Source organism: Novosphingobium sp. AAP1 (genome assembly GCF_001295765.1).
In the GTDB taxonomy this organism is placed as follows: Bacteria; Pseudomonadota; Alphaproteobacteria; order Sphingomonadales; family Sphingomonadaceae; genus Novosphingobium; species Novosphingobium capsulatum.
Window position 1 is genome coordinate 114,557 of sequence record NZ_LJHO01000006.1, and the last position, 56,262, is coordinate 170,818.

Consider the following 56,262-nt stretch of genomic DNA (forward strand, 5'->3'; position numbering starts at 1 on the left):
ATGCCCAGCACCGGCACGCCGCAGTTGACGATGGCGCGATAGCGGGCCGGGCGCGACAGGTCGCGCGGGCTGCCCGACAGGCGCTCTTCCTCCACCAGTTCCACGCGGATGCCTTCGCCCGGCGGCATGACCGTGACGGCGAGCGTCGCTTCGGCCAGGCCATAGCTGGGCAGGAAGGCGCTGGCCTTGAACCCGGCATCAGCAAAGGCATTGACGAAGCCCTGCATCACGTCGGGGCGGATCATGTCGGCGCCGTTGCCGGCCACGCGCCAGCGCGACAGGTCGAACCGGTCGGCCACGCTGGTCTGGCTGGAAATGCGGCGGGCGCAGATGTCATAGCCAAAGGTCGGCGAATACGACAGCGTGGTGCCCTGGTTGCGGCTGATCAGGTCGAGCCAGGCGAGCGGGCGGCGCGCGAAATCCTCGGTCTTGAGGTAATCGACCGAAACCTGGTTGGCGATCGGCGAGAGGAAGCAGCCGACCAGGCCCATGTCGTGATACCACGGCAGCCAGCTGACGCAGCGATCGCCGTCGCCAATGTCCATGCCATGCGAATGGCCGGCCAGGTTGGCGAGCAGCGCGCGGTGCGTAACGGCCACGCCATGGGGAAAGCGGGTGGAGCCGCTGGAATATTGCAGATAGCAGATCGCGTCGGGATCGGCCGTGGGCAGTTCGCCATCGGCCAGCGCGCCTTCGTCGAACGCAGCCCAGCTCAGCCCCGGGCAACCCTGGCGCGCGGCGGCCTGTCCGCACATCTCTGCCAGTTCGCCGGGATAGACCAGCAGGCACGGGTCCGAGCTGGCCAACTGCACAGCGAGCTGGTCGATATAGTTTTCCTTGCCGCCAAAGCTGGTCGGCAGCGGCAGCGGCACCGGCCAGGCACCGGCATAGACCGCGCCGCAGAACAGCGCGGCAAATTCCGGGCCGGTTTCGGCGATCAGCGCCAGCCGGTCACCCGGCTTGACCCCGCGCGCCACCAGGCGACGGGCCGCAACCAGCGCATCGCTGCGCAGCTGGGAAAACGGATAGACCTGCGTGAGCGTGCCGCGCGGATCGTGGAAGTTGAACCCGCGCTCGCCCTGGGCGGCATAGTCCAGCGCATCACAGAACGTGGCAAAATCCGCATAACGGCGCGGCTGCGCATCGTCGTTTGGCGTTGGAACAAGAGCCATCTTCTCTGCGACGGCGGCCGTAACGGTCATGCGGTACCCCAGGTATGGAACAAGATATCGGTCTTAAAACAGTCGGTCTGTGCCGCCACTTCCGCCCAAGGCAGTGAATGGTGGCTGACTGGCTGCGGCTCCTTGCGTGGGCAGCGCCTTGGCGCAAGCCCCCATGGTCAAGAAACCGTAACCCGAGGTTCTCATTTAGTCCGGAGTGTGGCACGAATATGGCGTGAACCGCCCTGATGTACCAGATCGTCGCACACGGCGGCCTCCTCGTCCGCTCGATGCGGCGCTGCTCGATGAACTGGCACTGGGTTACGTCGCCCGCTTTGCCACCAGTACCGGCAAGCTGTCGGCCTATCTCAACCGCAAGCTGCGCGAACGCGGCTGGGATGAAGATGCGCCCAGCCCGCCCGATGTGGCCGCGATCATCGCGCGCATGGCCGACGCGGGCTATGTCAGCGATGAAGGCTATGCGCGCATGCGCGGCGCCAGCTTGCGCCGGCGCGGGCTGGGGGCGCGGCGCATTGCCCAGGATCTGGGCCAGGCCGGCATCGCGCCCGATCTGCGCGAAGAGGCGATGGGTTCGGCCCAGCAGGCCCGCGCCGCCGCGCTCGCCCTGGCGCGCAAGCGGCGGCTGGGCCCGTTCGGCCCGCGCGATGACGATGGGCGGATCGACCCGGCCGTGCGGGAAAAGCAGGTGGCCGTGTTCCTGAGGGCAGGGCACCCCCTTGCCATGGCGCGCGCGCTGGTGAATGCAGCGGGCGAACGCGAAGCGGAAGATTGGGTTTATGACGCAGACGATTAAGACCGGGATGATGGGCGCGGCACTCGCCCTGGCACTGGGCATCATGGCCTGTTCCCCGGCCACGGCCGACGCCGGCCATCACAAGTCCGATGCGATGCCCGCGCCCACCGGCGCGGTTGGCGTCCATCCGATCTCGGGCCTCAAGGTCATTCCCCTGGCGATCGCCACCAAGGGCGGCACCCACCAGTTTCGCGTGGAAGTGGCCGTGACCGGCGAGGAACAGGAAAAGGGCCTGATGTTCCGCACCGCGATGGGCGCGGACGAAGGCATGATCTTTCCGATGGACCCGCCGCGCATGGCCGCGTTCTGGATGAAGAACACGGTGATCCCGCTCGACATCATCTTCATCGGGCCCAACCACCGCGTGCTCAACGTGGCGGCCAACGCCGTGCCCTATGACCTGAGCCCGCTGCCCTCCACCGGGCCGGCGGCGGCGGTGCTCGAACTCAATGGCGGGCGCGCCGCGCAGATCGGGCTCAAGCCCGGTGACAAGATCGCCTGGTAAACGCCTCGAGGGATCGTCGGCAACGCAGGTGCAACAGCACCCTTGCCGACTCCCCCTTGCAGGGGCTAGGGGCAAGGAAACCCGCCGCGGCGGGCGGCAACTGGAACAAGAGCTTCATGAGCATTCTCGGCAAGATCTTCACCTGGTGGGACGGCGCCACCTTCGGCACCCTGCTCGACAGCGCCCGCAATGGCGAACTCGTGGGCCACGATGCCCAGGGCAACAAGTATTACCGGGCCAAGAAGCCGTATCCCAAGGGACACCCGTTCCAGGGCCGCGAGCGTCGCTGGGTGATCTATAACGGCGCCAACGATGCCAGCCGCGTGCCGGCCGAATGGCATGGCTGGCTGCATGGCACGCTCGATGGCGTGCCGGAAAGCAACCTGCCGCCGCCGCGCATCTGGGAAGTGGAATTCACCCCCAATGCCACGGGCACGGCCGCGGCCTATCGCCCGCAGGGCGCGCTGGAACGCGGTGGCCATCGCGCCGCTGCCACCGGCGATTACGAAGCCTGGTCGCCCGAAGGCTGATGCCTGCCCGCCGCGCGCTGTCGGTTGCGGTCCTGCTGGCCGGCGGCACGCTGTTGCTGGCCGGCTGCAACCACCGCGAGCCGGCCGAAACCGCCCCCCCGGGCGAGGCGACAGCCGCCGCGCCGATGCCGGCGGCCAGCGGCGCGGCCGAAAGCGATTACGGCACCCCGGTCAAGGACCGCGTCGCCACGCTGGGCTTCCTCAACAAGCGCAACAACATCACGCAGGACATCGTGCTGCGTTCGGGCGAGGCGCGGCGCATCGGCAATGCCATCGTGCGCCTGGGCACATGCGAGCGCACCGCGCCGTGGGAAGACCCGGCCGAAACTGGTGCTTTCGTCCAGCTGTTTGTCGAGGAACGCGCCACCACCGAGCAAAAGCTGACCTGGCACAAGGTCTTTTCCGGCTGGCTGTTCAAGAATTCGCCGTCGCTCAACGTCGTCGAGCATCCGGTCTATGATGTCTGGGTCAAGAACTGCGCGATGAAGTTCCCCGGCGAGGAAGACAGCCCAGCCTCGGCCGCTGCGGCCAAGAGCGCGGCAAAGCCTGCCGGCAAGCCCGCCGCCGCCCCTGCGGAAGAGCCCGATGACAACGCCCCGGCCGATGATGCCCCGGTGATGGAAGACGGCGGCACGCCTGCCGATTCGCCCACGCAGTAACGCCCCGCGTCGTCCAGCCGGGCAAGATAATCGGCCTGCGGGATTTCCACCGCCCCCAGCGAGGCCAGGTGCGGGGTGGAAAACTGGCAATCGAGCAAGACCACGCCGGCATGGCGCAGCGCCGCGACCAGCCAGGCCAGCGCCACTTTCGACGCATCGCTTTGCCGGCTGAACATGCTTTCGCCGCAGAATACGCGGGCAAAGCCCACGCCATAAAGCCCGCCCACCAAAGTGCGCCGGCCATCTGGCCCGGTTGCCCAGGTTTCGATCGAATGGGCATGGCCCAGGGTGTGGAGCGTGCGATAGCTTTCGCGGATACGCTGCGAAATCCAGCTGTCCTGCGCGCCATCGCGCGGGGCCGCGCACGAATCGATCACGGCATCGAACGCGGCGTTGCAGGTGACGGTAAAGCGCCCCCGGCGCAGCGTGCGTGCCAGCGAGTGCGAGCAATGAAAGCCATCGAGCGGCAGGATCGCGCGCAGGCGCGGCTCCACCCAATAGACATCGGGATCGTCGCGGCTATCGGCCATGGGAAAGATCCCGGCGCGATAGGCCCTGAGCAGCAGATCGGGCGGAATGATGGAATTCACAGGTTGCAACATGATCGTTGAAAATCTTCATCCGCCGGTTGCGCTGCCCGCGTCAACCCATTAAGGGGCCGTCACGAGCACAGGAGCGTAGCTCAGTTGGTAGAGCATCGGTCTCCAAAACCGAGGGCCGTGGGTTCGAGTCCCCCCGCTCCTGCCATCACCACCGCGTGATGGCCATGTGTTGAATAGAGGCCGCAACCCGTTTGGGATGCGGCCTTTTTCATTGGTTCACCGCCGTTTCACAGCCCGCCCGTGGTTCCGCTGGCAGCGCCACCCGTGGTGGTGCCCGCGTGGCCGGCCCGGCTTCCCGCGCTGCCGGTTACGCTACCGCCCAGGGTCGATCCGCCGGTGGCGCCGGTCATAGCCCGGCCCATCGGATCGACCGGGCTGCGCAGCGTGCTGCCCAGCGCGCTTTGCGCTGTGCCGGTTGCGCCGCCCTGGCCGATCGTGGTGCGGCGGCTGGTGCCAAAGCCGCCGGCCATGCCGGTGCTGTTGAGGCTGGTGGCTGCCGGATCGGCAGGCGTGCCCGGCTGGGGCCGGCCCGTGCCGTCGCCGCCGGGAGAGCGCACCGGGCCGATGGCGGGGCTCACCCCGGTCATCGGGCCGATGCCGGCGCCGATCGTGGCCCGGCTGCTGACGCCCGGCGGGGTGCCCGGCAGCGGCGTGCGCGAGGTGGTGTCGGTGGTGGCCTGCTGGCCCATGGCTGGCAGGCTGATGGCGGTGCCCAGGATCAGGGCAGCGGTTGCGGCAATGGCGCGCATGGTCGGGCACTCCTTGAGGATGCGTTTGCTCACCTTAACGGATCAATGCCCGCTCGTATCCGAGTCTTTTACGCTGGCGCGCAGCAGGCGCCTTGGGTGCTAGGCGGCGTGGACCAATTCCACAGCGCCACGGCTGGAGGCAAAAACCGCCAGTTCAAGGAGGCGAGGAGGCGGAATATCGGGAATATTGCGCGACGAGCCGACGCGGGAATGGCGGTTTTTGGTCCAGCCCCAAAGGGGTTGCCCTATAAAAGGCCCTGGCAGCGTTGCTCGGCCTTGCAAGAGGCCCACTCTTGCTTCGTCCTCACGCCTCGCCAGGGCCTTTTATAGGGCAACCGTGGCGTTGTGGAATTGGTCCACGCCGCCTAGCCAGCCTGCACCCTTGCCAAGCGGCGCGCTTGGCCCTAGATACGGCAAACTTTCCGACATCGGAGCCCTGACCTGCCCCTCCCGGACCTGTCCGGGGCGGCGATGGCCCCTAGGCGGAAGGGACGAGATTCATTCAGGCAGCGAAGGCAGCACGGCTATGGCCAAGACCAGCCCCGGCGAATTCTTCAATCAGGTGAAGGCAGAGGCGCGCAAGGTGGTGTGGCCCACGCGCCAGGAAACGACCACCACCGCGATTTTCGTGGGCATCATGATGCTGATCCTGGCGGTGTTCTTCCTGGGCATCGACAGCGTGTTCGGCATGATCGTGCAGTGGCTGCTCAAGCTGGCCTGATCCACAAACCTTCGTACAAGAGACCCACTTATGGCCCGCTGGTACATCATTCACGCCTATTCCGGCTTTGAAAGCAAGGTCCGCGAATCGATCATCTCCGAAGCCGAGCGCATCGGCCTGTCGCAGTTGGTCGAAGCGGTGGAAGTGCCCACCGAAACCGTGACCGAAGTGAAGCGCGGCAAGAAGATCTCGGTCGAGCGCAAGTTCATGCCCGGTTACGTTCTCGCTAAGCTGGCGATGAACGACGACATCTATCACCTGGTCAAGAACACGCCCAAGGTGACCGGCTTCCTCGGCCATAACGGCAAGCCGCAGCCGATTTCTGAAAAGGAAGCCGCACGCTATTTCGGCGCGCGCGAACAGGCCGCTGCCCAGCCCGCCCGCCAGGTTGCCGTCGATTACGAAATCGGCGATTCGGTCAAGGTCAACGCCGGTCCCTTCGCCACGTTCAACGGCGTGGTGGAAGAGCTCGATTTCGACAAGCACCGCGTCAAGGTCTCGGTGTCGATCTTCGGCCGCGCCACCCCGGTGGAACTCGGCTTCGACGAAGTCGAACTGGTCAAGTAAGCACCAGCTTTTGCCGGACGCGGCCGTTTCTGGTTGCGTTTCCGGCCTTGCCTGCTAAGGGCGCCCACTTCGCGGCGGGTTTCGTGCCCGCCCGATTCCGCGCGGTAGAGCAGTTTCGGCCGCTCGTTATCACCGCTTACTCTGCGGGGCACATGCCCCAACAGGATGAAAGGAGGCCATCATGGCCAAGAAGATCGAAGGCTATATCAAGCTGCAGATCAAGGCCGGCGAAGCAAAGCCTTCGCCGCCGATCGGGCCCGCGCTGGGTCAGCGCGGCGTCAACATCATGGGTTTCTGCAAGGAATTCAACGCCGCCACCCAGGAAGTGGAAAAGGGCACGCCGCTGCCGACCGTGATTACGGTCTATGCGGACCGCTCGTTCACCTTCGTGACCAAGACTCCGCCCGCCACCTTCTTCATCAAGCAGGCCGTGGGTATCAAGTCGGGTTCGAAGACCCCGGGCAAGGCTTCGGCCGGTACCATCAAGCGCTCGCAGCTGGAAGAAATCGCCCAGGCCAAGATGAAGGACCTGAACGCGAACAGCATCGAACAGGCCGCCAAGATCATCGAGGGCTCGGCCCGTTCGATGGGCCTGCAGGTTGTGGAGGGCTGATACCATGGCAAAGCAGACCAAGAAGCAGAAGGCCCTCGTCGAAAAGCTCGGCGACAACCAGAAGATCTACGGCGTGGATGAAGCCATCCAGCTGCTCAAGGATCTGAAGAGCGCCAAGTTCGACGAATCGCTCGAAGTGTCGCTGAACCTCGGCGTCGACCCGCGCCACGCCGACCAGATGGTCCGTGGCATGGTCAGCCTGCCCTCGGGCACCGGCAAGGACGTCAAGGTTGCCGTGTTCGCCCGTGGCGACAAGGCCGAAGCGGCTCTGGCCGCCGGCGCTGACCGCGTGGGCGCCGAAGACCTGCTGGAAGACATGCAGGCCGGCAACCTCGACTACGGTCGCGTGATCGCCACGCCCGACATGATGGGCCTGGTTGGCCGCCTCGGCAAGGTGCTGGGCCCCAAGGGCCTGATGCCGAACCCGAAGCTGGGCACCGTGACGCCGAACGTTGCTGACGCCGTGAAGTCGGCCAAGAGCGGCCAGATCGAATTCCGCGTCGAAAAGGCCGGGATCATCCATGGCGGCATCGGCAAGCTCTCGTTCTCGAACGAAGCGCTGCGCGCCAACTTCGACGCTTTCGTCGATGCGATCGTCAAGGCCAAGCCGTCGGGCGCCAAGGGCAAGTATGTCCGCAAGGTCGGCCTGTCCTCGTCGATGGGCCCCGGCCTGAAGATCGACGTTGCCCAGGTGCACGGCAGCTAAGCCGCACGCCGTCAAGGCAAACAGGATTTCGGGGCCGGGAGGGTTTGCCTTCCCGGCCCCTTTCCGTTGGGGCTAGAGCGCGATCGACTTTGACTGCGTCAAAGCCGGCGCTCTAGCCTTTTGATTTTCCGCATTTTCCGAGTCGGCAGGTGATTCCACCTGCCTTGAAAACGCTCTAGGCGCGCGTGCCTGGCTCGCCTAATCACAGGGCTGTGACCGTGTCTTCTGCCTCTCTCGCAGCGCCAGATCCCGATGCCGATCCTTTGGCCCCGCGCCTGGTGGACGAGGCGGAGTGCGTTGCCTCAGTGCTTCTCGCGATCTTCGTGGCGCACCATATCGGTGCCACCCATGTCTCGTGGGCGGCATTCACCGGCTACATGGTCATGCGCGGCTATCCGCTGGAAACGCTGCGCCGTGCGCTGCTGCGCATCATCGGCACGGCGCTGGGCGCGCTGGCGTGCCTCGCCGTGCTGGAAAGCCCGCTGGGCGGCAACATGGTGGTGCTGGCCATGGCGATGGCGCTGGCCGGCACGGTCAGCCTCTATGGCGCGATCACCGGGCGCCATGCCTATGCCTGGCTGTTCCTGGGGCTGACCTTTGCCATGATGCTCTACGATCGCGTGGCCATGCCGCTGGCCGATCCCCGGGCCTTTGCGGTGATGCGCATGATCGAAACCCTGGCCGGCACGGCCGCCTGCATGGCGGTGAGCCTGGCGTCGGCCTGGACGCTGCGCCGCCGCTGGCCGGCGATTCGCGCACCCAAGCCGCAGGGCGTGGGCTGGCGTCCCGATGCGTTGCTCCACGGCGCGCGCGGCGGCCTGGCCCTGGCCCTGCTGCTCGGCCTGGCCACGCTGTGGGATCTGCCCTCGCTGGTATCGGGCGCGATCACGATCATGGCGGTGATGCTGATTCCCGTGACGGCGGTGGACGGCCCCAATGGCCTGCGCCAGGTCAGCCGGCGGCTGTGGTATCGCCTGCTCGGCTGCCTGGCGGGTGGCGCCCTGGCGGCGCTGGTGCTGGGGCTGGCCGCGCTGCTGCATGGCCCGGCGCGGGCCGCGCTGATGCTGGCAGGCACCGCGATGGGCGTGGCGCTGGGCCGCCATCTGGAAAATGGCAACCACGGGCGCGGCTATGTCGGTACGCAGTTCACCCTGGCGGTGCTGGTCGTGCTGGTGCCCGATAGCTGGGAAGCGGCGCATATCGCCCCCGGCTTTGATCGCCTGGTCGGCATCCTGGTGGGTATGGCCGTGCTCGAACCGGTGCTGCTGCTGGGCGCAGCGCTTTCGCGGGTGCGCACGGCGGTCGTTCCGGCCAATCAGCGCAGCGAGGCAGGTGGGGTCTGAACGCTGGCGCGGGTATAGCATTCCACTACCAGACTGATCGCTGCGCCATCGGGGCGGCGCAGCACGGCGCGGTGTGACAGCACGGTGCCGGCCGGGCATTCGGCCATGCGGCCGCGCTGCGCGGCGAGGCGCTGGCGCGTGAAATGCAGCGGCGCCACCACGGTGCCGAACGGCGTGTCGGTGCTGGCCAGGGTCTGGTTCATCGCCGGGGTCAGCCGGGCTGGCACGAACCAGTTCTGCGCGTCAGACAGCACGACATTGCCGCACGACAGGCGCACATGGCGATAGCCCAGCGGCGCATCCGCTCCCACACCCAGCGCGGCGCGTACGGCCGCAGGTGCCGCGCGCGGTGTGCGATCGGCCGCGGCATGGATCGTGGCCGGATCAGCCAGGTGCTGCACCGCGCACCATTGCGCCAGGGCCGCCGTGGCGCTGGGCTGGGCGGCGAGCGTCGCCTCCAGCGCCGGCAGGCGCGCTGGCACGCAGCCCGCCAGCGTGGTGTCCAGTAGAGCGGCTACCGCCAGGGTGCGACCGACGATCATGGCGCAGTGCATGGCGTCTTGGCGGCCAGCCAGTCGGTATCGTCGGCAAACGGCGCGGCATCGTGGTTGGCCGGGGCCACGCCTTTCACCGCAGTCTGTTCGAACACCGACGACATGTCGTTGTCGAACTTGGGAATCTGGCGGTTGAGTTCGGCCGCTTGGGCCGCGCTGATTTCCGGCAGCAGCACGCGCCGGCTCATCACCGTGCGCATCACCGTGCCGGTGAGCCCGGCCTTGCGCCAATAGGCGACACCGCCCAGCGAACGGTCCACCGGCTTGGCGTAATAGGTCCAGTCGTGCGCGGCGGCCGGTGCGGGCAGGCGCACCGTGGTGGCCCAGCAGCGAAACGCCGGGTAATCGGTGGCATAGGGCAGCGTCTGGTCCTGGTCGGCGCGGCGGCGCAGGCGATCGGGCGGGCTGAAGCCGGCGCCCGGCAGGTAATAGCGATGCGCGCCATCGCCCATGTCTTCCCAATCCATGTCGCCCAGGCCTTGCGCGCTGAGTACCACGGCGCCATGCGCTTCGTCCGCTTCCCACGAAACCTTGTCGGCAACCAGCCAGTTTTCCTGCGCTTCCCAATACTTGCGTAGCGCCCGTTCGGCGTCCACGGCGGGCAGGCTGCTCAGATAGCTGCGGATCACCAGCGCTTCGTCACCGCGCAGGATATGGCGCGCGCGCACTTTGGCACGGGTCGCCAACCCCGCGCTGGCATCGATATCGAGCACCGCCACCATGCGCGGCAGCACCGGTGGCGGCGTGGGCAGCGACAGGATCGGCGCGCCTTCTGCCGTGATCGGCAAGCCCTGGCGCCACGGCGGTGGCAGGATCATCGCCAGCGAGCGATCGCCCAGCCGCGTGCCGTCGAGCAGCATGGGCTTGCCGGCGATGGTCGCGCGCACCACGACATGATCGAACAGCGCGGCATTGGGCAGGCGATCGGCCAGGCCATCGCCCCCCTTGGTCTGGATCAGCAGTGGCTGCGCCTCGATATCCAGTTCGCGCAGCAGCGCCAGCAGCAGGGCGGTCTTGCCCTTGCAATCGCCATAGCGGCGCTGCCACGTGGTATCGGCATCGGCCGGGGTCAGGTTGGCGCCATCCATGCCGACATAGACATAGCGCACCTGCTCTTCCACCAGGCGCAGCGCGGCCTCGGCGCGGCGGGCGGGGTCGGGCGATGCGGCCGCGATCCGCGCCACTTCGGCCTTGAGCGGGCTATTGGCGGCGAGCCGCGCCGCCTTGTCATAGAGAGGGAACAACCGGCGTGAAAAATCGGGCCAGCTGGCATAGTTGGTGAATTCCACCAGGCGGCGCCAGCCATAGCGTGCCGGCGCGCCCTGCGGCACGTCGGCCGGCGGATCAGGATCGTGCAGTTCCAGCGCGATGCCGTCCAGCTTGCCGCCGCCGGGCAGCGGGGTAGGGGCAAGATCGGGCGTTGTCTGCCAGCGCATCGCCTGGCCTTGCGGCCACGACACGCGCAGGCGGAACGTGCCCGTGGCACTGGCCTGCGGCATGATATAGAGATCGCCGCGCGCATCGCTCAGCGTCGGGTCGCGCGCGGTCAGCGTGGTGGCCAGTTCCACCTCGTCCCCCACTTCCAGTCCGGGGATCTGATAGGCGGCGGTCAGCCGCCCATCCAGCGTGGCCAGTTCCAGGTTCTGCTCGCGCTGCATCACCGAAAAGGTGGCGGTATGCGTCAGATCGCGCATCGCCCCGGCGTGGAATACGCGCAGGCGGTGCAGCACCATGCGCCCGGCATCGGGTGACCAGGTCAGGGTAAGGTTGCCGGCAGCCAGTCCTTGCGGCTTGACGATGCGATAGCGCATCGCATTGTAGACCTGCAGGCCATCGGGGCCAGCCATGTATTGCGTGTCGCTATAGATCGCGGCGAGCGCGGCATCCGTGGCAGGCGGCGTGGCGGTGGCCGGCTGTGGCGGGGGCAAGACCCAGGGCGCCGGATCGGCCACGATCACCTCGCGCGTGGTGCTGCGCGCGGCCGCGCAGGCGGGGCTTGCTGCCAAGACCATGGCAGACGCCGTTGACAGCCCGGCCGCGATAGCCAAGCCCCTGGATATATTCACGCCGTTCCCCCCATGCGGCGCGCCATGCGCCGCCCATCGGCGGGAATAATGCCCCAAGTGCCAGCCAAGTCTAGAGAGATTTCCGTCGCTTGCGGTCAGATCCCGCCGGTCACGCCCTGCCGGCCCAGTGCGGCAAGGCCGGCCATGAGATCGGCCATGCAGGCATCGATAATGCCTTGGTCGGTGGCGCGGATGACGAAATTGGCGCCCACCTTGCCTTCGCGGAAAAACGGGTAGGAACCGATCTGGCAGCCTTGGTGGGCCTGCTCGGTTTCGCGCAGCAGATCGGCCACTTCGCTTTCGGTCACCCAGCAGCCGATCGTGCCAGACAGCACCGGCAGCCCGCCTTGCAGCGTGCCGGTCAGTGCCGCCAGCATCTCTGCCGCAATGTGCGGCACGCCAGCCAGCAGGTGGATATTGGCCACGGCAATGCCCGGCGCGCCCGACAGCGCGTTTTCGATCAGCGTGGCGCCCGCTGGCACGCGCGCCATGCGCAGCCGCGCCTCGTTCACGCCGCCGCGCGGGCCGTAATAGTCTTCCAGCATCGCGCGGGCGGCCGGGTGGATCACCACCTCCACACCCAGCGCGGCGGCCACCGCGTCCACCGTGATGTCATCATGGGTGGGGCCGATGCCGCCGGTGGTGAATAGGTAGTCGTTGCGCGCGCGCAGCGCGTTCACCGCCTCGACGATCGCGGCCATGTCATCGGCCACCACGCGTACCTCTTTGAGGCGGATGCCCTGGACGTTGAGCCAAGTGGCAACCTGGGCGATGTTCTTGTCGTGGGTCCGGCCCGAAAGAATTTCGTCGCCGATCACCAGCAGGGCTGCGGTCCAGATGCGGGCGGGGCTTGTGCGGGATGCGTCGCTCATCGGGGCGTATCGATAACGCAATCGGGCGCGGGCGCAAGCGGCTGGGGCGCGCGGTCAAAGCGCAGTACGCCATCCTCCAGGGGGTCTTTGGCCAGAAACGCGCGATCGGCGAGGTAATCGTGATTGAGCCGCCAGCGTCGGTCGGTGCTGCTGCGCGGCAGCATGTCTTGCCCACGCAGCAGATAGCCGGAGGAAAACGCGGGCGTATCGTCGATTTCCAGGCCGTGGTCTGCCGCCAGCACAGGGGTGGCCACGTGCGTGCCGGTGCGCGCCATGTGGGCGAGCACCCGCGTAGTGAACGCGGCCACCAGATCGGCGCGCAGCGTCCACGAGGCGTTGAGATAGCCGAACACCTGCACCAGGTTGGGCAGGTTCGACAGCATGCAATCCTTGTAGTTGACGTGATCGGCCAGGTTCACCGCCACGCCATCGCGGCTGAGCGCGATCTTGCCGGCCACGGCCAGTTTCAGGCCGGTGGCCTTGACGATCACATCGGCCGGCAGGCGCTGCCCATCGGCCAGCACCACGCCGCCGGCCTCGATCCGGGCGATGTGGCCAGTGACCACTCTGGCTTGCCCGGCGCGGATGGCGGCAAACAGGTCGCCGTCGGGCACCAGGCACAGCCGCTGCTGCCACGGGCCATAGGGCGGGGTGAACGCCGCTTCGTCCCAGGCCGGGCCGAGCGCGCGGGCTGCTCGCCGCTTGAGCCAGGCGCCCACCTTGTCGGGCGCACGGCGGGCGCGGTTGTAGAACCAGGCACCCAGGCGGATGTTGCGCGCCCGCACCAGCCGCGCGGCGAGGCGGGCCGGGAGCACGCGGTGCAGAAGCTGTGCCAGCCGGTCTTGCCGTGGGCTGGCAATGAACCAGGTGGGCGTGCGTTGCAGCATGGTGACCTGCGCCCCGCGCTGCGCCAGTGCCGGCACCAGCGTGGCCGCCGTCGCGCCAGAGCCGATCACCACCACCTGCCGGCCCGCCACGTCCAGATCCTGCGGCCAGAACTGCGGCAGCACGATCGGCCCGGCAAAGTCCTGCTCGCCAGCGAGCGGCGGATCGTGCGCGGCATCGTGATCGTAATAGCCCGAGGCCAGCACCAGGAACCGCGCCACCAGGTGCTGCTCCGCCCCCGCTGCGTCGATCAGTACCAGGCGCCAGCAGGCGGCGGCACTGTCCCAATCGGCCGCCGTCACGCGGGTGTTGCGGCGGATGTGCCGGTCCAGATCGAACAATGAAACGGTTTCGTTCAGATAATCGCGGATCGCCGCGCCATCGGCAATGGTATCGGCGCCGCGCCACGGGGCAAAGCCGAAGCTCAGGGTGTGCATGTCGCTATCCGATCGCACGCCGGGATAGCGGAACAGGTCCCAGGTGCCGCCCAGGCTGGCGCGCCGCTCCAGCAGGGCAAAGCGGTGGCCGGGGCAATCGCGGGCGATGTGGGCGGCCATGCTGATGCCACTGATGCCCGCGCCGATGATCGCCACATCCAGGTCGGGCGTGTGTATCGTCATGGCCATGGACGTAAGGCTTTGCCCGGCTTTTGCCAGCACGATTGCGCTTTTCCCGTGCCATTGCCAAATAGGCCGCCATGACGATCATTGCCGCGCGCCGCTATGTGCCCGATCCCACTGGCCGCTCGGCCGCCCGCATTCCCGGCCCGCTTGCCCTGGACGACAGGTTCTCCGCCGTGCCCGACGGGGCATTCGACTGGATTGGCCTGTGCGAGCCCTCGCACGAGGAGATGGCGCAGGTCGCCAGCCACTATGGCCTGCATCCCCTGGCGGTGGAAGACGCCCTCAACCCCCAGCAGATGCCCAAGCTGGACCAGTACCAGAAGCACCTGTTCGTGGTGGCGCGCACCGCCACGCTGGAGCCGGGTGAGACGCTGGCCTATGGCCAGACGGCATTTTTCCTGGGCGCCGATTTCATCATCTCGGTCCGGTTCGGCTCCAGCCGGGCGCATCTGGGCCTGCGGGACAAGCTCGAGGCCGATCCCGAGCGCCTGGCTGAAGGCGCCGACTATGTGCTGCATGCCGTGCTCGATTTCATCGTCGATGGCTATCTGCCGATCATGGAGCGCCTGGAAGCCGTGGCCCATGCCATGGAAGAATCGGCGATCGACGTCTTTCCCGAACAGCAGACGATCCGCCGCATCTTCCGCCTGCGCCGGCAATTGCGCCGGTTCGAGCGGATCATCGGCCCGATGGAGGAAGTGTGCCAGCGCCTGGCCGAATCCCACGTGGCGCTGATCGATCCCACCGCGCGCATCTGGTTTCGCGACGTGCTCGACCATGTGCGCCGCGCCATGGCGCGCCTGCGCGGACTGAAAGAGACGCTGGCCGCGATCGTCGAAACCGCCAGCCTGCTCGAACAGCATCGCCAGGGGGAAATGACTCGCCAACTGGCCGCATGGGCGGGCCTGCTCGCCGTGCCCACCGCCGTTGCCGGCATCTATGGGATGAACTTCGAGTACATTCCTGAACTCAAATGGCACTACGGCTATTTCTTCGTCTGGGGCGTGATCCTGACGATATGCGGCGGGCTCTATTGGCGTTTTCGCCGGATCGGCTGGCTGTGACCGGCTGATTCCGGCCGGCATCGCGCATCGCCCCCCTCTCGCATAATCCCCTATGCCGGCATCGGCGCAGGCTTAACGCGCCATGGTCCATGCACTGCGAAAGGCCGCGCCATCTGTCGCGCGGGATGATGCAAGGCAAGGGTGGCTCTCACATGTCTGTTTTCGGGTCTTTGCGAATTCGCACCATTTCCCTGCTGGGCACGCTGCTACTGGCCCTGGCGGCCGTGGGCAGTGCGGCCATGGCCATTTCGGCGACCAGCAGCCTTGGTGGGCGGTTGACCGCGATGTCAACCGACACGGTTCCCACGCTCACCGCGCTGACTCAGTTGCGTGGCATGCTGGGCGATCTGCGGCTGACCATCGCCAAGCACATCCTGTCGAACGAACTGACCGAAACCCGCCGCCTCGATGCCGAGTTCGACCAGCGCGTGGCGGATTTCGACAAGGCCCTGAACGACTATCGCGCCTTGCAAGCGCCGACCGGCGATCAGGACGAACTGAACGCCGTGGGTGAACTGCAGCAGATCTTCCACACCTGGGTCAAGGAAGCCCGCCCGGTGCGCGACTATTCGCTGCAAAACCGCAACGACGAAGCCTATAACCAGTTTCGCGACCGGATGAATCCCCTGGGATTGACCATGGGCAAGCGCATTGCTGGCCTGGCCACGCGGAATGCCACGCTGGCCAAGGCAGACACCGCAGCGGGCGTGGCCCAGGCAGACCGTCTGCGGTCCATGGCCGTGGGGGCGGGTGTGCTGGCCGTGATCGTTGCTCTGGGCGTCGCCCTGCTGTTCCGGTTGCGCCTGTCGAACCCGCTGATGCGCCTGTCCGAGGCGATGCAGGACATGGCATCGGGGCAGATCGATCGCAGCATCCCGGGGCATGAGCTGACCGACGAAGTGGGCGAGATTGCCCGTGCGCTGGAAGGGATCAAGGATTTCGTGGCGCGGCGGGCGGCGCGTGCGGGGGAAGAACGCATGGCGGTGCAGCAGCAGGTGGTGGGCGCGTTGGGCGCGGGGCTTGCCTCGCTGCGCGAAGGGCGCCTGCAGCACCGCATCACCGAAACTTTCCCCGGCGATTACGAGCAGCTGCGCGTCGATTTCAACCAGTCGATGGCGACCTTGGCCGATGCCCTTGGCCAGGTGACCCAGGCCGCGCAGGGCGTGCGCGTGGGTGCCAGCGAGATCGCATCGGCCAGCCATGACCTGTCGAGCCGCACCGAAAACCAGGCCGCCGCGCTGGAAGAATCCGCCGCTGCCGTGCGCCAACTGAGCACCACCGTGGCGCAGACCGCGCAGACCGCCAAGGACGCCAGCGACACCGCGCGGCAGACCCGCCATGAGGCGCGTGCCAGCGGCGAGACGATGACCCAGGCCGTCTCGGCCATGGAAGACATCGCCAAGTCGAGCAACCGCATGCAGGAAATCGTCGCGCTGATCGAAGGCATCGCGTTCCAGACCAACCTGCTGGCGCTCAATGCCGGGGTGGAAGCGGCCCGCGCCGGAGACGCTGGCAAGGGCTTTGCCGTGGTCGCCAGCGAAGTGCGCAGCCTGGCGCAGCGCTCGTCCGAAGCGGCCAAGGAAATCACCGCGATCATCCGCGAGAGCGATCGCGACGTGGGCAATGGTGTGCAGATGATCGGCGAAACGCAAAGCGCGCTGGGCCAGATCGTGGAGCGCACCTCGCGCCTGTCGGAAATGATCGAGGCGATCGCCCGCTCGGCCGAAGAGCAGGCCGGCGCGATCGGCCAGGTCGATACCGTGGTATCCGACATGGACCGCATCACCCAGGCCAACGCCGCGCTGGTGGAAGAAGCCACGGCCGCCTCGCGCAGCCTGTCGAATGAAGCCAATGCCCTGGGCCAGCTGGTCGGCCAGTTCGACCTGGGCACCGGCCATGCCCCCGCCGGCCATACCCGCCTGGCGGCCTGAGCGACCGGCGCAACTAATCGGGTGACATTCACCGTCCTTGCGCGTTAGCCCCGTGCTTCGTCACGACAACAGGGGACCTGACCGCGCATGGCCGGTGGATCGACACGCACCATTCTGATTGCCCTGGGGGCAAATCTCGGCATTGCCGTGGCCAAGTTCGTGGCCGCCGCGTTTACCGGCTCTTCTGCGATGCTCACCGAAGGCGTGCACAGCATGGTCGATTCGACCAACCAGCTGTTGCTGCTGCACGGCCGCTCGCGCGCGGTGAAGCCGGCCGATGCGCTGCATCCCTTCGGCTATGGCCGCGAGCTCTATTTCTGGAGCTTCATCGTCGCGATCCTGGTCTTTGCCCTGGGCGCGGGGGTTTCGGTGTTCGAAGGGGTGATGCACATCCTGCATCCCGAGCCGGCGGAAAGCCCGCTGATCGCCTTTGCCGTGCTGGGCGTGGCCTTTGGCCTGGAAGGCTGGTCGATCCTGGCGGCGCTGGGCGATTTCAACCGCGGGCGGCGCGGCACGGTCTGGGCCGCGATCCGCGATACCAAGGATGCGCCCACGCTGGTCATCCTGCTGGAGGATTCAGGCGCGCTGGTCGGCCTGGTCGTCGCCGCGCTGGGCCTTGGCCTCAGCCTGCTCACCGGCAATCCGCTGTGGGACGGGATGGCCTCGGTGGTGATCGGGCTGGTGCTGGGCGCCTTGGCGCTGATCCTGCTCTATGAAGCCAAGGGCCTGCTGATCGGCGAAAGCGCCGATCCCCAGCTGGTCGCGGCGATCCGCGCCACCGCAGCTGCCCACACCGGGGTGGTGCGCGTGCACGAAGTGCTGACCGTGCACAGCGCGCCGACGATGGTGACCGTGATCATCAGCGCCGATTTCGACGACACGATCACCGCGCGCGACGTGGAACGCATCGTGCTGGCGATCGAGACCGATGTATCGAGCCGCTTTCCCCTGGTGGCGCGCGTCTATGTTCGCCCGCGCGACAGCGCGACCGAGGCCCTCGACGGCTGAACAGCGGGGCGCTCAGGTGGTCAGGCGATCACGCCATAGAGGTCGTGGGCATCGGCCTCTTCCACCACCACGTCGACGAAATCACCGGCCTTGAGGCTGGCTGGCACGTTGCGCAGATAGACCGCGCCGTCGATTTCCGGGGCATCGGCCTGGCTGCGACCGGTGGCGCCGATATCGCCGTCTTCGTCCGGCTCGCCGACGTCATCAATGATTACGCGGATCGTGCGGCCCACCTTGGCCGCCAGGCGCGCGGCGCTGATCGCCTCGGTCTTGGCCATGATCCGGGCATAGCGCTCTTCCTTGACCGCGTCGGGCACGGCATCGGGCAAGGCATTGGCCGCCGCGCCTTCGACCGGTTCGAACCGGAAGGCGCCGACGCGATCGAGCTGGGCTTCATCGAGCCAGTCGAGCAGGTACTGGAAATCCTCTTCGGTTTCGCCGGGGAAGCCGACGACGAAGCTGGAGCGGATCGCCAGGTCGGGGCAGATTTCGCGCCAGGCCTTGATACGGTCGAGCACCTTGGCTTCGTTGGCCGGGCGCTTCATCGCGCGCAGCACCTTGGGGCTGGCGTGCTGGAACGGGATATCCAGATAAGGCGTGAGAAGCCCTTGCGCCATCAGCGGGATAACCTGGTCGACATGCGGATAGGGATAGACATAGTGCAGCCGCACCCACGGCACCTGGCCATCGGGCGTGCGCAGCTGGCCCAGCTCGCGCGCCAGGTCGGTCATGTGGGTGCGCACCTCGCGGCCTTTCCAGGTCCGTGTCTCGTGGCGCACGTCCACGCCATAGGCCGAGGTATCCTGGCTGATTACCAGCAGTTCGCGGGTGCCGGCGGCCACCAGCTTTTCCGCCTCGCGCAGCACGGCATCGATCCGCCGGCTGGCCAGCTTGCCGCGCAGGTCGGGAATGATGCAGAACGAGCAGGCGTGGTTGCAGCCCTCTGAAATCTTGAGATAGCTGTAATGGCGCGGGGTGAGCTTGACCCCGCCCATGTCATCCAGCGCCTGGGGGATCAGGTCGAAATAGGGGCCCATCGCCGGCGGCGCGGCTTCGTGCACCGCTTCCACCACGGCTTCGTACTGATGCGCGCCGGTCACGGCCAGCACATCGGGGAACCGGGCGCGGATTACCTCGGCCTCGTTGCCCATGCAGCCGGTCACGATCACGCGGCCGTTTTCGGCAATCGCCTCGCCGATCGCGGCCAGGCTTTCCTCCTTGGCCGAATCGAGGAACCCGCAGGTGTTGACCAGCACGACATCGGCCCCGGCATAGTCCGCGCTCATGGCATAGCCATCGGCGCGCAGGCGGGTGAGGATGCGTTCGGAATCGACCAGCGCCTTGGGGCAGCCCAGGCTGACCATGCCCACGCGCTTGGGCTCGGGGGCGGGGGTGGCGGAATTTTCGCGGGAATCGGGGGGGAGAGTGGCCATTGTGCGCGCGCCCATACGCGCAAAAGGCGCGCGCGTCACCTCATCATGGCTTTTCCCCGGCCTTGCTGGGCTTGGGCGGCGATCGCTGCGACGGATCGTGGAAGGAAAACGATGATTTCCTGTCGCATGTTTGCGCTTTGCGTGCGCTGGGTCTAGGCACAGGCACACACGGGGGCGTGGCACAGGAAAGAGGTGCAATGGGTCCGGTAAACTGGTTTGCAGTGATTTTGGCCGTCCTGGCGGCGCTGGCGGTGCAGGGCCTGTGGTATGGCCCGCTCTTTGGCCGGGCGCGCCTGGCCGAAGTTGGACCGGGCGGGCTGGGCCTGCGCATGGCGCCCTGGCGTACGCTGGCGATCACCGCGGGCCTGCTGCTGGTCAGTTCCACAATGATGGGCCACATGTTCGCCCGCGTCGGCGCGGCCACCCTGGCGGCAAAGCCCTGGCTCTTCTTCATGATGTCGGGCGGCCTGGCCGGTGCCTTTGTCATTCCCGGCCTGTGGATCGGCTATACCCAGCAGCGCACCTCGACGCGCCTGGCGATGATCGATGCCGGCTGCGTCATGCTGTGCTATCTGGCCATGGGCACGGTGTTCTGGCTGCTCGGCCGGTTCTGATATTCTAGAGTCGGCGTAAGGCCTCGCACCACCCCCAACCCCCTCCTCTAAAGAGGATGGGGCTTTATCTTTAGCACCTTAACTCCCCCTCCTCTTCAGAGGAGGGGGTTGGGGGGTGGTGCTGGGGCCATGAACAAACCTACAACCGCACCGGCAGATAGGGCGCCGGATCGCGCGGCACGTTGTCGCGGCGCAGTTCGAAATGCAGCGTCGGTTTCTGCGCTTCGCCGCTGCGGCCGATCCGCGCGATCGGCTGGCGGGCAGTCACGCGCTGGCCTTCCACCACGTCAACCCGGCCGAGATAGGCATAGGCGGTGACCCAGCCGCCGCCATGATCGATCACGATCAACTGGCCAAAGCGCTGCGGCTCCGTGCCCGCAAACAGCACGCGCCCGGCGGCGGCAGCGTGGACCGACATGCCAGTAAACGCGGCCAGATCGATGCCGTTGTTGGCCCGCCCCTGCGCCTGGCGCACGCCAAAGCGCGCCACGATCGTGCCTGATGTGGGCCAGGACAGGCGCGGGGCGCCAGTTTCGCGCTGGTGTGCCGGGGCCGTTTCGGGGGCCGGGCGTAGCGGCGGCGCGGGGCGTGCGACGGGCGCCGGGCGGGGTGCCGGCCGAGGCACTGGCGCCGGGCGTGAAGCATGGGTGGATGAGGGCGGCACGGCGTCACCTGCTGGCGACGGCCGGCGCAGCACTTGCCCCTGGGTAATCAGATAGGGCAGCGGCACGCGGTTTTCCGCAGCCAGCGCCGCCATCGAAACGCCCATGCGGCGGGCAATCGCGGCAAAGGTATCGCCCGGCTGGACCACGTAGGTCCAGGCGATGATCGGGCTTTCATAGGGCGGCGGCGGCGGTGCGGGCGGGGCGGGCGGCGCAGCCAGCGATGCCGACGGCAGCAGCGCGAGCAGAAAGCCCAGGCCGCGCCGTTGCATCCGCCCCATGGCGTTCAGCCCTGCGGCACCAGGCGAGTAAGCCCGCCCATGTAGGGTGCCAGCGCCGCCGGCACCTCTACCGAGCCGTCTTCCTGCTGGTAGTTTTCCAGCACGGCCACCAGCGTGCGGCCCACGGCCAGGCCCGAACCATTGAGCGTGTGGACGAATTCGGTGCCCTTGGCATTGTCCGGGCGATAGCGCGCATTCATCCGCCGCGCCTGGAAATCGCCGCAGTTGGAGCACGAGGAAATCTCGCGATAGGCATCCTGCCCCGGCAGCCACACTTCCAGGTCATAGGTGATGCGGGCAGTCGCGCCCATGTCGCCGGCGCACAGCAGCATCTTGCGATAGGGCAGGTCCAGCGCCTGGAGCACCGATTCCGCCGCCGCCGTCATCCGTTCGTGCTCGGCGGCCGAATCCTCGGGCTTGCAGATCGTGACCAGTTCCACCTTGTCGAACTGGTGCTGGCGGATATAGCCGCGCGTGTCGCGCCCGGCGGCACCGGCCTCGCTGCGGAAGCACGGGGTCAGCGCGGTCATGCGCAGGGGCAGCGCGCTTTCGGCCAGGATCTGTTCGCGCACGGCATTGGTCAGCGAGACTTCGGCCGTGGGGATCAGCCAGCGCCCGTCGGTGGTGCGGAACAGGTCGTCGGCAAACTTGGGCAGCTGGCCCGTGCCGAACACCGCCTCGTCCTTGACCAGCAGCGGCGGGGCGCATTCGACATGACCGTTCACGCCAGTCTGGTGATCGAGCATGAATTGCGCCAGCGCGCGTTGCAGGCGGGCCATCTGGCCGCGCAGGAAGGTAAAACGCGCGCCCGAAATCAGCGCGCCGGTTTCAAAGTCCAGGCCGAGCGCCGGCCCCAGATCGGCGTGTTCCTTGGGCGCAAAGGCAAAGCTGCGCGGGGTGCCCCAGCGGGCCACTTCCACGTTGCCGGCTTCGTCTTCCCCCTCGGGCACGGCATCGGCGGGCAGGTTGGGCAGGGCGGCCAGCGCGGCCAGGCTTTGCGCGGAAAGCTGGCGTTCTTCCTCTTCCAGCGCGGGCAGCGTGGTCTTCAGCGTGGCGACTTCGGCCTTGAGCGCTTCGGCGGTGTCCTTGTCACCCTTGGCCATGGCCGCGCCGATCAGCTTCGAGGCTTCGTTGCGGCGGCCCTGCGCCTCCTGCATCCGCGTGGCCATCTCGCGGCGGCGGGCGTCGAGCGCCAGGATGTCGGCAGAGACGGGGGCCACGCCACGGCGGGCGAGGGCGGCGTCGAAGGCTTGCGGGTTTTCGCGGATCAGGCGGATATCATGCATGGTTGCCGGGCTATGCCCGCAAGGCTGCGCGGATGCAATCGGCCCGATGCGATGAGACTTGCCGGAAAAGGGCAGATCAGGAACAAGGCGCGCATGACGCAGACCCCGCACCGCCTCGCCCTTCAGGTTGCCGATCATCTTGGCATCATCACCCTCGCGCATCCGCCGCTAAATTTCCTCTCGGTGGAATTGCTGGGCGAGATCGCCGATGCGGTGGAGGCCTGCGATGCCGATCCGCAGGTGCGCGCGATCGTGCTGCGCGCGCAAGGCAAGACCTTTTGCGCCGGGGCAGACCTGGTGGGCGGCGCAGCCGGGGAAAGCGGGCCCGATGGGCTGGCCGCGATCCGCCGGCTCTATGACCAGGCGCTGCGCCTGTTTGCCCGGCGCAAGCCGATGATCGCGGCGGTGGGCGGCGCGGCGGTGGGGGCGGGGCTGGGCCTCGCCCTGGCTGCCGATTTCCGCATTGCCAGCCCGGCAGCGCGCTTTTGCGCCAATTTCGTGGCGCTGGGCTTTCACCCCGGCTTTGCCATCAGCCACACCCTGCCGCGCGTGGTGGGGCAGCAGCGCGCGGCGTGGATGATGCTCTCGGCCGAACGGGTAAAGGGAGAGCAGGCGCTGCAATGGGGGCTGGTCGATCGCCTCGTGCCGGCAGAGGAACTTGACGCAGCGGCGCTGGCCATGGCCGGCGCCGTGGCCGCCAACGGGCCGCTGGCCCTGGTCGAGGTGCGGGCCACCCTGGCTCGCGGCCTGGCGCAGGAGGTGGCGGCCACGCTCGACCACGAACTGGCGCGGCAGGCACTCTTGCGCGAAACCGCCGATTATGCCGAAGGGGTGGCAGCCGTGTTCGAGCGGCGGCCGGCGCGCTTCACCGGAGCCTGATGCTGCGGCTGCGCTGCCCAAGCGGGATTAGGCCTGGTGCAATTGCTGGCGCAGGTCCTGCAGCGTGCCGGTGATGTGCGCGGCGGCCAGTGCCTCGGCATGGGCGGCATCGCGTGCCAGCCAGGCCTGCAACAGGCCACTGTGTTCGTCATGGGCGCGGTCGCCGCGTCCGGCCGGGGCGAGATGGGCCACGGTATAGCGTTCCGACAGGAACTGCAGCCGCTCGATCAGTTGCACGGTCAGCACGCGGCGGCAGGGCCGGGCCAGCGCAACGTGGAACTCGCGGTTGCGCATGGCCACCTGCTCGGCCTGGCCGGCAGCGGCCTTGTCCAGCGCGTCCATCGCGGCGGTGGCGGCGGCGCGTTCGGCGTCGGTGGCGGCCAGTGCCGCCAGGCCAACCGCCGCCGGTTCGATCGCTAGGCGCAGGGCATAGATTTCCTCGGCCTCGTCAGCGCTCATCGCGCGGACGAAGTAGCCACGGTTGGCATGGGAAACCAGCAGGTTCTCCTGCTCCAGCCGGGCCAGCGCCTCGCGCAGCGGGATCTTGCTCACGCCAAATTCGGCGGCCAGCGCATCCTGCCGGATCGGCTGGTCCTGCGGCAACTCGCCCGACACCACTTTCTCGCGCACGAGATCGAAAATCCGATCGGCCAGCGTGCGCACAACAAGGCTCATTCCCGCTTACTCCAGCAGCCGCGGCGATGGGGGCAATTCCTGTTCCGGCCGGGCGCGACCATATATGCCACGCGCCGGTAACCGCAATGCCTGCCGGCGCCCGATCAATGCGTGGTGCTGACCGTCCAGGTGGCGCTGGTAATGGCAGCGTGGCGGCCGATGTGGGCGGTGATCGCATCGAGATCCGCCGGGTTGGCGGTGGTCGGCACCAGGATCGCGCCAAGTTCGACCTGCGTGTCGCCATCGGTCAGCGTCTCGATCTCGCGGATCGGATAGTGGTGCATGTCGAGTTCCTCGAACAGCAGATCGCGCGCGGTGGCGACGTTTTCCGCCGCGCAGACCACGTGCACGCGATAGAGCGCCTCCGTCTCGCCCGGCGTCAGCGGGCGGCGGTTGACGGCATCGACCAGCGGGCGCAGCAGCGTGTTGCCGGCCAGCACGAAGATCGCAACCAGCACGGCTTCCGCCGGTTTGCGCGCGCCGGCAAAGCTGCCCACCGCCGCACTGGCCCAGAGCGTGGCCGCCGTGTTCAGCCCGCGCACTTGCGTGCCTTCCTTCATGATCACACCGGCGCCGAGAAAGCCGATGCCCGATACGACATAGGAAATAACCCGCACCCCGCCATCCACCCCGGCAACCCGCAGGCCGAGATCGGTGAACGCGGCCGCGCCCACCGCCACCAGCACATTGGTGCGCAGCCCGGCGGTGCGCTGGCGCCATTGCCTCTCCAGCCCGATCAGCGTGCCCAGCACGAACGCGGTCGACAGGCAGATCAGGCTGGTGATCAGCCCGACCAGATCGACATCGAACAGCGCGGCGATAGAGGCCGGATCGGGCAGGTTATGTGATGCAACGGACATGACCGGCACCTAGATCAGCCGGCCGGAGAATGCCACCCGCCGCCCAGTGCCTCATAGAAGGCGGCGGTATCGCTCAGCCGCGCGGCCTGCGCCTGGGCCAGGGCCTGGTCGGCCTGAAGCAGGGCGATGCGGGCCTGCACTTCGGCCGCCGGGGCCACGGCGCCATCGCGGGCCTGGCGTGCGGTCGCTTCCAGGGTGTCATGTGCCGCCTCGCGCGCGTCTTGCGCGGCGGCGAGGCCCGCCGCATCGGCTGCAAGCGCGGCGAGCGTATCGGCGACGTTCTGGAAGGCGGCCAGCACGGTGGAGCGGTATTGCGCGTCGGCCTGGTCATAGGCGGCGCGCGCCGCGCGCTGCCGGTGCAGCAGGGCGCCGCCGGCAAAGATCGGCTGGGTGATACCAGCGCCGGCCGACCAGAACGCGTTGGCGGCCGACAGCAGGCTGGACCAGCCCCCGGAATTGCCGCCGGCGCTGGCGCCGATGGTGATCTGCGGCAGGCGGTTGGCGGTCGCGATGCCCACCCCGGCGCTGGCGGCGTGCAGGTTGGCTTCGGCCGCGCGGATATCGGGCCGGTTGCGCACCAGCTGCGCCGGCAGGCTGAGCGGCAGGTCATGCGGCAGCGTCACCTGCGCCAGGGCCAGCGGCGGAAGGGAGCCATCGGCCGCGCCCTGTCCGGTAAGATAGGCGAGCAGGTCATGGCTTTGCGCCAGGGCATGTTCGAGCGGCGGCAGCGCGCCTTGCGCCTGCGCCAGTTGCGCCTCTTGCGCCATCAGGTCGACGCCGGCGGCCTGGCCCACGGCCAGCTGGTGGCGGGTGATCGCCAGCAGTTCCTGTTGCAGGGCGATCACCTGGCGCTGGCGATCGACCTGTTCCTGCAGGGCGGCGCGCTGAAACGCGGTGGCCGCCACGGTGTTGATCAGAGTGATCCGCGCGGCCTGCGCCTGATAGGCCTGGGCATCATACTGGGCGCGGGCCTGTTCCACGCTGCGGCGGTTGCCGCCGAACAGATCGAGCGTGTAGCCGACATTCACCTGTGCGGTCTGGAGGCTATAGGTAAAGCTTGAATTGTTGGGCACCGGGGCCAGGTATTGCGATCCCTTGACGCGGTTGGTGGTGGCCCCGGCATCGACCGTGGGAAACAGCACCCCGCGCTGCGCCAGCCACAGCTCGCGCGCTTGTCTCAGCCCGGCGCGCGTGGCGGCCAGATCGGTATTGGCTGCCAGCGCCCGGTCGATCAGCGCATCGAGCGCGGGCGAGCCGAACGCGTGCCACCATTCGCCCGCCACCGCGCCCGCTGACAGCACCTGCGTACCGCCGGCAACGCCATCGGGCGCGGTGATCGCGCTGGGCGTGGCCGGGGCATAGGCGGTTTGCGCAGGGCGCGCGGGGGTGTGGAAATCGGGCCCCACGGCACACCCGCTGGTCAGCACGCAGGCGGCCGCGACAATTACCTGCCGCGCGCTCATGCCGCCTGCTCCGGTTCCTGGGCCGGGCGGACCGGGCGGTTGGAAAACAGATCGATCATCACCGGCAAGACGATCAGGATCAGCACCGGCGCCAGAAGGATGCCGCCCACCACCACCATGGCCAGCGGGCGCTGCACCTGGCTGCCGATGCCTGTCGATACCGCCGCCGGCAGCAAGCCGACACAGGCGGCGATGCAGGTCATCATCACCGGGCGGAAGCGGGTGCGTGCGGCATGCAGCACGGCCTGCGCCCGGTCCATGCCATTGCCGATCAACTGGTTGAAATAGGCCAGCACGAGAATGCCCTCCATCACCGAAATGCCGAACAGGCCGATGAACCCGATCGCCGCCGACACGCTGAACGGGGTTCCGGTCAGCGCCAGGATCAGCACGCCACCGACCAGCGCCATGGGCATCACGCTGGCCGCCAGGGCGGTGTCGCGCACCGACCCGAAGTTGAGGAACAGCAGCATCACGATCAGCGCCAGACTGATCGGCACGACCACTTCCAGCCGGGCAAGCGCGGCCTGGAGATCACCGAATTCGCCCACCCACTCGATGCGGCTGCCGGCGGGCAGCTTCACTTCGGCCGCGATCTTGTGCTGCGCTTCCAGCACCGCGCTGCCCAGGTCGCGCCCGCGCACCGAGAACTTGATCGGGATGTAGCGCGACTGGTTCTCGCGATAGATGAACGAATAGCCCGAGACGAGGCTGACATCGGCCACGGTCGAAAGCGGAATCTGGCTGACCCCGCCGGTGGCATTGGGCACCGCCACTGGGATGGCGCGGATCGCGGCCAGATCCTGGCGGAACTGCGGCGCCAGGCGGATCACGATCGGGAAATTGCGGTCAGAACCATATTCATAGAGGTTGCCCGCCGCCTGCCCGCCGATCGCGGCCTGGACCACGGCGTTGATGTCTCCGGGGGCAAGACCATAGTGCGCGGCCTTGTCGCGGTTGATCTTGATGTTCAGCGTGGGCTGGCCCAGCGCATCGAACACCGACAGGTCGGTAATGCCGGGGATCTTGGCCATGATGCCCTTGATCTGATAGGCGGTTTTTTCCAGCGCCTGCAAATCGTTGCCATAGAGCTTGATCGAATTGGCGCCCTTCACGCCGCTCGCGGCTTCCTCGACATTGTCCTCGATGTTCTGGCTGAAATTGAATTCCACGCCGGGGAAGGGTGCGGCCAGTTCGGCATTCACCTGGCGGGTCAGTGCTTCCTTGGTCACGCCCTTCGGCCATTGGCTGGCCGGCTTGAGTGGCACGTAGAATTCGGCATTGAAGAAGCCGGTGGTGTCGGTGCCGTCGTCGGGGCGGCCAAGCTGGCTGATGACGGTCTTCACCTCGGGATACTTCATCAGCATGTGTCGCATGCGGTTCACCTGGCCCTGCGCCTCTTCCAGGCTGATCGAGGGCGGCAGCGTGGCGCGAATCCAGAAATTGCCCTCTTCCAGCTTGGGCAGGAATTCCAGGCCCAGCCCATGCATGGCAATGCCGGCTGCCAGCAGCAGCGCCGCCATGGTGCCCAGCGCCACCACCCGATTGGCCAGCGCAAAGCGCAGCGCCGGATCATAGACGCGGCGCATCGCGCGCACGATCGGCGTCTCGCGCTCTTCCTCCTCGTCCTTGAGCAGGAAGGCCGAAAGCACCGGCGCCACGGTGAACGTGGCGATCAGCCCGCCGACGATGGCATAGGCATAAGTCTTGGCCATCGGGCCGAAGATATGCCCTTCCACCCCGGTCAGCGTGAACAGCGGCAGGAAGCCGGCGATGATGATCGCCGCGGCAAAGAAGATCGCGCGGTTCACCTCGGCGGCCGACATTTCGATGATGCCCAGCTTGCCAAAGAAGCTGGCGATGCCGCCTTGGTGATCGAGCGCGCCAGTGGCGGCAAAGCGCGCGCGCGGTGGCTGGGCCAGATGGCGGAAGATGTTTTCCACCATGATCACCGTGGCATCGACGATCAGCCCGAAATCGATCGCGCCGACCGACAGCAGGTTGGCCGATTCCCCGCGCAGCACCATGATCAGGATCGAGAACGCCAGGGCAAAGGGAATCGTGGCCGCCACCACCAGCGCGCTACGGAACGTGCCCAGGAAGATCCACTGCACGGCAAAGATCAGCGCGATGCCGAATACCATGTTTTCCAGCACGGTATGCGTCGTCACGTCGATCAGGTCGGTGCGGTCATAGATCTTTTCGAGATGGACGCCGGGTGGCAGGATGCCCTCGTTGTTGATCTTGTCGACCTCGGCCTCCACCGCCTTGAGCGTGGGCAGGCTCTGCTCGCCGCGGCGCATCAGGATGATGCCCTGGACGATGTCGTCATCGTTGTCCTGGCCGACGATGCCCAGGCGCGGCTGGTTGCCCACCTCTACCGTGGCAATGTCCTTGACCTGCACTGGCTTGCCCGCCGCCGGGGTGGCCACCAGCGTATCGCGGATATCGTCCATCGAATGGATCAGGCCCACGCCGCGCACCACGGCCGATTGCGGGCCCAGGTTGATCGTCTGGCCGCCGACATTGCCGTTGGCATTGTTGATGGCGTTGAGTACCTGGCCCAGCGACAGGCCGTAGGCAACCAGCTCGCGCTGATCGATCGTGACCTCATAGGTCTTGCTCTTGCCGGCCCAGCCGTTGACATCGATTACCCCGGGCACCGCCTTGAACCGGCGCTGCAGGATCCAGTCCTGGATGGTCTTGAGATCGGTGACGGAATAGTTTTTCGGCCCGACGATGCGATAGCGATAGATTTCGCCGATCGGGCTGGTGGGCGAAATGCCCGGCTGGGCGCCGCCGGGCAGGGGCGGCACTTGCGACAGGGCATTGATGACCTGCTGCTTGGCCTGGTCATAGTCGTAATCGAACGTGAACTGCACGCGCACGTCCGACAGGCCGAACAGCGAGATCGTCTCCACCTTCTTGACGTTCTTGATGCCCGCCAGCTGGATCTCGATCGGCATGGTGACGGTGCGCTCGATCTCACCGGCGGACTGGCCGGGGTTCTGCGTCACCACCTCCACCATCGGCGGCACGGGATCGGGATAGGCTTCGATATTGAGCAGGCGAAAGGCAATGCCCCCGCCCACCAGGAACAGCGCCAGCAAGATGAGCACAAGCACGCGATGGCGCAGGGCCAGGGCAACGACAGGGTTCATGCCTCGCGCTCCCTCAATCCGCCTTGGCGCCACGGTCGATGAACAGGCTGCCTGCCGTCACCACCGTTTCGCCTGGCTTGAGCCCGCTCGTCACCTCGACGATGCCGCCGCCCACCTGGCCCGTGCCGATCGGGCGCAGCACCAGGCTGTGGCGGCGCATGTCGGCCACCCAGACGCGCGCGGTGTCCCCTTCGAAGATCACAGCCTCTTCCGGCACGATCAGCGCCTGGCGTGCGCCGCCCGTTTCCAGCGCAAAGCTGACATAGGTTTCGGGCTTGAGCCGCCCATCGGGATTGGCGATCTGCGCGCGTACGGTCAGCCGGCGTGTGGCCGGATCGATCATCGGCGCCACATAGGTCAGCGGCGCGCGCAAGGTGGTGCCATCGGGCAGGCGCACCAGCGCCATCTGGCCCAGGCGGGCCAGCCCGGCGTCTTCCTCGCGCAGGTTGCCGACCAGCCACACGCGCGAGAAATCGGAAATGGTGAAAGCCTGGGTGGCCGCGCCGCCGGTGGCACTGGCCACGTTCTGGCCCATGCCGATCAACCGCTGGGTGACCACGCCGCCCACTGGCGCGCGGACAATCCCTTCGCCATGGCTGATGCTGCCCAGTGCGCGGCGGCGGCCCTGGGCGGCCAGCAGATTGCCTTGCGCGGCGGCAAGATCGGCATCGGCCTGCTGCGCATCCTTGAGCGCGGCGCCCTTGTTGGCGGCCAGATCGTGCAGGCGGGCGGCATTGGCCTGCGCCACCTTGACCGCGGCGGCGGCGGTCATGATGTCGGCCTCGCTCTGCGCGGCTTCGTTGGCGGCCACGGCAAACAGCGGTTGGCCGGCGCGCACGCGGTCTCCTGCCTTGGCAAACACGCGCGTGACCTGCCCGGTGAACGGCGAAAAGACCGGCGTGGTCAGGTCATCGTCGACCGCGATCTTGCCATCGCTTTGCGTCGCATCGCCCAGCGGCCTGGTCTGCACCGTGGCAAAGCGCAATGTATCCCACTGCGCCTGCGTGGCGGAAAAGCTGCCGTCGCTGGTGGCCGGGGGCGGCGCGGGGGCAGGGTCGCCATCCAGCCCGAACATGCGCGGCGCCAGCCAGCCCCCGGCAGCGACCAGCACGACCAGCGCAGCGGCCAATCGCCATTGCACGCGGCGCGACAGAACCGGCACGGGCCGTTCCGGCTCGTCGGCGGGAAGATGATCCATCATGCAAAAGGCCTCGATCTTGAAATCGGGCCGGGCCTAGGCAGGCTCGCTTACATCAACCTTACGGCAAAGCGTATTCTGCCAGCGACAGAGTGAAGCACGCCCCGCCGCTGGCGGCGCGGGAAATCACCAGGCGGCCATGATGGACGTGGGCGATGCGCTGCACTATCGACAGGCCCAGCCCGGCGCCGTCGCTGCGGCGATGGTCGGCCCGCCAGAACCGCCGCGCCAGGCGCGTGGCGTCTTCCTCGGTAACGCCGGGGCCATTGTCGGCAACGCTGATCTGCGCCGGGCGGGCAACGCTGACCTCGATCGCCGTGCCCGGCGGGGTGTGCAGCCGCGCGTTGTCGAGCAGGTTGGCAATGGCCATGGCCACCAGGCCGGGGTTGCCGTGGGTCATCACCACCTCTTCCGCCCCGAGCAGGGCGATGCTGCGCCCGCCCGCCAGCACATCGGGCGTGCGATCGGCCACGACGGCCACGGCCAGCCCGGCTAGGTCGAAACGCTCGAACGCGGGCGCGGCATCGTGCTCCAGGCTGGCCAGATCGCGCAACTGGTCGAGCACGTGGGCCATCCGCGCGATCTGCGCCAGCGCCTCGTCGCGCGCCGGCCCAGCGGCCATGCGCCCCACTTCCAGCCGCAGGGTGGCAAGCGGGGTGCGCAGTTCGTGGGCCACGTTGCCGGCAAATTCCTGTTGCAGCGCCAGGGCTGCCTCCACCCGGTCGAGCAGGCCGTTGATCGCGCTGACCATGGCGGTCGCCTCGGCCGGCAGGCCCGCCGCATCGAGCCGGGCGCCCGGGTCCTGCGGGGCCAGCTGCGTGGCGGCCCGCGCCGTGTGGCGCATCCGTCGCAGCAATGGCCACAGCATGGTGATATTGGCCAACGGCATCAGCAGCAGCAGTCCCACCAGCCAGACCAGGTAATGCGCCAGGAAGCTGCGCACCACATCGTCGACCACCGCGCCAGGGCGGGTCTGGTCCTGGGTCACGACGATGCGCACGTTCTGATCGGCAAACGCGCGTGGCACGCTCAGGCCAACCAGCGGCCCGCTGGTCAGGGCTTGTTCGTGCCAGGCCCGGGGCGGCTGCGGCCAGATATCGGGCAGGAAAAACGGGCTGTGGGCCAGAACCTGCCCGCGCGCATCGATCACGGCAAAGGCGCGCCCGTCATAGCCGGTGGCATAGATCGCCATCTCCTCGCGCGGCAGGGCCACCTGCCAATGGCCGCCTGGTGCGGGGATGACATGGCGCGCCACCAGTTCGGCCTGTTGGCGCAAGGTATCGCGCTCGATCGCGCGGACGCTGCTTTCCAGCACGGTGCGTGCGGCAAAGGGCATGGCAAGGCTGGCCACCACAATGGTGATGCCCTCTACCAGCAGGATGCGCGTGAGCAGCGAGGTCGCCGCGCGGCGGACCAGCCGCTTCATGCGCGCGGCTTGATGATATAGCCGACGCCGCGCACCGTCACGATCTCCGCCTCGCCCTGCGCGGCATCGAGTTTCTGGCGCAGGCGATGGACATAGACCTCGATCGCGTTGGAGCCGAGCGGATCGTTGGCGCCGAACAGTTGGTCTTCAGCAAGGCGCTTGGTCACCACCTGTCCCTCGCGGCGCAGCAGGAGGCCGAGCAGCCCGGCTTCGCGCGCCGACAGCGCAACAATGCGCCCCCCGACCCTGAGCGAGAGATTGTCGAGATCGAAGACCAGGTTGGCGCAGGCGATTTCACGGCCCTGGAACGTGCCGTTGCGGCGCAGCACGGCGCGCAGGCGGGCGAGCAGTTCGTCGGGCGAAAAGGGCTTGGCCATGTAATCGTCGGCGCCTGCGTCCAGTCCGGCGATGCGCGCCTGCACCTCGCCCCGCGCGGTGAGCACGACAACCGCAAGGCCATGCCCGGCGCGGCGCAACCGGGCGAGCAGGGCCAACCCGTCGCCATCGGGCAATCCCCGATCGAGCACCAGCGCGGCATAGGTATTGGCGGCTAGGTACAGTTCCGCCTCCTCGCTGCTGGCAGCATGGTCGACAGTCAGCCCGGCGCCGGCCAGGCACACTGCCAGCGCACGGGCGAGGGGGGCATCGTCTTCGACAAGCAGTATGCGCATGCAGGAACCCGGTGATGTCTGGCCACAACAACGGACAGCCCGCCCGGCCCTGCGCCGCCGCTGCCGCATCAGGCGCGCGCTTGTACCTGTGCCAAACGCACGGCGCCGCAAATCCCTGCGCGATGCATCCAGATTGGTATGAATTGGACAGTCGCCGGCTGGCGTGTGAAAAGGCGACCAAGCGTGATGCAGGACATTACCTGCCGTGACCATAAAATCCGGATCTGTTGGGATTTTATGGTGGGCGCGACAGGGATTGAACCTGTGACCCCACCCGTGTGAAGGGTGTGCTCTACCGCTGAGCTACGCGCCCGCCGAAATGGCGTCCCGCGGTGGTCGATCGTGTCGGCCCCGGGGTGTGGAGGCGGCCTCTAACGGCGTTGCGCAACGTTGACAAGTGGGCATGTGAAGATATTTCGCTCCCCATGACCGATCCAATCGAAACGCCCGAAAACGCGGACGCCGTCGCCGCTCCTTCCACCGCACCTGCCACGTCCGGCGCCGATGTGCCGCCCGATCGCCTGGCGATCAACCCGCGCAGCGCGTTCTTTGACGCAGACAAGCTGGGCCGTGGCGTGGGCATCCGCTTCAAGGGCACCGTGCGCAACAATGTCGAGGAATATTGCATTTCCGAAGGCTGGGTGCGCGTGCAGGCCGGCAAGACCATGGACCGCAAGGGCAACCCGCTGACGCTCAAGCTCTCCGGCCCGGTCGAGGCATGGTACGAAGACCTGGGCGAAGACGCCCCGGTGGCCAAGGCCTGATCTTTGGGTTGTTCGGGTGCCGGCGTTAGCGCAGGCGCCCGATCCCCATGCCGGCGCTGCCCACCCCGGCGCCGCCGGTGCGGCTGGCAATGATGCGGCCGATGGGATCATCGTCGCGCGCTAGGCTGGCCTGATCGCGCCGCGCCGGAGCCGGCAGTGCGGCACTGGCCGCAATAGTGGCCTGCGCCATCCTGATCCGCGCCGTGGTGCGCACGGGCGCGGCCGGTTTCGGCACTGCCGTTTCCACCGCAACGCCACTCAGGAAATCCCTATCGATCGGGCTGCGCGCCGGGGCCGTCGCGCGCGTGGCCATCAACACCTGGCGCTGCACGGCCGGCTGCATCATGCTGCGCGGCGCAGCGCTCGCACTCGCCAGGCGCAGCGGCGTGGCGGTGCCGAGGTGGCGTGCTGGCGGGCGATTGTAGATAAAGCCGTCGACCGGCCAATGCGTGGTGCCCAGGCCCTGGATCGGCGCATACCACACGCGCACCGCGCTCCAGTCGTTGGCGTCGGACACATCGACCGCGCGTACATCGTTTTCCTTTTGCCCGCGCGTGCCGTTGATCGGTGACCAGTTGGCATGGCGCAGCAGCACGGTGCGCGAATCGATCACCCGGCTGACCATGGCGACATGGCCCAGGTGCATCGCGCCATAGGGATGGAAGCTCATCACCGCGCCGGGCTTGGGCGTGAAACCGCGCTCATAGCGGCCCTCGGCCTGGTCCCACCAGGTGTGCGCATCGCCGAACAGCTGGATGCCTGAAACCTGCCGGGCATAGGGCACGCATTGCAGATAGGGCAAGGCGCCGGCGGTATCGGCCGGTGCGCCATCGGATTGATCCGGGCCGGGAATCAGGGCGATCGGGGCGGCCATGGCAGCCCCTGGAGCGATCATCCCGGCGATCAGTGCCGCCCCCGCGGCCAGGCCCAACGGCCCTGTTCTTGTCCACCACACCATGGCGCTGTTGTGCCGGCAAATGGTCAATGCCCGCCTGACCGGCTTGGTTAATGGCGGTTTTACGAATCGCGACCAACCGGGCCTGGTATGCAACGCCCGCTTGCCTTTGGCGCCAAGCCGGGCCAACGGGGGCTATGCGTCCCCAGGTTATCATCATCGGACGGCCCAACGTGGGCAAGTCCACTCTGTTCAACCGGCTTGTCGGCAAGAAGCTGGCGCTGGTCGACGACCAGCCCGGCGTCACCCGTGACCGTCGCTTTGGCGATGCGTCGCTGCTGGGCCTTGAATTCACCATCGTCGACACCGCCGGGTGGGAAGACGAAGATCCCTCCAGCCTGCCCGGCCGGATGCGGATGCAGACCGAAGCATCGCTCGAAGGCGCCGACGTGGCGCTGTTCGTGATCGATGCCCGTGCCGGCATCACCCCGCTGGACGAGGAAATCGGCCGCTATCTGCGCGGCCACGATATTCCGGTGATTCTGCTGGCCAACAAGGCGGAAGGCCGCGCTGGCGATCATGGCCTGTTCGAGGCGTTCTCGCTCGGCTTTGGCGATCCCGTGGGCGTTTCGGCCGAACACGGCGAAGGCTTGGGCGACCTGTTCGAGGCGCTGCTGCCCCACTTTGCCGAGCAGGAAGCCGAGGACGAGGAAGAGGCCACCGACGAGGAGGCCGAGTACGATCCCAAGGCCGTGCTCAAGCTGGCCATCGTTGGCCGCCCCAATGCGGGCAAGTCCACGCTGATCAACCGGTTCCTGGGCGAGGATCGGCTGCTCACCGGGCCCGAGGCGGGCATCACCCGCGATTCGATCGCCATCGACTGGAACTGGACCGATCCCAAGGACGGCGAAGAACGCCCGATTCGCCTGATCGACACGGCCGGCATGCGCAAGAAGGCCCAGGTGGTCGACAAGCTGGAAAAGCTGTCGGTGGCCGATGCCCGCCGCGCGATCGATTTTGCCGAAGTGGTGGTCCTGCTGCTCGATGCCACGCGCGGGCTGGAACACCAGGATCTCAAGATCGCCTCGATGGTGCTGGAAGAAGGGCGCGCCCTGCTGATTGCCATCAACAAGTGGGACGTGGCCGAAGATGCCAGCGGCCTGTTCAACGGCGTGCGCCAGGCGCTCGACGATGGCCTGGCGCAGGTGCGCGGCGTGCCGCTGGTGGCGGTGTCGGCCCGCACCGGCAAGGGGCTGGACACGCTGCTGTCGGCCGCCTTTACGCTGCGCGATGCCTGGAGCAAGCGCGTGCCGACTGCGGCGCTTAACCGCTGGTTCGACGATGCGCTGGCGGCCAACCCGCCGCCCGCGCCAGGCGGCCGCCGCATCAAGCTGCGCTATATCACCCAGGCCAAGACGCGCCCGCCCAGCTTCGTGATGTTCGGCACGCGGCTGGATCAGCTGCCCGAAAGCTATCGCCGCTATCTGGTCAACGGCATCCGCCGCTCGCTGGGGTTCGAAGCGGTGCCCATCCGGCTGACGCTGCGCAGCCCCACCAACCCGTTCGCCAAGAAATGACCCGCAACCCCCCGCGCCGCCTGGCAGATGCCCTGTGGTGCGGGGCGCGGGGCCATTGCCCGCGCTGTGACGGCGCGCGCCTGTTTGCCGCCTGGCTGCGCCCGGTGGCACAGTGCCCGGCCTGCGCGCAGGACTGGCGCGGCCATAGCGCCGACGATTTTCCGCCTTATGTGGCGATCCTGATCACCGGCCATGTCATGGCGCCGGTGATCATCGCGCTGGGCCTGCACACCACGCTGTCATGGCCGGTGATGATGGGCGTGTGCCTGACCATGACGGTGACGATGGTGCTGGGCCTGTTGCAACCGGCCAAGGGCGCGGTGATCGCGCTGCAATGGTGGCTGGGGCTGCATGGTTTTGCCGCAGCGCCGGGCAAGGCCCTGGCGCCAGGCGCTGCGTCGACGCGCGAAAGCGCCGCGATCGAGACACGTCCGCGCAACGAAACGTAATTGCTTTAACAGCTTCGTCCCTATGCCGGCGCCATGCCGCACCGGCACTTTGCTGCGGCATGGCGCGCAGGGTGGACATGAAGGCGCAATCTTTTCTTGCGCAGCAACACTTCTTCACGAAGCCGCACCCATCGCGCAAAAGGCATGGTGTTACCCCGGACACGACCAATTTCACGATCAATTTCCTGCGGAGTGTCCCCCTCATGATCCTCGCTTCCTTCCTCGCTCTGGCGACGCTTTCGGCCCCGGCAGCTCCGCTGCTGGCCGCTCCCACTGCCGCTGCTCACCCGGCCCCGGTGTGCCAGGGCGCGCCTGGCCGTCCCGCGCTGTGCCGCCCCGCTGCCGTCGCCGCGCCGGTGGCGGAACGCACCGATGCAGCCGCTGGCCGTGTCGCCGTGGTGGCCTGCCATCCCGATCCGGGCAAGAACCGCGGTTGTTTCCGCCGCACCGCGATCGGCACTGATGCTGCTCTTGCCCAGAACGCCGTGGTGCGCGAGGATGCGCGCTGAGGCGGCGGTATGATCGAGCCTGGAACCAAAGGAGCGCCATTGCGTAGCACAGCCATGCTGGCCACCCGTCTTGCCCCCTCCATCGTGCTTGTCGAAGACGATGGCCCCCTGCGCACGCTGACCGCCCGCGCCCTGCGCGAGCATGGTTATGAAGTGCGCCCGGCCGCCACCGGCGCGGAAATGTGGGTGCTGCTCGATAGCGCGCCGGCCGACCTTGTCGTGCTCGATATCATGCTGCCCGGCACCAACGGGATCGAGCTGTTCCGCAAGCTGCGGCGGTTGAGCGACGTGCCGATCATCTTCATTTCCGCCCGTGGCAGCGAGGAAGACCGCGTGCTTGGCCTGGAACTCGGCGCCGATGACTATCTCGCCAAGCCATTCGGCACGCGCGAACTGGTCGCCCGCGTCGGCGCCGTGCTGCGCCGTGGCGGGCAGGGCGGCGATGGCCTGGCGGCGGCCGAGCCGGGTGAGCGCGCCAGCGAAATCCGCTTTGATGGCTGGACGCTCTCGCTCGCCCGCCGCGAACTGCATGCCCCCGATGGTGTGATGGTGGACCTGACCGGGGCGGAGTTCGATCTGCTCGCCACGTTCGTGGCGCAGCCGCAGCGCGTGCTGGGCCGCGAACGCCTGATCGAGCTGTCGCGCACCCGCCTGGGTGACAGTTCAGACCGCAGCATCGACGTGCTGGTGTCGCGCCTGCGCCGCAAGTTGACGGCGGCCGGGGGCGAAGCCCCGATCGCGACGGTGCGCGGGGTTGGCTACATGTTCAAGGCGCAAGTCACCCGCACGTGATGCAGCGCCGCTCATGATTTCCCGGCGCCGGCTGTCGCTGCGCCGGGCCATGCGCCGCTTCGGTTTGCCGGAGCGGCTTTTGGCCATTCTGGTGCTGATGGCGGCGATCGATTTCGGCTCCAACGCCGTGCTGTTCGATCGCGCCAGCAACTTTGCCCTGCGCAGCGATGATGCGGCGCGCATTGCCGAAAACCTGGTAATCGCCAGCCGCGCGCTGGAAGCAGAAGAGCCGGCCGACCGCCCGGCGCTGGCCGAGCGATTGTCTTCGCCGCGCTTTTCCCTGGCGTGGAAACCGCGCCTGGCCCATGGCGACGATGCCCTTTCGCTCGACCGGCTGCGCGCGCAGGTGCTCGATGCCGCGCCCGAACTGGCCTCAGGCGATCCGCGCTTTTCGCTGAAATCGCTCGCCTCGCCCGGATCGGTAAACGGGGCGATGCTGCTCAAGGATGGCTCGGGCGTGGTGTTCCGCACCCAGGCAAGCGAGGCCTGGACGCTCAATGCCGGACGGCTGGCGGTGCTGCTGGTGCCAACGCCCTTGCTGGTGGTTCTGGCCTGGGTGCTGTTTCGCGCCACGATCCGCCCGCTCAAGGCGCTGGTATCCGCCACCGGGCGGGTTGGCGCCGGCCCGCCCGAACCGCTGACCGAGCGTGGCCCAGACGAAGTGCGCCGCCTGATCCGCGCGTTCAACCGCATGCAAAGCCGCATCTATCGCCAGATGCTCGATCGCACGCAGTCGATGCTGGCGATCGGTCATGACTTGCGCACACCCCTTGCGCGGCTGCGGCTGCGGCTGGACGATGCCGGCATCGACCGCGAAACCCAGGCCGACATGGTCCACGACATTGACGAGATGATGCACCTGCTCGCCTCGCTGCAAGCCTATGTCGAAGGGGAAGGGCGGCAGATCCCGGCAGAGCCGGTGGACCTGGCGGCCATGGCGATGACGCTGGTGGACAACGCCTATGACCAGGGGGGCGATGCCACCTATGACGGGCCAGACCGGCTGGTGATCCAGGCGCGCGCGGTGTCGCTGCGCCGTGCGCTGGGCAATCTGGTGGAAAACGCGCTGCACTATGCCGGGCATGTGGAAGTGATCGTGCGCGCCGATGGCGATTGGGCCGAAGTGGTGGTGGCCGATCGCGGGCCGGGCATTCCGGTGGACCGGCTGGATGAAGTGACCCAGCCGTTCGTGCGCCTGGATGCGGCGCGCGGGCGCGATACGCCGGGCATGGGGCTGGGCCTGGCCATCGTCAAGCGCGCGATCCGGGCCGAAGGCGGCACGCTGATTCTCGCCAATCGCCGCCCCGAACCGGGCGAGACCGGGCCGGTCAGCGGCCTGGTCGCCACGGTTCGTCTGCCGCGCAAGGCTGGCTACCCCGCTGCCAAGCCAGGGAAATAGTTCCTTACAGTTGCGACGGCTGCGGGCAAAGACATCCGCGTACCTCTTGCATCAAGCGCAACGGCATTCGCCCCGCGCATCAGATATTCAAGAGGAGGTACCTCCCCATGAACGAACTTATCGGCCGGGTTTTCCGTTTCGAAAAGACCGTCTTTCCGCAGAGCAGCGAGCTTTATGGCCAGCTTTCTGCCCACGGCCAGGCGCCCAAGGCGCTGATGGTGTCCTGCGCGGATTCGCGCATCGTGCCCGAGCAGATCATGCAGGCCCAGCCTGGCGATCTGTTCGTGTGTCGCAACGCTGGCAACATGGTGCCGGCCTATTCGACGATGAACGGCGGCGTGTCGTCCACGGTGGAATATGCCGTGGTGGCGCTGGGCGTGCGCGACATCATCGTGTGCGGCCACTCTGACTGTGGCGCGATGAAAGCGCTGGCCGCGCCCGAGCCGCCGCAGGGCATGCCCAACGTGGTCGCCTGGCTGCGCCATGGCGCCGCGGCTGAGCATGTCGTGTCGAGCTGTTCGCCGCACCTGCACGGCGGCGAGCGCGTGCGCGCGGTCAGCCTGCAGAACATCATCGCCCAGATCGATCATCTGCGCACCCATCCGTCGGTTTCGGCGGCGATCGCGCGCGGCGAAATGTCGCTCCATGGCTGGTTCGTGGATATCAGCGCCGGCCAGGTGCTGGGCCTGGATGGCGACACCGGCGAATTCGTGCCGCTGCGTGAAGATCGCCCGCTGCCCGTCGCCCTGGCGGCCGCACCGCGCTTTGCGCGCGAACCCGCCCTGGCGGAGGCGGCCGAATGAGCCAGGCAGCAATCGCTGCATCGCCCGAGGCTGCCCCCACAAGGGGCGGCCTCGTTCGCGATTTCACCGCGTCGATCGTGGTGTTCCTGGTGGCCATGCCGCTGTGCATGGGCATTGCCATCGCCTCGGGCGTGCCGCCGGAAAAGGGCCTGGTGACCGGCATCATCGGCGGCATCGTCGTCGGGCTGCTCGCCGGCTCGCCCTTGCAGGTTTCGGGCCCGGCGGCGGGCCTGGCCGTGATCGTGTTCGAATTCGTGCGCGACAATGGCCTGTCCGCGCTTGGCCCGGTGTTGCTCGTGGCCGGGCTGATTCAGTTGGTGGCGGGTATTGCCCGGCTGGGCGGTGTGTTCCGCGCCATTTCCCCGGCGGTGGTGCATGGCATGCTGGCCGGCATCGGCGCGCTGATCGTGGTGGGCCAGTTCCACATCCTGTTCGATGCCAAGCCGATGTCCAATGGCTTGGCCAACCTGTCGATGATCCCGGCGCGTGTGCTGGGCCTTTCGCCGTTCGATTGGCGCGCCAGCGAAATGGCGCTGGTCCTGGGCCTGGTGACGATCGTGGGCATGCTGGGCTGGGACAAGCTCAAGCCCAAGGCGCTGTCTCTGGTGCCGGGCGCCCTGATCGGGGTGGTCGCTGCCACGGTGCTTGCCGCCGTGCTGGGCCTGCCGGTGGCGCGCATTGCCGTGCCGGATTCGCTCAGCGCCGCGTTTGCCGCGCCGGGCGGGGCGTTCCTCGATCCGCTGCTGGCCAAGCCGGCGCTGCTGGTCTCGGCCGTGGCCATTGCCTTTATCGCCAGCGCGGAAACGCTGTTGTCGGCCGCAGCCGTCGATCGCATGCACAATGGCGTGCGCACCGACTATAACAAGGAACTGCGCGCGCAGGGCATCGGCAATCTGCTGTGCGGCATGGTTGGCGCCCTGCCGATGACCGGCGTGATTGTGCGTTCTTCGGCCAACGTCCAGGCCGGTGCGCAAACCCGCTGGTCGGCCGTGCTGCATGGCGCGTGGATCCTTGGCTTTGTCGCGCTGCTGCCCTGGCTGCTGCGCGAAGTGCCGATGGCTGCGCTCGGGGGCGTGCTGGTGGTGACGGGCTGGAAGCTGGTCAGCCTCAAGCATGTGAAGCACCTGTTCACCCACTATGGCCCGCTGCCAGCGGCGATCTGGGCGGTGACCTTTGCCCTGGTGGTGACGACCGACCTGTTGACCGGCGTGCTGGTGGGCATGGCGCTGTCGCTGGTGGAACTGCTGCCGCACGTGAAGCACCTCAACCTGGGTGTTCATGCCCACGACCATGGTGACGCCACCAACGTGGAACTCAAGGGCGCGGCCACCTTCCTGCGCCTGACCAAGCTCAACGCCGTGCTCGAAGACCTGCCGGCCGATCGCCGTGTCCACCTCGATCTCGGCCGGGTCAAGGCGATCGACCACACCACTGCCGAAACCCTGCGCGAATGGCTCGCCCGCCGCCGCCAGCAGGGCAACGCGGTAACCGTCTCGGGCCCCGAGCCGATCCTGCGCGCGGTGCCCCACGCCGCCTGATCGCGCAGAGGCCCTGTCGAACTCCTGAGCCCACCCCCATCCCGGCTCATGGATGGCGCACCACGCGCCGCTGCCCCCACGGCCTCTGGCCTGTGGGGGCAGTTTCGTTGAGCCAGGCCTGCGACAACGGCACATAAAAAAAGTCCCCGCCAGCTTGGGGGCTGGCGAGGGACAGTCGTGCGTACCTGGTGGAAAGGGTGGGTTAGAAGTTGACCGTGGCCGAGAGCACCACGCGCGAGGACGAGATCGAGGCGCCGTCCTGAACCTGATACTTGGTGAAGTTGGGCCGCAGATAGGCGGCATCGGCATCGCTGATGTTGGTGTCGATATAGGCAATGCCCAGCACCACCTTGCCCAGCGCCAGGTCGGCGCCCAGCAGCCAGTCGGCATAGGAACCGGTCGGCGCCACGCTGGTGCCGTTGGGGCCAAGGCCGGGATTGCCCTTGGAATAGCCGAGGTGGGCCTTGAGCGTGACCGGGGTAGTCGGGATTGCGCCGCTCACATCGCCCCAGACATAGAGGTTGTCGTTCTTGGCACCGGGATGTTCGGGCGTGCCGGCGACGTAGCTGGCGCCCGAATCATACCACTGACCCAGCGCCTGCTGCTTGGGCGCATAGGCCACGCCGGCCAGTGCCGAGACCGGGCCGACGGTGCCCGACAGCTTGACGAAGGGTTCGGCAAAGTCGGTCTTGGCCGCGCCGCCCGGATACATGTACCAGGTCAGGCCAACGTCGAGCGTGGCCGGGCCGAACGACTTCTTGAAGCCGCCGATCGCGTCGAGTTCCAGGTTGGGACCGCCGAACGTGCCCCAGCCGGCCAGGTTGGAGCCCCAGGTGCCGACGTAGAAGCCGCTTTCATGGGCGATGGTGACGCCGGCCTGCAGGGCAAAGCCATTGTTGGATTGCGACACGCCGCGCAGGCGATAGTCGGTCACCACGGCGGCGCTGCCGGAAATGGTGATGGCCGAAGGCGGCGCGGTGTCTTCCGCCTTGGCCGCGGTGGCCAGGGCCATGGATGCGCCGGCCAGCGTGGCGGCCAAGGCGATACGGCCGGCCCGGCGGCGTGCAGAGCGTTGAATCATCGGAACTGTCCTTCCCTCACGGTCATCGAGAAACGGTTCCGCCTGCGTCTCGGCGCCTGCCCGTCTCGGACGATGGCAAGGGAAAGCCCGGCCATCTCCGGCAGCAGGTTGCGCCGAGATGACCGGGGTTAGGCTGCGATGCTGTCTGGTCCTTTTCCCTTATGCAACGAAGTGTTGCTGTGTTTCTGCTGTGGCTTTTGCGTCACAGCCACTTATTCGGGCAGCGGAATGAACTCGTGCTCTTCGGGAACATGGGCAAAGCGATCTTCCTTCCAGTCTGCTTTGGCCTGTTCCAGGCGATCGGGCCGCGACGAGACGAAGTTCCAGAAGATGTGGCGCTTTTCGGGAAACGGTTCGCCACCCATCAGCATCACCCGCGCGCCGGTCGTGCTTTCGATCACCACTTCGGCGCCGGGCTTGAGCACGATCAGCTCGCTGGTGGCAAAGCCGCCGGTCTGGCCGCCCACGCTGATCTCGCCACTCACGACATAGAGCGCGCGTTCTACATGCTCGGCCGCCACGCGATAGCGCCCGCCCGGCGCGATCACCAGTTCGGCATAGACCAGGTCCGACAGCGTCTTGACCGGCGAGGTCAGGCCATCAACCTGCCCGGCGATCAGCGTCAGGCGGGTGCCATCGACTTCGCCCGTGGGGATTTCATCCGCCTTGTGGTGGGCAAAGGCGGGATCGGTTTCCTCGGCATGGGTGGGCAGGGCAACCCAGGCCTGCAGGCCGAACAGCGGGCCGCCCCTGCTGCGCATTTCCGGGCCAGTGCGTTCGGAATGGGTGATGCCGCGCCCGGCGGTCATCCAGTTGACCTCACCCGGGCGGATCGCCTGGACCGAGCCGAGCGAATCGCGATGCAGGATTTCGCCTTCCACCAGATAGGTCACCGTGGCGAGGCCGATATGCGGGTGCGGGCGCACGTCGAGCCCTTCGCCACCGGCAAAGGCGGCCGGGCCCATCTGGTCAAAGAAGATGAATGGCCCGACCATGCGGCGGTGGGCCGAAGGCAGCGCGCGGCGCACCTTGAAGCCTTCGCCCAGATCGCGAACCGGGGGCAGGAGGGCAAATTCGATGCCCGGCACATCGGGGGTGCGGATGGTCATGGCGGTGTTCCCAAAGCTGGCGCCCGTGACGGGCTATGTGGCCGGTTTAAAGCGCGCAGCTATTCAAGGAAATACCGATAAGGCTGGTCGAATTGTTCAGCTTTGTTGGACGGCTTGGACAGTCTTCCCACGCCGCTGCACCAATTGGCCCAGCACCAGGCCCAGCAGCAGAACGGCGGCCCCGGCCAAGGCACCCGGCCCCAGCTGGGTGAGCGAAGACCACAGCATGGCGGCCGACAGCGCCATGAAGGCCAGCGGAAACAGCGGAAACAGCGGCGTGCGCACCGGCCAGTCGTGCGCCTTCATCGTGCGGCGCAGGCGGATCAAGGCAGCCATGCCCAGGATCACGAACAGCCAGTACACCGGGGTCATGTAATCGACCATCGCGCCAAAGCCGCTTTGCGACAGGCCCGATACTGCCGTCAGCAGCAGGGAAAATCCGCCCACAGCCAGCGTGGCGCGCGCCGGGGTGCCGCGTGCGTCGTGCCAGTTGCCCAGCGCGGCCAGTGCCGGCAGGTCTGCCGCAGCAGAGGCGGTGACGCGCGAACACACGATCAGCGTGGAATTGATGCTGCTGATCGCCGAGATCGCCACGATCCCCACGGTCAGCCACGCGCCGGCCGGGCCGAACGCGGTGCGCGCCAGATCGGCGCCGGGCGCGGTGCTCGCGGCCAGTCCCGCCGGCCCCAGCCCGCGCAGCAGCGCCCAGTTCATCGCGCAATAGATCAGCATCAGCAGCGCCAGCGCGCCGATCACCACCACCAGCATGGCCCGCCGCCCGCCGCGCACCTCGCCCGACAGCGTCGCCATGTCGCTCCACCCGCCATAGGCCAGGAACACATAGATCAGCGCCACGCCCACGCTGCCGCCACCAGCCAGCGGCGCGCCGGCGGCGGGGGCCGGCACGAGCAGGCCGGCCGCAGTAACACAGGCAAAGCCGGCCGCCACCAGTGCCACCAGCAGTGCCTGGGTCAGGAAACCCAGCCTGACATGCACGAGGTTAAGCGCGGTGAGCGCCGCCACGATCGCCAGCGCCAGCACGGTGCGCCCGGCATGGCCCAGCGGCCACAGCGCGCTGGCATAGTCGGCCAACAGATGCGCCATCAGCGCGATCCAGCCGGTGTGCATGATGGCAAAGCGCGACCAGGCATAGAGCGCGGCCACGCGGCCGCCCCAGGCCCGGCGCAGGAAACTGTATTCGCCGCCCGAATCCGGAAAGGCCGCCGCCATTTCGACATAGCATAGCGCGCCCACCATGGTGACCAGCGCGCCGGCTACCCACAGCAGCAGCACATGCCCGCCCGGCGCATTGGCCGCCACGGTGGGCGCGGTCTTGAGGCTGTCGGTCGACATGACCATCCCCAGCGCCACCAGCATGGCGTGGCCGACGTGGAGATGGGCGCGTGGGCCAGAAGTGGAACGGCCGGAAGTAAGGGGGCCGGAAGGGGGCAGATCGGTCAAGCAGGCACTTTCCGCAGGCTGGGGGCCACGAGCAGCGCACCTAGTGCGCGATTGCCACAGTCCGTGCAAGGATTGGCATGTTTTGAACTGCTCATTTGACCGAATAATACTCAAGTCATTAGGTGGATTTTTCCGACGTCCAACCGATCCGGGGTTTTCGTGGCACTTTCCGTCGTTTCCTATCGCGCGCCGCTGCGTTTGGCGCTGGTTTCCCTTGGCCTCTCGGCCAGCAGCATGGCGCTGGCCGCGCCCCAGGCACCGGCACCGGCCGCCGATGCGCCGGCTGCCGACATCGGCACCAGCGGCGATGCCATCATCGTCACCGGCACGCGCGAAAGCGGCCGCCTGGCCCGGCAGAGCGCCACCCCGATCGACGTGGTCAAGGCCGATACCCTGACGGCCACGGGCCAGTCCAACCTGGTCGATTCGCTGCGCAGCGTGCTGCCTTCGTTCAATGCCCCGGCCGTGGGCTATGACGTGGGCGCCCTGGCGCGCACCTTTGCGCTGCGCGGCCTTTCGCCCAGCCAGACGCTGATCCTGGTCAACGGCAAGCGCCGGCACCTGTCATCCAGCATCTATGCCGACAGCGATCCCTCGCAGGGCTCCAATGTCGTCGATCTCGATATGATCCCGCTGGCCGCCGTGGGCCGGGTGGAAGTGCTGCGCGATGGCGCGGCGGCGCAATATGGGTCTGACGCGATTGCCGGGGTGATCAACGTCATCCTCAAGGACGATGCCAATTCGGGCGGCGTTTCGGTGCAGGGCGGCAAGTATTATGCCGGCGATGGCACCTCGATCCAGGCCAATGCCGACAAGGGCGTCGCCCTCAAGGATGGCGGCGTGCTGCATCTGTCGGCCGGCTATCGCTATCAGGATTTCACCAACCGCAGCGGCGACAGCGGCGGCGTGCAGCCGGCCAAGGTGCAGGGCATGCCGCGCTCGGTGGTGGTCAGCGGCGGCTATGACTATACCCGGCCGCTGGGTGAAACCCTCGATTTCTACAGCTTTGGCACCTATGCCTGGCGCAAGGCGCGGGCCAATGAAAACCCGCGCCAGCCCGGCTGGTTTTCCGATGCGGTCGATGCGCTCTATCCCCAGGGCTTCACCCCGCAGGAAACCTTGAACGAGCACGATTTCAGCGTGACCGGCGGCATCAAGAGCCATGGCGACTGGGCGGTGGACCTTTCCTCCACCTATGGCCGCGACACGGTCAAGCTGCGCAATATCAGCACGATCAATCCCGATCTGCTGGCCGATACCGGCAATGCCCAGACCGATTTCAACGTCGGGGGCTTTGCCGCGTCGGAATGGACCAGCAACCTCGATGTGAAGCACCAGTTCGACCTGGGCCTGGCCGGTCCGGCGACGTTCGCGTTCGGCGCGGAAAACCGCTATGAAACCTACGAGATCCGCGCCGGCGAGCCGACGTCGTACTACAGCGGCGGGCCGCAGGCGTTTCCCGGCTTTCGCCCCAGCGACGCGGCCAACGTGCACCGCAACAGCGTGGCCGGCTATGCCGACCTGACGCTGCGCCCGGTCAAGGCTTGGGAGCTTTCGGGCGCCTTGCGCTGGGAGCATTACAACGGCGTGGGCAGCCGCCTCAACGGCAAGCTCGCCAGCCGCTATGACGTGACCGACCGCTTTGCCCTGCGCGGCAGTGTCAGCACCGGGTTCCACGCGCCAACCCTGGCCCAGCAGAACTATTCGGCCACCACGGTCACCACCGGCTATGCCTCGATCCAGCTGCCGCTCGGCTCGCCCGGCGCCAACCTGCTGGGCGCGCCCGCGCTTAAGCCGGAAACCTCCACCAGCGCCAGCCTGGGCTTTGTGGCAGAGCCGGTGCACGGCCTGTCGATCACGGTCGATGCCTATCGCATCGATGTGAAGAACCGGATCATCGAAAGCGCCTATCTCTATGGCGATCTGGCCCAGGCCGCGATCGCCGCCAACGGCACCACGATCCCCGCCGGGCTCGATCCGGGCAATGTCAGTGCGGTGTTCTTCACCAATGGCGTAGACACCCGCACCCAAGGGGTGGACATGACCGCCAGCTGGGTGATGCCGGCCGGCGCGCTGGGCACGATCCGCTGGGATGCGGGGCTGGCTTATGTCGATACCACGATCCGCCGCGTGCATGCCGCGCCGGCGGTCCTGGCCGATGCCGGGCTGTCGCTGGTCGATGCGGTGCAGCGCACCAATCTCACCACCGCCACGCCTTCGTGGAAAGCCTCGCTGGCCGCGGCATGGAGCAGCGGTCCGTTGGATCTTACGCTGCGGAACACGTTCTACAGCAATGCGCGCCAGGCGCAGGGCTATGCCGAGCCCTATTACATCATCGATACCGGCGCGCGCGTGATCACCGATCTCGACATCGGCTATCGCGTCACGCCGCAGGTGCGCGTGGGCGTGGGCGCGAACAACCTGTTCGACGTGCACCCGCGCATGATCCCCACCGCGATCGGCCAGGCGCTCAACTACGATCGCTATTCCCACGTGGCGCCCTATGGCATCAACGGCGGATCGTATTACCTGCGCCTGACGGTGAACCTGTGAGCCTGGTCATTCTCGATGGCGGCACGGGCCGCGAGCTGGCGCGCTGCGGCGCGCCGTTCCGCCAGCCCGAATGGTCGGCGCTGGCGCTGATCGAGGCGCCAGAGTTCGTTGCCCAGGTGCATCAGCGCTATGTCGATGCCGGGGCTGATGTGATCACCACCAACAGCTATGCTGTGGTGCCGTTCCACATCGGGCAGGACCGCTTCGATGCCCATGGTGCGCAGTGGGCGGCGCTGGCCGGACGCCTGGCGCGGGAGGTGGCCGATGCCGCGCCGCGTAGCGTGAAGGTGGCCGGATCGCTGCCGCCGGTCTCGGGGTCTTACCGCCCTGACCTGATCGATCTGGAACGCAGCCGCGCGGTGCTGGCGGTCCTGGTGGCGGCGCTGGCGCCGCAAGTCGATCACTGGCAGGCCGAAACTCTTTCGGCGATTGCCGAGGCGGAACTCGTCGCCGATCTGATCGCGCCCACGGGCAAGCCGCTGTGGCTCTCGTTCACCCTGGCCGATGAAGACCCGGCCGCAGCCCCGCAACTGCGCTCGGGCGAAAGCGTCGAAACCGCTGCGGCTGCGGCACGGCGGCTGGGCGCCCAGGCGCTGCTGTTCAATTGCAGCCAGCCCGAAGTGATGGCTGCCGCCGTGGCCCAGGCCAAGGCCGCCTTGGCCGGCAGCGGGGTGGCGATCGGCGTCTATGCCAATGCCTTCCCCCCGCAGGGCGCCGATGCCGAGGCGAACAACGGCCTCAGCCCGATCCGCGCCGACCTCACGCCCCAGGGCTATGCCGCCTTTGCCCGTGCCTGGGCGGCCGAGGGCGCCACGATCCTGGGCGGATGCTGCGGCATCGGGCCCGAACACATCGCAGTATTGCGGGGCGAACTGGCCTAACCTGCCGGCGGTTATCCCAGCAGCGCGGGGGTGCGTCAGGCCCCCGCCTGCCCGCGCGGATAGGCGATGATCGACAGATAGCGGATCGTGCCCGGCCCCATGGTTTCCGGACCATGCTGGGCCTGGCTGTCGAACAGCAGCGTGTCGCCGGGCTTGAGGTCATAGCGCCGGTCGCCATGGCGGTACGACAGTTCGCCTTCCAGCACATGGATCAGTTCGGTGCCGGCGTGGGAAAAGCTGGTATAGGGGCTGGCCCGGTCCGACAGCGTGATCAGGTAGGGTTCGATCACCAGGTCGCCGCGCATCAGGTGGCCCAGCAATTGATAGACATGGCCCGACTTGGTGCCGCGCCGATCGATCTTCACGCCTTCGCCTGCCGCCACGAACGAGCAGTCCTGCCGCTCTTCGGCCAGGGCGAACAGCGACGAGATCGGCGCGCTCAATGCCTGGGCAAGCGAGTGGATCGAGGTGAGCGAGGCGGAAATCTGCCCATTCTCGATCTTGGAGAGCATGCCGGTGGAAAGCCCGGCGGCGGTGGCCAGATCGGCCACCGACAGATCCTGCTGGCGGCGCAACTGGCGCACACGCAGGCCCAGCGCCTTTTCCAGCGCGCGCGGATCGTTGCTGGGGGCGCCCGATCCGGTGGTCAATTGTTCGATAACTGCTTCTGAAGGCTCTGCCTGTTCGGCTTTTGCGCGCTTGGCCATATCGTCTCCTGCTGGCCCTGCATGGAACGGCGGCACGGCAAATTCAAGCTTGGCAGCCCGGGTGACGGGCCACCTTTTGACAAGGGGCGGTGCATCGGCGCATGAGCGGCGCCATGCACCTTGCCCACTTCGATATCGCCCGGTTCCTCGCCACTGCCTGGCAAAAGCAGCCCATGCTGATCCGCAATCCGTGGGGGGCGTGGCACAATCCGCTCGATCCCGACGAACTGGCCGGCCTGGCCTGCGAGGCCGGGGTGGAATCGCGCCTGATCGTGCGCGGCGCGGGCGGGCCAGTGCTCGAACACGGGCCCTTGCCCGAAGACCGCTTTGCCAGCCTGGGCGCCGATCCCTGGACGCTGCTGGTCCAGGCAGTGGACCAGCAGGTGCCGCAGGTGGCCGATCTGATCGCGCCGTTCCGCTTCGTGCCCGATTGGCGGATCGACGACGTGATGATCAGCTATGCCACCGACGGGGCCGGGGTGGGGCCGCATTTCGACCAGTATGACGTGTTCCTGATCCAGGGGCTGGGCCGGCGGCGCTGGCGCGTGGGTCCGCGCTGCGATGCCGCCACGCCGCGCCAGCAGCACGCCGATCTTGCCCTGATCGACGATTTTGCCGCCACCGGCGATTGGGTGCTGGAACCGGGCGACATTCTCTATGTCCCGCCCGGCTTTGCCCACGATGGCGTGGCGCTGGGCGATGATTGCATGACCTATTCGATCGGGTTTCGCGCCCCCTCGCGCGCCGAACTGGTGGAGGGCTGGGGCGCCCACGTCGCCGACCAACTGGAAGCGGCGGCCGATCACGAGGCCGATCGCTATGCCGATCCCGATCTCGTCCTGCAGGATCACCCCGGAGAGATCACCCCGGCCGCGCTCGACCGGCTGCACGCCATGACGCTGGAAGCGCTGGGCGATCGCGCGGCCTTTGCCCGCTGGTTTGGTCAGATGAACACCCAGGCCAAATACGCCGATACCGACTGGCGCCCCGAAACGGCGGCAGATCCGGCCGATGTCGCCGCGCTGCTGGCGCAGGGCGTGGCGCTGCGCCGCAACCCGGCCCACCGCCTGGCCTATATCCGCGAAGGGGCCGGCTCGCTGCTATTTGCCGATGGCCAAGCGTGGCCCTGCGCCGACGTGGCCCTGGCCCAGGCATTGTGCGGCGGGGCGCTGGTGCTGCTCGATCCGGGCCTGGCCAGCGCGCCGGGCACCGCCGCGCTGGTGACCGCACTGATCGACCAGGGCACGCTCGCTTTCGATGATGGCGAGGACGACGAAGACGGCGATTGGGCGGATTGAGCACCCATGACCCTGATCGCGTTCAACAAGCCCTATGGCGTCCTGTGCCAGTTCACCAACGAGAGCACCGGCCCGGCGCGACCCACCCTGGCCGATCACATCACCATGCCGGGCGTCTATCCGGCCGGGCGGCTTGATCTCGATAGCGAGGGGCTGCTGCTTTTGACCGACGATGGCCGCTTGCAGGCGCGCATTGCCGATCCCCGGTTCAAGGCGCCCAAGACCTATCTGGTGCAGGTGGAGGGCGAGCCGGACGAGGCGGCGCTCACCGCCTTGCGGCGCGGCGTACGCCTCAAGGACGGCATGACGCTGCCGGTCGGGGTGCGCCGCATCGATCCGCCCGCGCTGTGGCCGCGCGTGCCGCCGGTACGCTTTCGCAAGAGCGTGCCCGATTGCTGGCTGGAGCTGACCCTGCGCGAAGGGCGCAACCGCCAGGTGCGGCGCATGACGGCGGCCGTGGGCCATCCCACCCTGCGCCTGGTGCGCTGGGCCATCGGCGCCTGGACGCTCGATGGCCTCGCGCCCGGAGAGTGGCGCCAGGTGGATTAGGCCGCTGCCAATCCGCGCTGCGTCGATCCATTGTGTGGGTTGGGAGCAAGGATTGGTGGTTGATTGCCATGGCGCAAATCATTGAGCGGGACCCCGGGTCAAGCCCGGGGTGACGTAAGGTTTTAGAAAACAACACCTTCTTCGTCACCCCGGGCTTGACCCGGGGTCCCGCTTTTCTGGTGGCCCGTCCTGCCAGACCGTCCGCAACCGGCGCGTCACCAGCCTTGGGCCTCGTCCGCACCGCACATGGCGCGCGCGGCGCTCAGAATCCTGGCGGCAGTTGCATGCCATATTCGGCCCAGGTCTTGTCCACCCCCGGTGACAGGCTGCGCGCGCGGGACAGATCGGCCAGCGCGCGGTCACGCTCGCCCAGGCGGGCATAGGCCAGCCCGCGCCCATAGAGCGAGGCGATCAGCGTCGGCGCCATGCGCAGCGCGGTGTCGTAGTCGGCAATCGCGCCCTTGTTGTCACCCTGGCGCAGGCGCAGGAAACCCCGGCTGTCGATGAAATCGGGGCGGCCCGGCGCCAGGCGCAGGGCGTTGTCGCAATCGCCGCCGGCACTGTCGAGCGCCAGGTTGTGCGTGGCCTTGAACCAGCACACCAGGTTGTGCGCCTCCGGGTCTTGGGCATGGCCGGCCAGCGTGGTGCCGGCCAGTTGCAGCGCGGCGGCGGTGCGCCCCTGCGCGGCCATCATGTCCATCTGCGCGGCCGCCACCTTGAGCGAGGTGGGCGCCAGCTTGGCCGCGTGGGTGATATCGGCGGCCATCGCGTCAGTGGCGGCAGCGTCTCGTTCCAGGGCGGCGCGTTGCAGCAGGGCATCGATATTGTCGGGATCGCGCTTCAATGCGGCGGTCACGTCGGTCATGCGTCCGGCATTGTCGCCCACCGGCCGCATCGACGCGTGAGTCAGCAGGTCTGCCGTCGTGCCGTCATGCGCCACCAGCCAGTCGGCATCGGCCAGGGCACCGGTGCGGTCGCCCTCCTGTGCGCGCAGGGCGGCGCGCAGGCGGCGCATGTCGCGCGCGTCGGGGTTCTTGACAAGCAGCGCGTCGGCTCCCTCCAGTGCCTCGGTCGTGCGGCCCAGCATCGAAAGCGCGACCACGCGCACGGGCTGCAGCGGCAGATCGGGCGCGAGGACAAGCGCGGCGTCGGTATCGGCCAGGGCCGGGCCATATTGGCCCATCGCCAGGTGCGCGCTGGCTCGCCCGGCCAGAGTGCGCGGGTTGCGCGGATCGATCGCGATGGCGCGGTCATAGGCAGCGATGGCGTCGGCCATCTTCTGCGCCTTGAGCGCGACCAGCCCCTTGGTCGCCCAGGCCATGTCGTATTTGTCGTCCAGCGCCAGTGCGGCATCGGCCGTTTCGGTGGCGCGGGCATCGCCCTGGCTGGCATAGGCAAAGGCCAGCAGCCCTTGCGCGATCGGCTGCTTGGCATCGACCGCCAGCGACGCATTCAGGCCGGCGATGGCGCCGGGCATGTCGCCCCGGTCAAACGCAGCCGCGCCGCGTACCAGCCAGGCATGGGCCAGCGCCGGCTTGTCGGCGGCGAGGGCAGCCATGTCGGCATCGGTCGCTTCATACATCGCGGGCAGGCGGATGAACTGGCCATGGTTGCCCAGTTCGGCCATGCGATCGCGCACTTTGGCGGCATCGGCGGCGGGCAATTCGGCCTTGAGAGCGCGGGTGTCGTTGTCCATCGTCACCGTATCGCCATCCAGCGTCACGCGGCGGTGAAAGGCATAGAGGCCGCCCACGGTTTCATCCACGTCGCTCGCTTGCAAGGCAAAGTCCTTGCCGCCATGCGGCAGGCGCACGGTTTCGTGGTTGGCCCACCAATCGGGATAATCAAACGCAAAGGGCGCATCGGCCAGCAAGGTGCCCTCGCGCTGCACATCGGGTTTCCACCCCACGCGCGCGCGATCGAGTTCGTACCAGCGCATCGATCCGCTTGAGGTCCACTCCATCTTGGCGGTGCCGGTCATGCCCAGCACATAGTCGCCGCTGGCCTCGTCCAGAGTGGCCGTCACGGTTTGCGGGGTAACGAAATCATAGACATCGCGCCACAGCTTGCGCAGATGGCGTTCGCGCTCCGCCGTGGCAAGACCGGCATATTTCATCCGCCAGCGCGCCGCCGTATCGCCGCGCGCGCGCATTTCCGCCCGCGCCGGGGCGGGCACCTCCACCCCGGCCGAGGCATCGAGCGCAAGGCTGGTCACCACCTGCGGCGCGCCTGGCGCGGGCGGCACCATCGCCACCAGGCCGCTGCCTTGCGCCGTGGTGGGCAGGCCGCTCACGTAGTTTGGTACTTCCAGCCGGTCGAGCCGGCTATCGCCCTGGCGCGTGCCGTCCAGCCAATAGCTGCGCCCGCCGATCTGCGCCTCGACCAGCACATGATCGAACAGGTTCATCGCCGGCAGGCGCGCGGCCACGGCATCGCCGCTGTCGGTATCGACAAAGACCGGCCGCGCCGCGATGCCCAGCCCCTTGAGCAGGGCCACGAGCAGCGCGGTCTTGCCCTTGCAATCGCCAAAGCGGCGCTGCCACGTCAGGTCTGCCGGGGCGGGCACGAAACCGCCATCGTTCATGCCGATGAACAGATAGCGCACCTGTTCCTGCACCAGGGCCAGCGCCAGTTCGGCGCGGCGCACCGGATCGGCGCTGGCGGCGGCAATGCGCGCGATCTCGGCCTTGAGCGGGCTATCGGGTTTGAGCGTTTCGGCCGTCTCGAACAGCGCGTGTCCCGTGCGCGAGACGCTGGGCCAATCGGCAAATTCGGTCAGCTCCACCAGGTTGACCAGGCCAAAGCGCGCGGGCGCACCGCTGGGCGCCCGCTCGGTGGAAAAGTCGGTGCGTTCGGCCAGCAGCTCCATCGTGTCACCCTGCCGCGTCAGCTTGGGCTCCACTACGCCGGGCCAGGCGCGCCATTGCACCGCGCGGCCCACCGGCCAGGTCATCCTCAGGCGATAGTGGCCCAGCGGATAGCCGTCTGCCGGGCCCATCACCAGTTCGGCACGACCACCGATCGCCGGATCGCGGCGCGTGCGGGTATAGGCAACATCGATCACATCGCCGACGCGCAGGTCATCGGGCTGGAGCGTGGCGGTCAGCTTGCCGTCGAGCATCGCATCTTCGAGGTTCTTTTCGCGGCGCACCACGGAAAGGGCGCTGCCATCGCCCAGCAGGTCGATCACGCTATCGCCGCGCAGGATGCGATAGCGGTGCAGCGTCAGCGTTTCGAGGCTGGGGTCCCAGCTCAATTGCAGGGCGGCATCGTCCAATCCCTGGGTGGTGGCAATGCGAAAGCGGTTGGCGCGATAGACGCTGCTGCCGCCATCGATCAGGCGCGCCTGCTCATCGATCAGCAGGTCGATCGTGGCGGCACCTTGCGCGCCGGCGCCGGTGGGCGTGATCGCGGCGCCGGGCGGCAAGACCCACGGTTCGGGCGGGGCAATGGCCGGGCGGGCCAGCGCCGCGCTGGCCGCGCTGGCCTTGCCCTCGGGCGTGGCGTGGGCGCTAATGGGTGCCACGCCCAACCCCAGACCCCGGCCCAAGCCCAGCAGGGCGAGCGCTGCACATGGCCGCGAAGAAGCGGCGGCCAGCGCCGCGGCTGCACGAAAAACCCCCAAGAATGCCCCCACCTTTGTGCCGCATGGTAACGGCAGATTTGTCTTTGTTGCCATTGCTATCGCCTGCGCCGGGAACCGTCCAGCCAGGGTTGGCGCGAAATTGCTTCAAGTTTCGCGGGAAGCGGGGCAGATGGGCCATGCCGCAGCGCGCGGTGCCTGGATCGACGCACGATGACCGCAGACAGACCGCCGGTTTACCTCGCTGATCAGTCGGCCGTGCTCGGCGTGCCTGCCCGTTCGGCCGTTCGCCCGATCCGGCGCGGACGGCTGGTGGCGGGCATTGCCCTGCATTTCCTGGCGCCCGGTTATGGCCTGGTGCTGGTGACCGATGCCGCGCTGGGCCATGCCCCGCATGCGTGGGCGGCCTGGCTGCCCCATGCCCTGCATCTGGGCGGCTGGTTCCTGGCCGCCTATGGCGCCGCGGCCGTGGTGGCAAGCGGCGTGGCGGCGCTGGCCGATCGGCGCCAGCGCGCGGTGGCGGCACCGCCGGCAGTGTCGTTGGCCCCGGCCCTGGCCGCAGCGCAGGGCCGCTTTGGCGCGGCGGCTGATGCGCAACTGGCACGCATCGCCAGCCTGGCCGCGCCCACCGAGGCCGGCCCGATCGCCCAGGATATCATCCGCCTGCTCGCCGCCAGCAGCGCCGCGCCCGCATCCGATCCCGGAGTGCAGCAAGGCACGGCCCAGGCCCTGGCAATCTTGGCCGATGCCCTGGAGCAGGACGTGCGCCAAAGATCAGGCGCAGCACAGGACCAGGCGCGCGTCATGGCGCGGTATATCGACCTCAAGTATCGGCCCGGTTCTGACGGGCAGGATACTGTGTGACATTGCGATTGTTGTGGATTTCGCTGTGAAAACGGCCTAGATGAGTCGGTGGCCGCATCGAGCGGCTTTTAACAGGGCAACAGCACCCATGGGTGTGCAATTCTTCCCTTCGGCCCGGCGTATCGCCCGGCTCATTTTCACCAAGCACAGGTTTGAAAGCCCAGGCCGCTTGCGGCCTTAACGGCGCACAGTCCGCGCCAGGCATCAACCACGCCTGACAGTGGCCGCGCGTTCTTGCGCAACCGCACCACCCCATCCGCACGATTCCCGCACGCCGGTATGCCATGCCGGGCGCCATGCTTGCCCTAGCCGGGCCGGATAGCCGGCGCAGTTGGCAGGCATGCGTGCGGCCTGCTGTGAGGGTTGCGTCACCCCGGTTGCTGTTTCCCCTGATCCAGACTCCACAGGATGTCATCCATGCTTGATCCCATCATGCTCGGCACTGCTGCCGTGCTCGTCGTGTTCGTCTTCGTGCTGTTCGTGGCGTCGCGCTGCGTGCGCTATGTCGGCAACAATCGCGTGGCGATTGTCGAAAAGCTGTGGAGCGGCGCCGGTTCGATCACCGACGGGCTGATCGCTCTGCGCGGCGAAGCCGGGTTCCAGCCCGATGTGCTGCGCGGCGGCTATCACTTCTTCTTCCCGTTCCAGTATCGCATCCACAGCCAGTCGCTGGTGACCATTCCGCAGGGGCAGGTCGGCTATGTCTTTGCCCGCGATGGTGCGCCGCTTGGCCCCACGCAGACTCTGGCGAGCAATGCCCAGACCGCTGATTTCCTCGATGTGCGCGCGTTTCTCTCGGCCGGTGGGCAAAAGGGGCCGCAGCGCACGATCCTGCGCGAGGGCACTTATGCCATCAACACCGCGCAGTT

50 protein-coding genes, 2 tRNA genes and 1 pseudogene (2 of these 53 only partly in view) are annotated in these 56,262 nt (G+C 67.7%); 29 read left to right on the plus strand and 24 right to left on the minus strand.

Annotated features, from left to right (window positions below):
- On the minus strand, nt 1-1,202 hold the 5' portion of the coding sequence (locus tag IP65_RS13475) for a fatty acyl-AMP ligase (RefSeq protein ID WP_054132069.1). Its footprint begins 556 nt before the window's first position; only the first 1,202 of its 1,758 coding nucleotides appear in the window; it begins with the start codon at nt 1,200-1,202; its stop codon lies off the left edge, out of view.
- A 193-nt stretch (nt 1,203-1,395) separates the two neighbouring features.
- On the opposite strand from IP65_RS13475, the gene IP65_RS13480 reads away from it, so the two are divergent.
- The 4 genes and pseudogenes from IP65_RS13480 to IP65_RS21985 all read left to right on the plus strand — a co-directional run.
- On the plus strand, nt 1,396-1,974 hold the full coding sequence (locus IP65_RS13480; protein WP_054132131.1) for a RecX family transcriptional regulator: 579 nt from the start codon (nt 1,396-1,398) through the stop codon (nt 1,972-1,974).
- A complete protein-coding gene (locus IP65_RS13485; protein WP_028657556.1) occupies nt 1,958-2,479 on the plus strand; it encodes a DUF192 domain-containing protein in 522 nt (173 codons plus the stop codon). The genes IP65_RS13480 and IP65_RS13485 overlap by 17 nt, the downstream gene beginning before the upstream one ends.
- Nucleotides 2,480-2,595: 116 nt before the next feature.
- Nucleotides 2,596-3,009: an NADH:ubiquinone oxidoreductase subunit NDUFA12 gene (locus tag IP65_RS13490; protein WP_022675162.1), complete on the plus strand. Its 414-nt coding sequence runs from the start codon at nt 2,596-2,598 to the stop codon at nt 3,007-3,009.
- A gap of 125 nt (nt 3,010-3,134) precedes the next feature.
- Nucleotides 3,135-3,428, plus strand: a pseudogene (locus IP65_RS21985) (DUF2155 domain-containing protein); the annotation flags it as partial.
- Nucleotides 3,429-3,463: 35 nt separating this feature from the next.
- On the opposite strand, the gene aat reads toward IP65_RS21985, so the two are convergent.
- The gene (gene aat / locus IP65_RS20890; protein ID WP_171794976.1) at nt 3,464-4,270 is read right to left on the minus strand and encodes a leucyl/phenylalanyl-tRNA--protein transferase; all 807 of its coding nucleotides are present in this window, start codon (nt 4,268-4,270) and stop codon (nt 3,464-3,466) included.
- A 69-nt stretch (nt 4,271-4,339) separates the two neighbouring features.
- Here aat and IP65_RS13505 point away from each other — a divergent pair.
- Nucleotides 4,340-4,415 (plus strand) — tRNA-Trp (locus tag IP65_RS13505).
- Between the two features lie 82 nt (nt 4,416-4,497).
- Here the strand turns inward: IP65_RS13505 and IP65_RS21375 are convergent.
- Nucleotides 4,498-5,052: a hypothetical protein gene (locus IP65_RS21375; RefSeq protein WP_054132071.1), complete on the minus strand. Its 555-nt coding sequence runs from the start codon at nt 5,050-5,052 to the stop codon at nt 4,498-4,500.
- 493 nt (nt 5,053-5,545) lie between these two features.
- Here IP65_RS21375 and secE point away from each other — a divergent pair, with 493 nt between their 5' ends.
- The 5 genes from secE to IP65_RS13535 all read left to right on the plus strand — a co-directional run bounded on the left by secE (nt 5,546) and on the right by IP65_RS13535 (nt 8,969).
- A complete protein-coding gene (secE, locus tag IP65_RS13515) occupies nt 5,546-5,740 on the plus strand; it encodes a preprotein translocase subunit SecE (protein WP_022675304.1) in 195 nt (64 codons plus the stop codon).
- A 30-nt stretch (nt 5,741-5,770) separates the two neighbouring features.
- Entirely contained in the window at nt 5,771-6,307 is a 537-nt protein-coding gene (nusG, locus tag IP65_RS13520; protein WP_022675305.1) for a transcription termination/antitermination protein NusG, read from the plus strand.
- A gap of 181 nt (nt 6,308-6,488) precedes the next feature.
- The gene (rplK, locus tag IP65_RS13525; protein ID WP_022675306.1) at nt 6,489-6,920 is read left to right on the plus strand and encodes a 50S ribosomal protein L11; all 432 of its coding nucleotides are present in this window, start codon (nt 6,489-6,491) and stop codon (nt 6,918-6,920) included.
- A gap of 4 nt (nt 6,921-6,924) precedes the next feature.
- On the plus strand, nt 6,925-7,626 hold the full coding sequence (gene rplA / locus IP65_RS13530; RefSeq protein ID WP_022675307.1) for a 50S ribosomal protein L1: 702 nt from the start codon (nt 6,925-6,927) through the stop codon (nt 7,624-7,626).
- Nucleotides 7,627-7,844: 218 nt separating this feature from the next.
- On the plus strand, nt 7,845-8,969 hold the full coding sequence (locus IP65_RS13535; protein WP_054132133.1) for an FUSC family protein: 1,125 nt from the start codon (nt 7,845-7,847) through the stop codon (nt 8,967-8,969).
- Here the strand turns inward: IP65_RS13535 and IP65_RS13540 are convergent.
- The 4 genes from IP65_RS13540 to IP65_RS13555 all read right to left on the minus strand — a co-directional run bounded on the left by IP65_RS13540 (nt 8,942) and on the right by IP65_RS13555 (nt 13,966).
- A complete protein-coding gene (locus IP65_RS13540) occupies nt 8,942-9,511 on the minus strand; it encodes a hypothetical protein (protein ID WP_231627713.1) in 570 nt (189 codons plus the stop codon). The two genes, IP65_RS13535 and IP65_RS13540, sit on opposite strands and share 28 nt — an antisense overlap.
- Complete coding sequence (locus IP65_RS13545; protein ID WP_022674804.1) at nt 9,508-11,535, minus strand: DUF3857 domain-containing protein; 2,028 nt, start codon at nt 11,533-11,535, stop codon at nt 9,508-9,510. Before IP65_RS13545 ends, IP65_RS13540 begins: the two co-directional genes overlap by 4 nt.
- A gap of 149 nt (nt 11,536-11,684) precedes the next feature.
- On the minus strand, nt 11,685-12,461 hold the full coding sequence (locus IP65_RS13550) for a molybdopterin-binding protein (protein ID WP_022674803.1): 777 nt from the start codon (nt 12,459-12,461) through the stop codon (nt 11,685-11,687).
- Entirely contained in the window at nt 12,458-13,966 is a 1,509-nt protein-coding gene (locus IP65_RS13555; protein WP_054132073.1) for an NAD(P)/FAD-dependent oxidoreductase, read from the minus strand. The genes IP65_RS13550 and IP65_RS13555 overlap by 4 nt, the downstream gene beginning before the upstream one ends.
- 77 nt (nt 13,967-14,043) lie before the next feature.
- Between IP65_RS13555 and IP65_RS13560 the strand changes: the two genes are divergently transcribed.
- From IP65_RS13560 to IP65_RS13570, 3 genes are all read left to right on the plus strand, one after another.
- The gene (locus IP65_RS13560) at nt 14,044-15,033 is read left to right on the plus strand and encodes a magnesium and cobalt transport protein CorA (protein WP_022675037.1); all 990 of its coding nucleotides are present in this window, start codon (nt 14,044-14,046) and stop codon (nt 15,031-15,033) included.
- A gap of 152 nt (nt 15,034-15,185) precedes the next feature.
- A complete protein-coding gene (locus IP65_RS13565) occupies nt 15,186-16,964 on the plus strand; it encodes a methyl-accepting chemotaxis protein (protein WP_158441926.1) in 1,779 nt (592 codons plus the stop codon).
- Nucleotides 16,965-17,051: 87 nt separating this feature from the next.
- Nucleotides 17,052-17,972: a cation diffusion facilitator family transporter gene (locus IP65_RS13570; RefSeq protein WP_054132074.1), complete on the plus strand. Its 921-nt coding sequence runs from the start codon at nt 17,052-17,054 to the stop codon at nt 17,970-17,972.
- 20 nt (nt 17,973-17,992) lie between these two features.
- Here IP65_RS13570 and rimO read toward each other — a convergent pair whose 3' ends face one another.
- A complete protein-coding gene (gene rimO / locus IP65_RS13575; RefSeq protein ID WP_231627714.1) occupies nt 17,993-19,405 on the minus strand; it encodes a 30S ribosomal protein S12 methylthiotransferase RimO in 1,413 nt (470 codons plus the stop codon).
- A gap of 197 nt (nt 19,406-19,602) precedes the next feature.
- On the opposite strand from rimO, the gene IP65_RS13580 reads away from it, so the two are divergent.
- Complete coding sequence (locus IP65_RS13580; RefSeq protein WP_210426922.1) at nt 19,603-20,019, plus strand: DUF1761 domain-containing protein; 417 nt, start codon at nt 19,603-19,605, stop codon at nt 20,017-20,019.
- A 139-nt stretch (nt 20,020-20,158) separates the two neighbouring features.
- On the opposite strand, the gene IP65_RS13585 is transcribed toward IP65_RS13580, so the two are convergent.
- Complete coding sequence (locus IP65_RS13585) at nt 20,159-20,962, minus strand: M23 family metallopeptidase (protein WP_054132077.1); 804 nt, start codon at nt 20,960-20,962, stop codon at nt 20,159-20,161.
- Between the two features lie 5 nt (nt 20,963-20,967).
- The gene (gene serS / locus IP65_RS13590) at nt 20,968-22,248 is read right to left on the minus strand and encodes a serine--tRNA ligase (protein ID WP_054132078.1); all 1,281 of its coding nucleotides are present in this window, start codon (nt 22,246-22,248) and stop codon (nt 20,968-20,970) included.
- A 93-nt stretch (nt 22,249-22,341) separates the two neighbouring features.
- On the opposite strand from serS, the gene IP65_RS13595 reads away from it, so the two are divergent.
- Nucleotides 22,342-23,127 carry an enoyl-CoA hydratase/isomerase family protein gene (locus tag IP65_RS13595; protein WP_054132079.1) on the plus strand — a complete coding sequence of 262 codons (786 nt, stop codon included), beginning with the start codon at nt 22,342-22,344 and terminating at the stop codon, nt 23,125-23,127.
- Nucleotides 23,128-23,154: 27 nt separating this feature from the next.
- On the opposite strand, the gene IP65_RS13600 is transcribed toward IP65_RS13595, so the two are convergent.
- The 8 genes from IP65_RS13600 to IP65_RS13635 form a co-directional block, all read right to left on the minus strand.
- Nucleotides 23,155-23,802 (minus strand): GntR family transcriptional regulator, encoded by a 648-nt coding sequence (locus IP65_RS13600; RefSeq protein ID WP_054132080.1) that lies wholly within the window; start codon nt 23,800-23,802, stop codon nt 23,155-23,157.
- A 104-nt stretch (nt 23,803-23,906) separates the two neighbouring features.
- Nucleotides 23,907-24,662: an MgtC/SapB family protein gene (locus tag IP65_RS13605; protein ID WP_022675609.1), complete on the minus strand. Its 756-nt coding sequence runs from the start codon at nt 24,660-24,662 to the stop codon at nt 23,907-23,909.
- 14 nt (nt 24,663-24,676) lie between these two features.
- On the minus strand, nt 24,677-26,125 hold the full coding sequence (locus IP65_RS13610) for an efflux transporter outer membrane subunit (RefSeq protein ID WP_054132081.1): 1,449 nt from the start codon (nt 26,123-26,125) through the stop codon (nt 24,677-24,679).
- Nucleotides 26,122-29,286: an efflux RND transporter permease subunit gene (locus IP65_RS13615; protein WP_022677234.1), complete on the minus strand. Its 3,165-nt coding sequence runs from the start codon at nt 29,284-29,286 to the stop codon at nt 26,122-26,124. Before IP65_RS13615 ends, IP65_RS13610 begins: the two co-directional genes overlap by 4 nt.
- A 13-nt stretch (nt 29,287-29,299) precedes the next feature.
- Nucleotides 29,300-30,487: an efflux RND transporter periplasmic adaptor subunit gene (locus tag IP65_RS13620; RefSeq protein ID WP_054132082.1), complete on the minus strand. Its 1,188-nt coding sequence runs from the start codon at nt 30,485-30,487 to the stop codon at nt 29,300-29,302.
- A 58-nt stretch (nt 30,488-30,545) separates the two neighbouring features.
- Nucleotides 30,546-31,910 carry a HAMP domain-containing sensor histidine kinase gene (locus tag IP65_RS13625; protein ID WP_054132083.1) on the minus strand — a complete coding sequence of 455 codons (1,365 nt, stop codon included), beginning with the start codon at nt 31,908-31,910 and terminating at the stop codon, nt 30,546-30,548.
- A complete protein-coding gene (locus tag IP65_RS13630) occupies nt 31,907-32,581 on the minus strand; it encodes a response regulator transcription factor (protein WP_022675620.1) in 675 nt (224 codons plus the stop codon). Before IP65_RS13630 ends, IP65_RS13625 begins: the two co-directional genes overlap by 4 nt.
- 238 nt (nt 32,582-32,819) lie before the next feature.
- Nucleotides 32,820-32,894: transfer RNA gene (locus tag IP65_RS13635), tRNA-Val, on the minus strand.
- Between the two features lie 112 nt (nt 32,895-33,006).
- Between IP65_RS13635 and IP65_RS13640 the strand changes: the two genes are divergently transcribed.
- Entirely contained in the window at nt 33,007-33,345 is a 339-nt protein-coding gene (locus IP65_RS13640; RefSeq protein WP_022675621.1) for a DUF3297 family protein, read from the plus strand.
- Nucleotides 33,346-33,370: 25 nt separating this feature from the next.
- Here the strand turns inward: IP65_RS13640 and IP65_RS20900 are convergent, their stop codons facing one another.
- The gene (locus IP65_RS20900; protein ID WP_197279255.1) at nt 33,371-34,219 is read right to left on the minus strand and encodes a CHAP domain-containing protein; all 849 of its coding nucleotides are present in this window, start codon (nt 34,217-34,219) and stop codon (nt 33,371-33,373) included.
- Nucleotides 34,220-34,437: 218 nt separating this feature from the next.
- Between IP65_RS20900 and der the strand changes: the two genes are divergently transcribed.
- From der to IP65_RS13680, 7 genes are all read left to right on the plus strand, one after another.
- Nucleotides 34,438-35,817 (plus strand): ribosome biogenesis GTPase Der, encoded by a 1,380-nt coding sequence (der, locus tag IP65_RS13650; protein WP_054132084.1) that lies wholly within the window; start codon nt 34,438-34,440, stop codon nt 35,815-35,817.
- Nucleotides 35,814-36,266 carry a DUF983 domain-containing protein gene (locus tag IP65_RS13655; RefSeq protein WP_054132085.1) on the plus strand — a complete coding sequence of 151 codons (453 nt, stop codon included), beginning with the start codon at nt 35,814-35,816 and terminating at the stop codon, nt 36,264-36,266. Before der ends, IP65_RS13655 begins: the two co-directional genes overlap by 4 nt.
- A gap of 203 nt (nt 36,267-36,469) precedes the next feature.
- Nucleotides 36,470-36,775, plus strand: coding sequence for a hypothetical protein (locus IP65_RS13660; RefSeq protein ID WP_108350170.1), 306 nt, complete (start codon nt 36,470-36,472; stop codon nt 36,773-36,775).
- Nucleotides 36,776-36,829: 54 nt separating this feature from the next.
- Entirely contained in the window at nt 36,830-37,567 is a 738-nt protein-coding gene (locus IP65_RS13665) for a response regulator transcription factor (RefSeq protein WP_054132086.1), read from the plus strand.
- A 13-nt stretch (nt 37,568-37,580) separates the two neighbouring features.
- A complete protein-coding gene (locus tag IP65_RS13670; RefSeq protein ID WP_022677422.1) occupies nt 37,581-38,966 on the plus strand; it encodes an ATP-binding protein in 1,386 nt (461 codons plus the stop codon).
- A 107-nt stretch (nt 38,967-39,073) separates the two neighbouring features.
- Nucleotides 39,074-39,769, plus strand: a complete 696-nt coding sequence (locus IP65_RS13675) for a carbonic anhydrase (protein ID WP_022677421.1) — start codon at nt 39,074-39,076, stop codon at nt 39,767-39,769.
- The gene (locus IP65_RS13680; protein ID WP_022677420.1) at nt 39,766-41,307 is read left to right on the plus strand and encodes a SulP family inorganic anion transporter; all 1,542 of its coding nucleotides are present in this window, start codon (nt 39,766-39,768) and stop codon (nt 41,305-41,307) included. Before IP65_RS13675 ends, IP65_RS13680 begins: the two co-directional genes overlap by 4 nt.
- A gap of 202 nt (nt 41,308-41,509) precedes the next feature.
- Here IP65_RS13680 and IP65_RS13685 read toward each other — a convergent pair whose 3' ends face one another.
- The 3 genes from IP65_RS13685 to IP65_RS13695 form a co-directional block, all read right to left on the minus strand.
- Nucleotides 41,510-42,388, minus strand: a complete 879-nt coding sequence (locus IP65_RS13685; RefSeq protein ID WP_022677419.1) for a TorF family putative porin — start codon at nt 42,386-42,388, stop codon at nt 41,510-41,512.
- A gap of 212 nt (nt 42,389-42,600) precedes the next feature.
- Nucleotides 42,601-43,497 (minus strand): pirin family protein, encoded by an 897-nt coding sequence (locus IP65_RS13690; RefSeq protein WP_054132087.1) that lies wholly within the window; start codon nt 43,495-43,497, stop codon nt 42,601-42,603.
- Nucleotides 43,498-43,593: 96 nt separating this feature from the next.
- Nucleotides 43,594-44,958: an APC family permease gene (locus IP65_RS13695; protein ID WP_231627715.1), complete on the minus strand. Its 1,365-nt coding sequence runs from the start codon at nt 44,956-44,958 to the stop codon at nt 43,594-43,596.
- 159 nt (nt 44,959-45,117) lie between these two features.
- Here IP65_RS13695 and IP65_RS13700 point away from each other — a divergent pair, with 159 nt between their 5' ends.
- Together IP65_RS13700 and IP65_RS13705 are read left to right on the plus strand one after the other, a co-directional pair.
- On the plus strand, nt 45,118-47,511 hold the full coding sequence (locus IP65_RS13700; RefSeq protein WP_082350153.1) for a TonB-dependent siderophore receptor: 2,394 nt from the start codon (nt 45,118-45,120) through the stop codon (nt 47,509-47,511).
- Nucleotides 47,508-48,392 carry a homocysteine S-methyltransferase family protein gene (locus IP65_RS13705; protein WP_054132090.1) on the plus strand — a complete coding sequence of 295 codons (885 nt, stop codon included), beginning with the start codon at nt 47,508-47,510 and terminating at the stop codon, nt 48,390-48,392. The genes IP65_RS13700 and IP65_RS13705 overlap by 4 nt, the downstream gene beginning before the upstream one ends.
- A gap of 35 nt (nt 48,393-48,427) precedes the next feature.
- On the opposite strand, the gene IP65_RS13710 is transcribed toward IP65_RS13705, so the two are convergent.
- Nucleotides 48,428-49,099 (minus strand): XRE family transcriptional regulator, encoded by a 672-nt coding sequence (locus IP65_RS13710; protein ID WP_022675447.1) that lies wholly within the window; start codon nt 49,097-49,099, stop codon nt 48,428-48,430.
- Nucleotides 49,100-49,212: 113 nt separating this feature from the next.
- On the opposite strand from IP65_RS13710, the gene IP65_RS13715 reads away from it, so the two are divergent.
- Nucleotides 49,213-50,397 (plus strand): cupin domain-containing protein, encoded by a 1,185-nt coding sequence (locus IP65_RS13715; RefSeq protein WP_054132134.1) that lies wholly within the window; start codon nt 49,213-49,215, stop codon nt 50,395-50,397.
- Nucleotides 50,398-50,403: 6 nt separating this feature from the next.
- Complete coding sequence (locus tag IP65_RS13720) at nt 50,404-50,946, plus strand: pseudouridine synthase (RefSeq protein WP_054132091.1); 543 nt, start codon at nt 50,404-50,406, stop codon at nt 50,944-50,946.
- A gap of 262 nt (nt 50,947-51,208) precedes the next feature.
- Here the strand turns inward: IP65_RS13720 and IP65_RS13725 are convergent, their stop codons facing one another.
- The gene (locus IP65_RS13725) at nt 51,209-54,472 is read right to left on the minus strand and encodes a DUF3857 domain-containing protein (protein WP_231627716.1); all 3,264 of its coding nucleotides are present in this window, start codon (nt 54,470-54,472) and stop codon (nt 51,209-51,211) included.
- Nucleotides 54,473-54,742: 270 nt separating this feature from the next.
- Between IP65_RS13725 and IP65_RS13730 the strand changes: the two genes are divergently transcribed.
- Together IP65_RS13730 and IP65_RS13735 are read left to right on the plus strand one after the other, a co-directional pair.
- Nucleotides 54,743-55,393, plus strand: coding sequence for a hypothetical protein (locus IP65_RS13730; protein WP_054132092.1), 651 nt, complete (start codon nt 54,743-54,745; stop codon nt 55,391-55,393).
- 417 nt (nt 55,394-55,810) lie between these two features.
- A protein-coding gene (locus IP65_RS13735) for an SPFH domain-containing protein (protein ID WP_156306620.1) crosses the window boundary here: on the plus strand, nt 55,811-56,262 show its beginning. The gene runs 1,543 nt beyond the window's last position; the window shows 452 of its 1,995 coding nt (coding positions 1-452); its start codon is at nt 55,811-55,813; its stop codon lies beyond the right edge, outside the window.

Excerpts from the sequence above, each read along its gene's own strand:
- IP65_RS13485 (WP_028657556.1), top strand. The coding sequence starts at position 1,958 with ATGACGCAGACGATTAAGACCGGGATGATGGGCGCGGCACTCGCCCTG.
- IP65_RS13490 (WP_022675162.1), top strand. The coding sequence starts at position 2,596 with ATGAGCATTCTCGGCAAGATCTTCACCTGGTGGGACGGCGCCACCTTC.
- aat (WP_171794976.1), bottom strand. The coding sequence starts at position 4,270 with ATGTTGCAACCTGTGAATTCCATCATTCCGCCCGATCTGCTGCTCAGG.
- secE (WP_022675304.1), top strand. The coding sequence starts at position 5,546 with ATGGCCAAGACCAGCCCCGGCGAATTCTTCAATCAGGTGAAGGCAGAG.
- nusG (WP_022675305.1), top strand. The coding sequence starts at position 5,771 with ATGGCCCGCTGGTACATCATTCACGCCTATTCCGGCTTTGAAAGCAAG.
- rplK (WP_022675306.1), top strand. The coding sequence starts at position 6,489 with ATGGCCAAGAAGATCGAAGGCTATATCAAGCTGCAGATCAAGGCCGGC.
- rplA (WP_022675307.1), top strand. The coding sequence starts at position 6,925 with ATGGCAAAGCAGACCAAGAAGCAGAAGGCCCTCGTCGAAAAGCTCGGC.
- IP65_RS13540 (WP_231627713.1), bottom strand. The coding sequence starts at position 9,511 with ATGATCGTCGGTCGCACCCTGGCGGTAGCCGCTCTACTGGACACCACG.
- IP65_RS13545 (WP_022674804.1), bottom strand. The coding sequence starts at position 11,535 with ATGGTCTTGGCAGCAAGCCCCGCCTGCGCGGCCGCGCGCAGCACCACG.
- IP65_RS13550 (WP_022674803.1), bottom strand. The coding sequence starts at position 12,461 with ATGAGCGACGCATCCCGCACAAGCCCCGCCCGCATCTGGACCGCAGCC.
- IP65_RS13555 (WP_054132073.1), bottom strand. The coding sequence starts at position 13,966 with ATGACGATACACACGCCCGACCTGGATGTGGCGATCATCGGCGCGGGC.
- IP65_RS13560 (WP_022675037.1), top strand. The coding sequence starts at position 14,044 with ATGACGATCATTGCCGCGCGCCGCTATGTGCCCGATCCCACTGGCCGC.
- IP65_RS13565 (WP_158441926.1), top strand. The coding sequence starts at position 15,186 with ATGTCTGTTTTCGGGTCTTTGCGAATTCGCACCATTTCCCTGCTGGGC.
- IP65_RS13570 (WP_054132074.1), top strand. The coding sequence starts at position 17,052 with ATGGCCGGTGGATCGACACGCACCATTCTGATTGCCCTGGGGGCAAAT.
- rimO (WP_231627714.1), bottom strand. The coding sequence starts at position 19,405 with ATGGCCACTCTCCCCCCCGATTCCCGCGAAAATTCCGCCACCCCCGCC.
- IP65_RS13580 (WP_210426922.1), top strand. The coding sequence starts at position 19,603 with ATGGGTCCGGTAAACTGGTTTGCAGTGATTTTGGCCGTCCTGGCGGCG.
- IP65_RS13585 (WP_054132077.1), bottom strand. The coding sequence starts at position 20,962 with ATGGGGCGGATGCAACGGCGCGGCCTGGGCTTTCTGCTCGCGCTGCTG.
- serS (WP_054132078.1), bottom strand. The coding sequence starts at position 22,248 with ATGCATGATATCCGCCTGATCCGCGAAAACCCGCAAGCCTTCGACGCC.
- IP65_RS13595 (WP_054132079.1), top strand. The coding sequence starts at position 22,342 with ATGACGCAGACCCCGCACCGCCTCGCCCTTCAGGTTGCCGATCATCTT.
- IP65_RS13600 (WP_054132080.1), bottom strand. The coding sequence starts at position 23,802 with ATGAGCCTTGTTGTGCGCACGCTGGCCGATCGGATTTTCGATCTCGTG.
- IP65_RS13605 (WP_022675609.1), bottom strand. The coding sequence starts at position 24,662 with ATGTCCGTTGCATCACATAACCTGCCCGATCCGGCCTCTATCGCCGCG.
- IP65_RS13610 (WP_054132081.1), bottom strand. The coding sequence starts at position 26,125 with ATGAGCGCGCGGCAGGTAATTGTCGCGGCCGCCTGCGTGCTGACCAGC.
- IP65_RS13615 (WP_022677234.1), bottom strand. The coding sequence starts at position 29,286 with ATGAACCCTGTCGTTGCCCTGGCCCTGCGCCATCGCGTGCTTGTGCTC.
- IP65_RS13620 (WP_054132082.1), bottom strand. The coding sequence starts at position 30,487 with ATGATGGATCATCTTCCCGCCGACGAGCCGGAACGGCCCGTGCCGGTT.
- IP65_RS13625 (WP_054132083.1), bottom strand. The coding sequence starts at position 31,910 with ATGAAGCGGCTGGTCCGCCGCGCGGCGACCTCGCTGCTCACGCGCATC.
- IP65_RS13630 (WP_022675620.1), bottom strand. The coding sequence starts at position 32,581 with ATGCGCATACTGCTTGTCGAAGACGATGCCCCCCTCGCCCGTGCGCTG.
- IP65_RS13640 (WP_022675621.1), top strand. The coding sequence starts at position 33,007 with ATGACCGATCCAATCGAAACGCCCGAAAACGCGGACGCCGTCGCCGCT.
- IP65_RS20900 (WP_197279255.1), bottom strand. The coding sequence starts at position 34,219 with ATGGCCGCCCCGATCGCCCTGATTCCCGGCCCGGATCAATCCGATGGC.
- der (WP_054132084.1), top strand. The coding sequence starts at position 34,438 with ATGCGTCCCCAGGTTATCATCATCGGACGGCCCAACGTGGGCAAGTCC.
- IP65_RS13655 (WP_054132085.1), top strand. The coding sequence starts at position 35,814 with ATGACCCGCAACCCCCCGCGCCGCCTGGCAGATGCCCTGTGGTGCGGG.
- IP65_RS13660 (WP_108350170.1), top strand. The coding sequence starts at position 36,470 with ATGATCCTCGCTTCCTTCCTCGCTCTGGCGACGCTTTCGGCCCCGGCA.
- IP65_RS13665 (WP_054132086.1), top strand. The coding sequence starts at position 36,830 with ATGCTGGCCACCCGTCTTGCCCCCTCCATCGTGCTTGTCGAAGACGAT.
- IP65_RS13670 (WP_022677422.1), top strand. The coding sequence starts at position 37,581 with ATGATTTCCCGGCGCCGGCTGTCGCTGCGCCGGGCCATGCGCCGCTTC.
- IP65_RS13675 (WP_022677421.1), top strand. The coding sequence starts at position 39,074 with ATGAACGAACTTATCGGCCGGGTTTTCCGTTTCGAAAAGACCGTCTTT.
- IP65_RS13680 (WP_022677420.1), top strand. The coding sequence starts at position 39,766 with ATGAGCCAGGCAGCAATCGCTGCATCGCCCGAGGCTGCCCCCACAAGG.
- IP65_RS13685 (WP_022677419.1), bottom strand. The coding sequence starts at position 42,388 with ATGATTCAACGCTCTGCACGCCGCCGGGCCGGCCGTATCGCCTTGGCC.
- IP65_RS13690 (WP_054132087.1), bottom strand. The coding sequence starts at position 43,497 with ATGACCATCCGCACCCCCGATGTGCCGGGCATCGAATTTGCCCTCCTG.
- IP65_RS13710 (WP_022675447.1), bottom strand. The coding sequence starts at position 49,099 with ATGGCCAAGCGCGCAAAAGCCGAACAGGCAGAGCCTTCAGAAGCAGTT.
- IP65_RS13715 (WP_054132134.1), top strand. The coding sequence starts at position 49,213 with ATGCACCTTGCCCACTTCGATATCGCCCGGTTCCTCGCCACTGCCTGG.
- IP65_RS13720 (WP_054132091.1), top strand. The coding sequence starts at position 50,404 with ATGACCCTGATCGCGTTCAACAAGCCCTATGGCGTCCTGTGCCAGTTC.
- IP65_RS13730 (WP_054132092.1), top strand. The coding sequence starts at position 54,743 with ATGACCGCAGACAGACCGCCGGTTTACCTCGCTGATCAGTCGGCCGTG.